This is a genomic window from Angustibacter peucedani (genome assembly GCF_054779595.1).
In genome coordinates, this window is sequence record NZ_BAAGXY010000081.1 from 1 (window position 1) to 43614 (window position 43614).

Annotated in this window: 45 protein-coding genes and 1 tRNA gene; 14 read left to right on the forward strand and 32 right to left on the reverse strand. The window is 73.6% G+C overall.

The features are described from left to right. From ACYVJ4_RS14350 to ACYVJ4_RS14400, 11 genes are all read right to left on the reverse strand, one after another. The coding region (locus tag ACYVJ4_RS14350; RefSeq protein WP_460460819.1) for a HAMP domain-containing protein at positions 1-848 on the reverse strand (848 nt) is incomplete at its 3' end. Between the two features lie 48 nt (positions 849-896). Next, on the reverse strand, positions 897-1310 hold the full coding sequence (locus tag ACYVJ4_RS14355; RefSeq protein ID WP_460460860.1) for a chemotaxis protein CheW: 414 nt from the start codon (positions 1308-1310) through the stop codon (positions 897-899). Further along, the gene (locus ACYVJ4_RS14360) at positions 1310-3511 is read right to left on the reverse strand and encodes a chemotaxis protein CheA (RefSeq protein ID WP_460460820.1); all 2202 of its coding nucleotides are present in this window, start codon (positions 3509-3511) and stop codon (positions 1310-1312) included. Before ACYVJ4_RS14360 ends, ACYVJ4_RS14355 begins: the two co-directional genes overlap by 1 nt. Before the next feature lie 67 nt (positions 3512-3578). Further along, positions 3579-4766: an O-succinylhomoserine sulfhydrylase gene (locus tag ACYVJ4_RS14365; RefSeq protein ID WP_460460821.1), complete on the reverse strand. Its 1188-nt coding sequence runs from the start codon at positions 4764-4766 to the stop codon at positions 3579-3581. Next, positions 4763-4951 (reverse strand): DUF1737 domain-containing protein, encoded by a 189-nt coding sequence (locus ACYVJ4_RS14370; protein ID WP_460460822.1) that lies wholly within the window; start codon positions 4949-4951, stop codon positions 4763-4765. Before ACYVJ4_RS14370 ends, ACYVJ4_RS14365 begins: the two co-directional genes overlap by 4 nt. 4 nt (positions 4952-4955) lie before the next feature. Further along, on the reverse strand, positions 4956-6140 hold the full coding sequence (locus tag ACYVJ4_RS14375; protein ID WP_460460823.1) for a bifunctional RNase H/acid phosphatase: 1185 nt from the start codon (positions 6138-6140) through the stop codon (positions 4956-4958). Further along, positions 6137-6910 carry a zinc ribbon domain-containing protein gene (locus tag ACYVJ4_RS14380; RefSeq protein WP_460460861.1) on the reverse strand — a complete coding sequence of 258 codons (774 nt, stop codon included), beginning with the start codon at positions 6908-6910 and terminating at the stop codon, positions 6137-6139. The genes ACYVJ4_RS14375 and ACYVJ4_RS14380 overlap by 4 nt, the downstream gene beginning before the upstream one ends. Continuing rightward, a complete protein-coding gene (locus ACYVJ4_RS14385) occupies positions 6871-8076 on the reverse strand; it encodes a Nif3-like dinuclear metal center hexameric protein (RefSeq protein WP_460460824.1) in 1206 nt (401 codons plus the stop codon). The genes ACYVJ4_RS14380 and ACYVJ4_RS14385 overlap by 40 nt, the downstream gene beginning before the upstream one ends. A gap of 35 nt (positions 8077-8111) precedes the next feature. Continuing rightward, positions 8112-8184 (reverse strand) — tRNA-Val (locus tag ACYVJ4_RS14390). A 22-nt stretch (positions 8185-8206) separates the two neighbouring features. Beyond that, positions 8207-8689: a peroxiredoxin gene (locus tag ACYVJ4_RS14395; RefSeq protein WP_460460825.1), complete on the reverse strand. Its 483-nt coding sequence runs from the start codon at positions 8687-8689 to the stop codon at positions 8207-8209. After that, positions 8686-9111 carry a DUF3052 domain-containing protein gene (locus ACYVJ4_RS14400; protein WP_460460826.1) on the reverse strand — a complete coding sequence of 142 codons (426 nt, stop codon included), beginning with the start codon at positions 9109-9111 and terminating at the stop codon, positions 8686-8688. Before ACYVJ4_RS14400 ends, ACYVJ4_RS14395 begins: the two co-directional genes overlap by 4 nt. Positions 9112-9253: 142 nt before the next feature. Here ACYVJ4_RS14400 and fdhD point away from each other — a divergent pair, with 142 nt between their 5' ends. Next, positions 9254-10093 (forward strand): formate dehydrogenase accessory sulfurtransferase FdhD, encoded by an 840-nt coding sequence (gene fdhD, locus ACYVJ4_RS14405; protein WP_460460827.1) that lies wholly within the window; start codon positions 9254-9256, stop codon positions 10091-10093. 82 nt (positions 10094-10175) lie between these two features. Here fdhD and ACYVJ4_RS14410 read toward each other — a convergent pair whose 3' ends face one another. Next, positions 10176-10601 carry a YjbQ family protein gene (locus tag ACYVJ4_RS14410; protein WP_460460828.1) on the reverse strand — a complete coding sequence of 142 codons (426 nt, stop codon included), beginning with the start codon at positions 10599-10601 and terminating at the stop codon, positions 10176-10178. Positions 10602-10717: 116 nt separating this feature from the next. Here ACYVJ4_RS14410 and aceE point away from each other — a divergent pair, with 116 nt between their 5' ends. Further along, the gene (gene aceE / locus ACYVJ4_RS14415) at positions 10718-13459 is read left to right on the forward strand and encodes a pyruvate dehydrogenase (acetyl-transferring), homodimeric type (protein ID WP_460460829.1); all 2742 of its coding nucleotides are present in this window, start codon (positions 10718-10720) and stop codon (positions 13457-13459) included. A 33-nt stretch (positions 13460-13492) separates the two neighbouring features. Here aceE and ACYVJ4_RS14420 read toward each other — a convergent pair whose 3' ends face one another. Further along, a complete protein-coding gene (locus tag ACYVJ4_RS14420) occupies positions 13493-14146 on the reverse strand; it encodes a hypothetical protein (RefSeq protein WP_460460830.1) in 654 nt (217 codons plus the stop codon). Positions 14147-14390: 244 nt separating this feature from the next. Between ACYVJ4_RS14420 and ACYVJ4_RS14425 the strand changes: the two genes are divergently transcribed. The 8 genes from ACYVJ4_RS14425 (at position 14391) to ACYVJ4_RS14460 (ending at position 23392) form a co-directional block, all read left to right on the forward strand. After that, on the forward strand, positions 14391-15572 hold the full coding sequence (locus ACYVJ4_RS14425; protein WP_460460862.1) for a PucR family transcriptional regulator: 1182 nt from the start codon (positions 14391-14393) through the stop codon (positions 15570-15572). Between the two features lie 93 nt (positions 15573-15665). Continuing rightward, complete coding sequence (locus ACYVJ4_RS14430) at positions 15666-16850, forward strand: acyltransferase domain-containing protein (RefSeq protein ID WP_460460831.1); 1185 nt, start codon at positions 15666-15668, stop codon at positions 16848-16850. After that, a complete protein-coding gene (locus tag ACYVJ4_RS14435) occupies positions 16847-17854 on the forward strand; it encodes a beta-ketoacyl-ACP synthase III (protein ID WP_460460832.1) in 1008 nt (335 codons plus the stop codon). Before ACYVJ4_RS14430 ends, ACYVJ4_RS14435 begins: the two co-directional genes overlap by 4 nt. A gap of 107 nt (positions 17855-17961) precedes the next feature. After that, positions 17962-18210, forward strand: a complete 249-nt coding sequence (locus ACYVJ4_RS14440) for an acyl carrier protein (protein WP_460460833.1) — start codon at positions 17962-17964, stop codon at positions 18208-18210. 114 nt (positions 18211-18324) lie between these two features. After that, positions 18325-19578, forward strand: a complete 1254-nt coding sequence (gene fabF / locus ACYVJ4_RS14445) for a beta-ketoacyl-ACP synthase II (RefSeq protein ID WP_460460834.1) — start codon at positions 18325-18327, stop codon at positions 19576-19578. Continuing rightward, the gene (locus tag ACYVJ4_RS14450) at positions 19575-20999 is read left to right on the forward strand and encodes an acyl-CoA carboxylase subunit beta (RefSeq protein WP_460460835.1); all 1425 of its coding nucleotides are present in this window, start codon (positions 19575-19577) and stop codon (positions 20997-20999) included. The genes fabF and ACYVJ4_RS14450 overlap by 4 nt, the downstream gene beginning before the upstream one ends. 155 nt (positions 21000-21154) lie before the next feature. Beyond that, positions 21155-21757 (forward strand): TetR/AcrR family transcriptional regulator, encoded by a 603-nt coding sequence (locus ACYVJ4_RS14455; protein ID WP_460460836.1) that lies wholly within the window; start codon positions 21155-21157, stop codon positions 21755-21757. A gap of 69 nt (positions 21758-21826) precedes the next feature. After that, on the forward strand, positions 21827-23392 hold the full coding sequence (locus tag ACYVJ4_RS14460; RefSeq protein ID WP_460460837.1) for an MFS transporter: 1566 nt from the start codon (positions 21827-21829) through the stop codon (positions 23390-23392). Positions 23393-23492: 100 nt separating this feature from the next. Here ACYVJ4_RS14460 and ACYVJ4_RS14465 read toward each other — a convergent pair whose 3' ends face one another. Next, a complete protein-coding gene (locus ACYVJ4_RS14465; protein ID WP_460460838.1) occupies positions 23493-23996 on the reverse strand; it encodes a DUF3145 domain-containing protein in 504 nt (167 codons plus the stop codon). A gap of 237 nt (positions 23997-24233) precedes the next feature. On the opposite strand from ACYVJ4_RS14465, the gene ACYVJ4_RS14470 reads away from it, so the two are divergent. The 4 genes from ACYVJ4_RS14470 to ACYVJ4_RS14485 are packed head-to-tail and all read left to right on the forward strand — an operon-like array spanning position 24234 to position 27672. Continuing rightward, positions 24234-24659 carry a hypothetical protein gene (locus ACYVJ4_RS14470; RefSeq protein WP_460460839.1) on the forward strand — a complete coding sequence of 142 codons (426 nt, stop codon included), beginning with the start codon at positions 24234-24236 and terminating at the stop codon, positions 24657-24659. 41 nt (positions 24660-24700) lie between these two features. Beyond that, positions 24701-26320, forward strand: coding sequence for a diguanylate cyclase domain-containing protein (locus ACYVJ4_RS14475; protein ID WP_460460840.1), 1620 nt, complete (start codon positions 24701-24703; stop codon positions 26318-26320). A gap of 4 nt (positions 26321-26324) precedes the next feature. Next, entirely contained in the window at positions 26325-27347 is a 1023-nt protein-coding gene (locus ACYVJ4_RS14480; RefSeq protein ID WP_460460841.1) for a phosphotransferase enzyme family protein, read from the forward strand. 58 nt (positions 27348-27405) lie between these two features. Next, positions 27406-27672: a DUF1905 domain-containing protein gene (locus ACYVJ4_RS14485; RefSeq protein ID WP_460460842.1), complete on the forward strand. Its 267-nt coding sequence runs from the start codon at positions 27406-27408 to the stop codon at positions 27670-27672. A gap of 405 nt (positions 27673-28077) precedes the next feature. On the opposite strand, the gene ACYVJ4_RS14490 is transcribed toward ACYVJ4_RS14485, so the two are convergent. From ACYVJ4_RS14490 to ACYVJ4_RS14575, 18 genes are all read right to left on the reverse strand, one after another. Beyond that, positions 28078-29292, reverse strand: a complete 1215-nt coding sequence (locus ACYVJ4_RS14490; RefSeq protein WP_460460843.1) for an EAL and HDOD domain-containing protein — start codon at positions 29290-29292, stop codon at positions 28078-28080. A 37-nt stretch (positions 29293-29329) separates the two neighbouring features. Beyond that, positions 29330-29578, reverse strand: coding sequence for a carbon storage regulator CsrA (gene csrA, locus ACYVJ4_RS14495; RefSeq protein ID WP_460460844.1), 249 nt, complete (start codon positions 29576-29578; stop codon positions 29330-29332). Between the two features lie 22 nt (positions 29579-29600). Beyond that, positions 29601-31133 (reverse strand): hypothetical protein, encoded by a 1533-nt coding sequence (locus tag ACYVJ4_RS14500; RefSeq protein ID WP_460460845.1) that lies wholly within the window; start codon positions 31131-31133, stop codon positions 29601-29603. Continuing rightward, positions 31123-33126, reverse strand: a complete 2004-nt coding sequence (flhA, locus tag ACYVJ4_RS14505; RefSeq protein ID WP_460460846.1) for a flagellar biosynthesis protein FlhA — start codon at positions 33124-33126, stop codon at positions 31123-31125. Before flhA ends, ACYVJ4_RS14500 begins: the two co-directional genes overlap by 11 nt. 170 nt (positions 33127-33296) lie before the next feature. Then, positions 33297-34385 (reverse strand): EscU/YscU/HrcU family type III secretion system export apparatus switch protein, encoded by a 1089-nt coding sequence (locus ACYVJ4_RS14510; protein ID WP_460460847.1) that lies wholly within the window; start codon positions 34383-34385, stop codon positions 33297-33299. Beyond that, a complete protein-coding gene (locus ACYVJ4_RS14515; RefSeq protein ID WP_460460848.1) occupies positions 34382-35146 on the reverse strand; it encodes a flagellar biosynthetic protein FliR in 765 nt (254 codons plus the stop codon). Before ACYVJ4_RS14515 ends, ACYVJ4_RS14510 begins: the two co-directional genes overlap by 4 nt. 3 nt (positions 35147-35149) lie before the next feature. Next, positions 35150-35425, reverse strand: a complete 276-nt coding sequence (fliQ, locus tag ACYVJ4_RS14520) for a flagellar biosynthesis protein FliQ (RefSeq protein WP_460460849.1) — start codon at positions 35423-35425, stop codon at positions 35150-35152. 6 nt (positions 35426-35431) lie between these two features. Continuing rightward, positions 35432-36301, reverse strand: a complete 870-nt coding sequence (gene fliP, locus ACYVJ4_RS14525) for a flagellar type III secretion system pore protein FliP (protein WP_460460863.1) — start codon at positions 36299-36301, stop codon at positions 35432-35434. Then, positions 36301-36774 carry a flagellar biosynthetic protein FliO gene (locus tag ACYVJ4_RS14530; RefSeq protein WP_460460850.1) on the reverse strand — a complete coding sequence of 158 codons (474 nt, stop codon included), beginning with the start codon at positions 36772-36774 and terminating at the stop codon, positions 36301-36303. Before ACYVJ4_RS14530 ends, fliP begins: the two co-directional genes overlap by 1 nt. Next, complete coding sequence (fliN, locus tag ACYVJ4_RS14535) at positions 36774-37508, reverse strand: flagellar motor switch protein FliN (RefSeq protein WP_460460851.1); 735 nt, start codon at positions 37506-37508, stop codon at positions 36774-36776. Before fliN ends, ACYVJ4_RS14530 begins: the two co-directional genes overlap by 1 nt. Next, complete coding sequence (locus tag ACYVJ4_RS14540) at positions 37505-38437, reverse strand: flagellar motor switch protein FliM (protein ID WP_460460852.1); 933 nt, start codon at positions 38435-38437, stop codon at positions 37505-37507. Before ACYVJ4_RS14540 ends, fliN begins: the two co-directional genes overlap by 4 nt. A gap of 101 nt (positions 38438-38538) precedes the next feature. Further along, positions 38539-39012, reverse strand: a complete 474-nt coding sequence (locus tag ACYVJ4_RS14545) for a flagellar basal body-associated FliL family protein (RefSeq protein WP_460460853.1) — start codon at positions 39010-39012, stop codon at positions 38539-38541. Positions 39013-39043: 31 nt separating this feature from the next. Further along, positions 39044-39967: a flagellar motor protein MotB gene (locus ACYVJ4_RS14550; RefSeq protein WP_460460854.1), complete on the reverse strand. Its 924-nt coding sequence runs from the start codon at positions 39965-39967 to the stop codon at positions 39044-39046. Beyond that, positions 39967-40740 (reverse strand): flagellar motor protein, encoded by a 774-nt coding sequence (locus ACYVJ4_RS14555; RefSeq protein ID WP_460460855.1) that lies wholly within the window; start codon positions 40738-40740, stop codon positions 39967-39969. The genes ACYVJ4_RS14550 and ACYVJ4_RS14555 overlap by 1 nt, the downstream gene beginning before the upstream one ends. A 1-nt stretch (position 40741) precedes the next feature. Further along, complete coding sequence (locus ACYVJ4_RS14560; protein WP_460460856.1) at positions 40742-41032, reverse strand: flagellar FlbD family protein; 291 nt, start codon at positions 41030-41032, stop codon at positions 40742-40744. Positions 41033-41211: 179 nt separating this feature from the next. Beyond that, positions 41212-42390 (reverse strand): flagellar hook protein FlgE, encoded by a 1179-nt coding sequence (locus tag ACYVJ4_RS14565; protein ID WP_460460857.1) that lies wholly within the window; start codon positions 42388-42390, stop codon positions 41212-41214. 137 nt (positions 42391-42527) lie between these two features. Continuing rightward, positions 42528-42962: a flagellar hook assembly protein FlgD gene (locus tag ACYVJ4_RS14570; RefSeq protein ID WP_460460858.1), complete on the reverse strand. Its 435-nt coding sequence runs from the start codon at positions 42960-42962 to the stop codon at positions 42528-42530. 55 nt (positions 42963-43017) lie between these two features. Further along, positions 43018-43614, reverse strand: a 597-nt coding sequence (locus ACYVJ4_RS14575; protein WP_460460859.1) for a flagellar hook-length control protein FliK, incomplete at its 5' end; no start/stop codon positions are given.

The following is a 43614-nucleotide window of genomic DNA, read 5'->3' on the forward strand; positions in this document are numbered from 1 at the left end:
GCCACCGCCTCACCCGACACCGACAGCTCCTCCGAGCTCGACGCCACCGCCGACGCCGACTGCGCCACGGCCGTGAGCATCGACGAGATCGACTCGGCGGACTCGTTGAGCGCCTGCTCGAGCTGGCCGAACTCGCCGGCCGAGCGGACGTCGACGCGGTGCGTCAGGTCGCCACCGGCGAAGGTCTGCAGCACCGAGACGAAACGGTGCAGCGGCCGGGTGATGCTGCGCGCGATGAGCACCGCGCCGGCCGCGAGGGCGACCAGGCCGACGAGCAGCGCGACGAACGCGGTCGTGCGCACGCGCCGCTGGGTGTCGCCCACCTGCTGCTGCTTCTCGGCGGTCAGCTTCGTGAACAGGTCGACGGCACCGCCGAGGGAGGCGTCGGTCTTGTCGTTGGCCGCCTGGATCTCGTCGACCCGCGGCAGCATCGCCCGCTGGTCGGCCACCGCCGCCTTCACGAACGCGCTGATGTCGCTGATGTAGGTCTCGTAGCCGGTCTGCACGCTGGACACCTGGGCCCCGGCCTCGCCCTGCAGGTGCAGGGCGTCGAGCGCGGCGAGCAGCTCGCGTGGCGTGGCCACGTCGTCGTCGAGGTCGCCGAGCAACGGCTTCGGGTCGGCGTACGTGACGGCCTTGTAGGCGTCCACCTTCAGCTCGCTCGCGCGGGTGTCGAGCCGGTGCGAGAGCGCCCGCGCCTCCTCGAGCTGCACGAGCTCGTCGGTGCGCTGGTGCACCGTCGCCAGGCCCTGGACGGCGACCGCGCCGACCGAGGCGCTGATGACCAGGCCGAGGCCGGCGAGGGCGGTGAGCTTGCGGCCCACGGTCCAGGTGAACGTCGTACGCATGATGGGTCTCTCCGGTGCTTGGTGGTGCGAGGGTTCGGGTTCGGGGTCTCAGACGGCGACGGCGCGGTCGGCGTCCAGGGCGAGCAGCAGGCGGTCGGGCAGCTTGTAGGCGCCAAGGATCAGGTCGCGCGTCGCGTCCGTGAGCGTGTCGGGCGGCGGCTCGAAGTCGCGCTCGTCGACCTCGACGACGTCGCCGATGGTGTCGACGAGCAGGCTCACGGGCTCCCCGCCCACCCGGACGACGACCACCATCGGCTCGTCACCGGTGCGCTCGGGCAGGCCGAGCGGCACCCGCAGGTCGATGGCGGCGAGCACCTGCCCGCGCAGGTTCATCAGGCCGGCGACGTGCGGCGGCGCGAGCGGCACCCGGGTGCGCGGCTGCGGGCGCAGCACCTCCTGCACCTGGTCGACGTCGATGCCGTAGGTGCGGCCGTCGAGGGTGAACGTCGCGAGCTGGCTGATCACGCCGGCACCCCCGTCGTCGGCGCGACGGACGAGCCGTCGGGCGCTGCGTAGAAGTGCGGGTCGGCCGCGAGCACCGCGGCGCGGACGTCGAGCAGCTCGATCACGCGCTCGCGCACGACCGCCGAACCGACCAGGCCGTCGTCGTCCACGTCGCTGCGCACGTCGACGGCGTCGACGACGTCCACGACCTCGTCGACCACGAGGGCGACGCTGCGGCCCCCGCTGGTGTAGACGACCACCAGCAGGTCCTTGTCGCCGCGACGGCTGGTGGCGCGCAGGTGCTGGTCGAGCCGCACGAGCGGCAGGATGCCGCCGCGGTACTGGACCACCTCGCGACGTCCGACCCGCTCGACGCGCTCGGGGCGCACCTGCTCGAGCCGGGTGACGGCCGAGAGCGGGATCGCCACCTCGCGGCCGTCGCCGACGCCGGCGAGCAGCACCCGGCCCGCGTCGTCCGGCGCGGTCTCGACGGCGAGGGCCTGCTGCTGGTCGCGGTCCATCGAGTCCTGGCGCATGGTGCGCTTGGCCAGCGCCTGCACGTCGAGGATCAGGGCGACGGTGCCGTCGCCGAGGATCGTGGCGCCGGAGTAGACGCCCACCGACTTCAGCCGCGACGAGAGCGCCTTGACGACGATCTCCTCGGAGTTCAGGACGCGGTCGACGAGCAGGCCGAACCGTCGTCCGTCGGCCTGCAGCACCGCGAGCACCAGGCCGCCGTCCTCGCGCCCCGGCTCCACGCCGAGCACGGTCGCCAGCCGGACGACGGGCAGCAGCATGCCCCGCAGCCGGTACACCTCCGCGCTGCCGACGAGCTCGAGCTGGGCGGCGACCTGGTCGGCGTCCAGCGCCACCAGCTCGGCCAGGTTGACCTGCGGGACGGCGTAGCGCTCGCCCCCGCACTCGACGGTGAGCGAGGAGACGATGGCGAGGGTCAGCGGGATGCGCAGCCGGCAGGTGGTGCCTCTCCCGGGGGTCGACTCGATCTCGATGGTGCCGCCGATGGCCTCGATGTTGGTCTTGACGACGTCCATGCCGACCCCGCGGCCGGAGACGTTGGTGACGGCCGCCGCCGTGGAGAAGCCGGGCGCGAAGACGAGCTGGAGCACCTCGGGGCCGGTGAGCTGGGCCAGCTGGGCCGGGGTGCGCAGGCCCTTCTCGAGGGCTTTGGCGCGGATGCGACCCGGGTCGATGCCCGCGCCGTCGTCGGTGACCTCCACGACGACCTGGCCGCCCTGGTGGAACGCGCGCAGCAGCAGCAGGCCCTCGGCGGGCTTGCCCGCGGCGGCGCGGGCGGCGGGGTCCTCGAGCCCGTGGTCGACGGCGTTGCGCACCAGATGGGTCAGCGGGTCCTTGACCGCCTCGAGCAGCGTGCGGTCGAGCTCGGTCTCCCGACCGACCATCTCCAGCCGCACCTGCTTGCCGCACTGCGCGCCGAGGTCGCGGACGACGCGCGGCAGCTTCGACCACAGGTGGTCGACCGGCTGCATGCGGGTCTTCATCACGCCCTCCTGCAGCTCGCTCGCGATGAGCGAGAGCCGCTGCGAGGCGCGCACGAGGTCGAGGTCGTCCTGCAGCCCGGCCTGGCGCACGATCTGGTTGCGGCACAGCACCAGCTCGCCCACCTGGCGCATCAGCGTGTCGAGCAGGTCGACGTCGACCCGGACCGACTGCTCGGCGACGTGACGGCGGGGCTCGGGGCTCGCCTCGGGTGCCGGCTCGGGCTCGACGACCGCGACGGGCTCGGGCTCGGGGACGACGGCGACCTCGACCGGCGCGGGCTGCGGCGCGGGCGGCACCGGCGCGGGGGCGGGCTCGCCGTCCAGCAGCGCCTGGATCAGAGCCACGACCGGCGCGACGTCCACCGACCCCTCGGTGCCGTCGACCTCGATGGCGGCGAGCAGCTCGCGCACGGCGTCGACCATGGCCAGCAGCCCGTCGGCGATCGGCGGGGTCATCTCGACCTTGCCGTCGCGCAGGCGCGCGAGCAGGTTCTCGCCGACATGCGTCAGCGCCTCGAGCCGGGAGAACGCCAGGAAGCCGCTGGTGCCCTTGATCGTGTGGATCGTGCGGAACACGCTGGCCAGCAGGTCGCGCGAGCCCGGCTCGCGCTCGAGCTGCACGAAGTCCCGGTCGAGCTGGTCCAGGTTCTCGTGGCTCTCCACCAAGAACTCCTGGACGATCTCGTCCGCGTCGTCCACCGCTGCTGCTCCTGTCGCTCGGGTCGTCCCACCCGCCTATCGGCGCAGGTGGGGTCGACCTGAGAGGTCAGGGCAGCGCGGCGAGCGCCTGCCCGAGGTCGTCGCGCAGGTCGCGCACGTCCTCGAGCCCGACCGACAGGCGCACGACGCCGTCGGTGATGCCCACGGCGGCGCGGCCCTCGGGCCCGAGCCGGCGGTGGGTGGTGGTGGCGGGGTGGGTGACCATCGACTTGGCGTCACCGAGGTTGTTGCTGATGTCGATGCAGCGCAGCCCGTCGAGCAGGGCGAACGCCTCGTCCTTGCCGCCGTCGAGCCCGAGCGTGACGACCGTGCCGCCGCCGCTCATCTGCCCGCGGGCCAGCTCGTGCTGCGGGTGGGAGGCGAGGAACGGGTAGCGCACCCAGCGCACGCGGTCGTGCTGCTCGAGCCAGCCGGCCAGCTCGAGCGCCGACGCGGTCTGCCGCTCGACCCGCATCGCCAGCGTCTCGAGGCCCTTGGTGAGCACCCAGGCGTTGAACGGGCTGAGCGAGGGGCCGGTGTGCCGCATCAGCGTCTGCACCGGTCCGTCGACGAACTCCTTCGACCCCAGCACCGCGCCGCCGAGGGTGCGCCCCTGGCCGTCGATGTGCTTGGTGGCCGAGTACACGACGACGTCGGCACCGAGGTCGAACGGCCGGGCCAGCACAGGTGTCGCGAAGACGTTGTCGACGACGACCTGCGCTCCGGCGGCGTGGGCCAGGTCGCAGACCGCCCGCACGTCGACGAGCTCCTGCATCGGGTTGGACGGCGACTCGAAGAACACGGCCGTGGCCGGGGTGCTGAGGGCCTCGCGCCACTGCTCGAGGTCGGCGCCGTCGACGAACTGCGTCTGGACGCCGAAGCGGGGCAGGATCTCGTCCAGGATCACGAAGCACGAGCCGAACAGGCTGCGCGCCGCGACGACACGGTCGCCGGCCTTCACGAGCGCGGCGAGCGCGACCCACACCGCGGCCATGCCGCTCGCCGTCGCGAAGCAGGCCTCGGCCCCCTCGAGCAGGCGCAGCCGCTCCTCGAAGCCGCGGACCGTGGGGTTGCCGTAGCGGGAGTAGACGAACCGGTCTACCTCGCCGGCGAAAGCCGCCTCGGCGTCAGCGGCGGTGTTGTAGACGAACCCCGAGGTGAGGAACAGCGCCTCGGCGGTCTCGTCGAAGCCGGTGCGGTCGAGCCCGCCGCGCACCGCGAGGGTGTCGGGACGCCAGCCGGTCGGGTCGCTCACGCGTCCGGGCCCGGCAGGACCACGGCCTGGGCGACGACGACGCGGCCGTCTACCGCGGTGATCGCGGGACCGCCGTGCAGCTCGTAGCCCTCGTCGAGCGCGGCGCTGATCCGCTCGCAGAAGGTGCGGTCGTCGGGCCCGGTCAGCAGCCGGTACCGCAGCCGGGGGCTGCTCACCTCGCTCATGGCCTCAGCGTAGGGCGAGACCCGCGGCGGCCAGGTGACCGGTCTCGTTGAACGAGACGAGGGCAGCGCCGCCGTCCGACCACCAGCGGGTGGTCGTGAACGAGGCCGGCGAGGACTCCATCCGCCAGACCACGCGGGGGTCGGCGCCCATCGCCGACCAGGCCAAGGTCTTGGTCGGCCCGGCGTGGGTCACCACCAGCACCCGGCCGCGGGGGTGGCGGGCCATGGCCCGGTCGCGGGCGCGCAGCACGCGGGCGTCCAGCTCGTCGAAGCTCTCACCGCCCGGCGGCACCACGGCGGACGACGACAGCCAGGCCGCGTGCTCGGCCGGCCACCGCTCGGCGACCTCCGGACCGGTCAGGCCCTCCCACTCGCCGAAGTCGCACTCGGTCCAGGCGGCGTCGGTGCGCACCGGCAGGCCGAGGGCCGAGGCGACGACCTCGGCGGTCTGCTGGCAGCGGCGCAGCGGCGAGGCGATCACCGCGTCGAACGGCTCGAGGGTCGCAGCGGCCCGCGCGGCGGCCGCAGCCTGCTCGAGGCCGAGCGCCGTGAGCTCGGGCCCGCCGTCGGGGTCGGCCGAGCCGCTGTACCGCCGCTCGACGGTGTGCTCGGTGACGCCGTGGCGCAGCAGCACGAACGTCGTGGCCAGGCCGACGTCCGGGCGCGTGCGGACGGCGGCCGGGGGCGCCGTGCGCTCGGGCTCCTCGTCGGCGCGGTCGTCCAGCGGGACGACGAGGTCCTCGGCCGAGGTCAGCGCGCTGCCCCGCCACGGCCGGCCCTTCGCCGCGTCGTCCATGGCCTCGTTGGCCAGCCGGTCGGCGGCCTTGTTCTTCTCGCGCGGCACCCACGTGTAGCGCACGCGCGACGGGTCGATCACCTCGCGCGCCTCGAGGGCGAGCCGGCGCATGTCCTCGTGCTTGATCTTCCAGCGGCCCGACATCTGCTCGACGACGAGCTTGGAGTCCATGCGCACCTCGACGGTGCAGGACGGGTCGAGCTCGACCGCGGCGCGCAGCCCGGCGACCAGGCCGCCGTACTCGGCCACGTTGTTGCTCGCGACGCCGATCGACTCGGCCCGCTCGGCCAGCACCTGGCCGGTCGCGGCGTCGCGCACCAGGGCCCCGTAGCCGGCGGGCCCGGGGTTGCCGCGCGACCCGCCGTCCGCCTCGACGACGAAGCGGGAGCTCACAGACCGGACTCGCCGGTGCGCACCAGGATCCGGCGGCAGTCCTCGCAGCGCACGACCTCGTCGTCGGCGGCAGCCCGGATGCGCTGCAGGTCCTGCGGGTTGAGCTCCATGTGGCAGCCCTCGCAGCGGCGGGCGCGCAGCATGGCGGCGCCGGTGCCGCTGCTCTCGCGGATCTTCTCGTAGAGCGCGAGCAACGGGGCGTCGAGCCCGGCCACCATGCCGACGCGGTCGCGCTGCAGCTTCAGCCGCTCGTCGGCGAGGGCCTCGAGGGCGCGGTCGCGGCGCGTGGTGACGGCACCGACCTGCTCGGCCAGGGCGTCGCGCTCGGCGGTCAGCCGCTCGACGTCGGCGGTGAGGGCCTCGAGGCGCTCCATCACCTCGAGCTCGACGTCCTCGAGGTCGCTCTGCCGGCGCTGCAGCGTCACCAGCTCGTGCTGCAGCGACTCGAGCTCCTTGTGGCCACCCTGGCCGGCCTCGAGGCGGGCCTGGTCGCGGGCCGCGCGCTGACGCACCTGCTCGACGTCCGCCTCGGCCTTGGTCACCTCGCGCTGGGTGTCGCCGGCCTGGGTCTCGGCGCCCACCAGCTCGTCGGACAGCGCGCGGGTGCGAACCTCGAGCTCGGCCAGCTCGGCGTGCTCGGGCAGGGTGCGCTCGCGGTGGGCGATCTGGTCCAGCCGGGTGTCGACCCCCTGGACGTCGAGCAGCCGCCACTGGTCGGTCGTCGGCGCGATCAGGATGTGCTCCCTCGGCTGGGGACGTGCATCGTCCAGGGGTCGGTGCGGGTGGTGCTCACGCGGGTCTCCACCGTACTGCCCGCCTCGCCGAGCGCCGCGACCAGACGGCTCTCGCAGCCGGCCAGCCACGGCCACTCGCTGGCCCAGTGCGACACGTCGACGAGGTACGGCGTGCCGTCGCCCGCCTGCTCGCGCGCCTCGGACGCCGGGTGGTGGCGCAGGTCAGCCGTCAGGTAGACGTCGGCGCCGCTCGCGCGCACCGCGTCGAACTGGTCGTCACCCGCCCCGCCGGCCACGGCGATCCGGCGCACCAGCGCGTCCTTGTCCCCCGCCGCGCGCACGCCCTGCACCGTGAAGGGCAGCGCCGTGGCGACCAGCCGGGCGAACTGGTCGAGCGTCATCGGCTCGGCCAGCGTGCCGACCCGGCCGAAGCCGGTGCCGTGCCCCTCGTCGGCGAGCTCGAGGACGTCGAACGCCGGCTCCTCGTACGGGTGCGCAGCGCGCAGCGCCCGGACGACGGAACCGCGCCGCGGCCGCGGCAGCACCATCTCGACCCGCGTCTCGTCCACCCGCTCGACGTCGCCGACCGCGCCCACCGCCGGCGTGGACCCCTGGCCCGGCACGAACGTGCCGGTGCCGGTCGACGCCCAGGCGCAGCGCGAGTAGGCGCCGACCTCGCCCGCCCCGGCGGCCGACAGCGCGTCGACGAGCGCGTCGGCCTGCTCGGTCGGGACGAAGACCACGACCTTGTCGAGGTCGGCGACCGCGACCGGCACGAGCGGCTCGAGGTCGTGCAGGCCCAGGACGCGGGCGAGGGCGTCGCTGACGCCGGGCACCGCGATGTCGGCGTTGGTGTGGGCCACGTAGAGGGCGCAGTCGCGCTTGACCAGCCGGCTGAGAACGCGCCCCTTGAAAGACGTCGTCGCCACCGACGAGACCGGCCGCAGCAGCAGCGGGTGGTGGGCCACCAGCAGGTCGGCGCCCCACTCCACGGCCTCCTCGACCACCGCAGCGGTCGGGTCGACGGCCAGCAGCACCTTGGTGACCTCGCGGTCGGGCTCGCCGCAGACCAGCCCGACGGCGTCCCAGCTCTGCGCGCTGGCGGGCGGGTAGAGGCCGTCGAGGGCCGCGACCACCTGCTGCAGCACCGGAGGTGCGGTCGTCGCGGCGGCGTCGGGCGTCGGGGCGGAGGAGTCCGTCACGGCACGACAACCTACGCTGCCCGCCGGCGTCTGGGTGGGCCCGGCCGGGTTCGAACCGACGACACCCGCGGTGTAAACGCGGTGCTCTACCAGCTGAGCTACAGGCCCTGGTGCGGCGGCGCGGGCTCGGTCAGAGCGCCGCGATCGCCTCACGGTACGCGTGCGGGTCGCGCGCCTCGCCCATCCCGTGCACGACGCTCCAGCGCAGCACGCCCGCGTCGTCGACGAGGAACGTGCCGCGGGTGGCGCACCCGGCCTCGGCGAAGAAGACGCCGTAGGCGTTGGCCGCCGCGCCGTGCGGCCAGAAGTCCGACAGCAGCGGGAAGTCGTAGCCCTGGGCGTCGGCCCACGCGCGCAGCGTCTGCATCGTGTCGCAGGACACCGCCATGACCTGGACGCGGTCGTTCTGGAAGTCCTCGAGGTGCTGGCTGATCTCGTCGAGCTCGCCGGTGCAGGTGCCCGACCACGCGAACGGGTAGAAGACCAGCAGCACGGCGCGCTCGCCGCGGAACGACGACAGCGTGACCTCCTCGCCGTGCTGGTCGCGCAGCGTCAGGTCAGGGGCGGGCTCGCCGACGGTCAGGACGACCTCGGCCGGTGCGGTCTCGCTCATCGACGTCCGTTCTTGGGGGCGACCAGGCGCGTGGCGCTCCAGTCGCGTCCGGCGCTGAAGGTGGTGGTGCCGTGCAGGCCCGCGGCGAGCGCGGCCTCGACGACGTCGCTGGGCGGCACGTGCCCGTCGCGTCCCGTCTTGGGGGTGAGCAGGACGACCGCCCCGCGCTCGGCGAGGTTGGTCAGGGAGTCGACGAGCGCGTCGACCAGGTCGCCGTCGTCGTCGCGCCACCACAGCAGCACCACGTCGGCCACGTCGTCGGCGTCCTCGTCCAGCAGGTCTCCGTCGACGGCGTCCTCGATCGCGACGCGCACGTCGTCGTCGACCTCGTCGTGCCAGCCGAGCTCCTGCACGACCTGGCCGGTCTGCAGGCCGAGACGTCCGACGAACCCCCGGTCAGCGTCGTCCGCGCTGGCACTCACCCGTCCCACTCCCTCTCACGCGCTCCGGACGGAGCGAGCGCCCCGTGCGTGCGAGTAGTCCACTAGAGCGCGCGTGATCGCGCAAGCACCTCTCACCTGGCGACCGCAGGACCGCGGCCGTCGCGCGTGCGACGCTGGCGCCATGGGACGGGTCACGACGCGCACGCCCGCGCAGCGGATCACGCTGGACGACGGCGGTCTGCACCGCGTCGACCGCGCCGACACGCTCGTGGTCGAGGAACCGTTGCAGGTGCGTGTCGACGGGCGGCCGCTGACGGTGACGATGCGCACGCCGGGCGACGACTTCGACCTGGCGCTGGGCTTCCTGGTCACCGAGGGGCTGGTCTCGTCGGCGGACGACGTCAGCCACCTGATGCACTGCCAGGACGAGGACGACGACGGCCGGCCGACGTTCAACGTGGTCGACGTGACGCTGCGCGCCGGCGTGGTGCTGCCCGACGTGTCGATGGACCGCACGTTCGCCGCGACGTCGTCCTGCGGGGTGTGCGGCAAGACCAGCATCGACGCCGTCCGGCTGCGGTCGCCGTACGACGTGCGGGCCGACCCGCTGCGGCTCGACCCCGCGGTGCTCATGGCCATGCCGGACGCTCTGCGCGCCGAGCAGAAGGCCTTCGACCGCACCGGCGGGCTGCACGCCGCTGGGCTCTTCACCGCGGACGGCGCCCTGCTCGCCGCGCGCGAGGACGTCGGACGGCACAACGCGGTCGACAAGCTCGTGGGCTGGGCGGCGCGCGAGGGGCTGCTGCCGTTGGCCGGGCACGTGCTGGTGGTGAGCAGCCGCGCGTCGTTCGAGCTGACGCAGAAGGCGCTCATGGCGGGGATCCCTTGTCTCGCAGCGGTCTCGGCGGCGTCGAGCCTGGCCGTGGAGCTCGCGCTGGAGTCGGGGCTCACCCTCGCGGGGTTCCTTCGACCCCCACGCGCGACCGTCTACGCCGGCGGCGAGCGCCTCGGCCTCACCTGACCCCCACCCCGTTGCGTCCGAAAGATCGGTCGCCATGGCGACCAGATCGTCGGACGCAACGGGCGGGGCGGGAGGCGGTGGGTCAGGCGCGCAGGTAGGACAGGCGGACGGTGCGGTCGGTGTTGTCGACGTTGGTGTCGACCAGGACGACGCTCTGCCAGGTGCCGAGCGCCATCTGGCCGCCCAGCACCGGCACCGAGGCGTACGGCGGCACGAGCCCCGGCAGGACGTGGTCGCGACCGTGACCCGCCGACCCGTGCTGGTGCCGCCACCCGCCGGCGCCACCCGGCCCGGACGGCGGCAGCAGCGACCGCAGCGCGCGCAGCAGGTCCTCGTCGCTGCCCGCGCCGGTCTCGAGCACCGCGACGCCCGCGGTCGCGTGCGGCACGAACACGTGCAGCAGGCCGTCGTCCGCGCCGACGTCCGCGAGGAACTGCTCGCACCGCGCGGTGAGGTCGACGACCTGCTCGCGCGCGCCGGTGCGGACGGCCAGCTCGGTGGTGTCCATGCCCCGACCCTAGGCGCGCCACCGCCCCGCCCCTCGGGACTACCCGCGGGTAGATGTGACGTCCGCAACGGCGAGGGGCAGGATGGGGAGGCCTACCGACGCGAGAGAGGACCACCGTGAGCAGTCGAGAGGACGCCGGCCCCATCCTCAACGGGATCCCGAGCCAGCTGCCGGACATCGACCCGGACGAGACCCAGGAGTGGCTCGAGTCCCTCGACGGCGTGCTGGCCGACAAGGGCCGCACCCGCACCCGGTACCTCATGCTCAAGCTGCTCGAGCGCGCGCGGGAGATGCACGTCGGCGTCCCCAGCCTGACGGCCACCGACTACATCAACACGATCAGCCCCGAGCAGGAGCCGTGGTTCCCGGGCGACGAGGACGTCGAGCGCCGCTACCGCGCGTGGCTGCGCTGGAACGCCGCGGTGGTCGTGCACCGCGCCCAGCGGCCGGGCATCGGCGTCGGCGGCCACATCAGCAGCTACGCCTCCAGCGCCACGCTGTACGAGGTCGGCTTCAACCACTTCTTCCGCGGCCCCGACCACGAGGGCGGCGGCGACCAGGTCTACGTGCAGGGCCACGCCTCCCCCGGCATCTACGCCCGCGCCTACCTCGAGGGCCGGTTGAGCGAGGACCAGCTCGACGGCTTCCGCCAGGAGCTCAGCCACCCCGGCGGCGGCATGCCGTCGTACCCGCACCCGCGCCTGATGCCGGACTTCTGGCAGTTCCCCACGGTGTCGATGGGCCTGGGCCCGATGAACGCCATCTACCAGGCGCAGTTCAACAAGTACCTGCACGCGCGCGGCATCAAGGACACCAGCCAGCAGCGCGTCTGGGCCTTCCTCGGCGACGGCGAGATGGACGAGCCCGAGAGCCGCGGCCTGCTGCACGTCGCGGCGTTCGAGGAGCTCGACAACCTGACCTTCGTCGTCAACTGCAACCTGCAGCGCCTCGACGGCCCGGTGCGCGGCAACGGCAAGATCATCCAGGAGCTCGAGGCGTCGTTCCGCGGCGCGGGCTGGAACGTCGTCAAGGTGACGTGGGGCCGCGAGTGGGACCCGCTGCTGGCCGCCGACCGCGACGGCGCTCTGGTGCACCTGATGAACACCACGACGGACGGCGACTACCAGACCTACCGCGCCAACGACGGCGCCTACATCCGCGAGCACTTCTTCGGCCGCGACCCGCGCACCCGCAAGATGGTCGAGAACCTCTCGGACGACGACATCTGGAAGCTCAAGCGCGGTGGCCACGACTACCGCAAGATGTACGCCGCCTACGACGCGGCGGTGAACCACACCGGCCAGCCCACCGTCGTCCTGGCGCAGACCATCAAGGGGTACGGCCTCGGCCCGCACTTCGCCGGCCGCAACGCCACCCACCAGATGAAGAAGCTGACGCTGGACGACCTCAAGCTGCTGCGCGACAGCCTGCGCATCCCGATCACGGACGCCCAGCTCGAGGCCGACCCCTACCGCCCGCCGTACTACCACCCGGGTGCCGAGGACGAGGCGATCAAGTACCTGCTCGAGCGGCGGGCCAAGCTCGGCGGCTCGATGCCCGCCCGGCGCAGCCACGGCCGCCAGCTGCAGCTGCCGGCCGAGCCGACGTACGACGTCGTGCGCCGCGGCTCGGGCAAGCAGCAGATCGCGACGACGATGGCGTTCGTCCGGCTGCTCAAGGACCTCATGCGCGACAAGGAGATCGGGCACCGGATCGTGCCGATCATCCCCGACGAGGCGCGCACGTTCGGCATGGACTCGTTCTTCCCGACCGCCAAGATCTACAACCCGCACGGGCAGAACTACGTCTCCGTGGACGCCGAGCTGATGCTCGCGTACAAGGAGTCGACGTCCGGCCAGATCCTGCACGTGGGGATCAACGAGGGCGGCTCGGTCGCGGCGTTCACCGCCGCCGGCACGTCGTACTCGACCCACGGCGAGCCGATGATCCCGGTGTACGTCTTCTACTCGATGTTCGGGTTCCAGCGCACCGGCGACGGCATCTGGGCCGCCGCCGACCAGATGGCGCGCGGCTTCCTCGTCGGTGCCACCGCGGGGCGCACGACCCTCACCGGTGAGGGCCTGCAGCACGCCGACGGCCACTCTCCGATCCTGGCGTCGACCAACCCCGCGGTCGTCGCGTACGACCCGGCGTTCGGCTACGAGATCGGGCACGTCGTCCGCGACGGCCTGCGCCGCATGTACGGCGAGCACCCCGAGAACGTCTTCTACTACCTGACGGTCTACAACGAGCCGATCGTGCAGCCGGCCGAGCCCGAGGACCTCGACGTCGACGCTCTGCTCAAGGGCATGTACCTGCTGCGCCCCGGCCAGTCCGAGAGCGGGCGCCCGCGCGTGCAGCTGCTCGCCTCGGGCGTCGGGGTGCCGTGGGCGCTGGAGGCCCAGGAGCTGCTCGGGCAGGACTTCGGCGTCGACGCCGACGTGTGGAGCGTGACGTCCTGGAACGAGCTGCGCCGTGACGGCCTGGCCTGCGACGAGCACGCGTTCCTCAGCCCGGACGAGCCGGCGCGCACGCCGTTCGTCACCCAGCAGCTGGCCGGCACCAAGGGACCGGTCGTGGCGGTGAGCGACTACATGCGCGCCGTCCCGGACCAGATCCGCGAGTGGGTGCCCACCGACTACGCGACGCTGGGCGCCGACGGCTTCGGCCTGTCCGACACCCGGCCCGCGGCGCGGCGGCACTTCCACATCGACGGACCGTCGGTGGCGGTGCGCGCCCTGCAGGCGCTCGCCGCGCGCGGCGAGGTCGACGCGGGAGCCGCTCGCGAGGCGGCGGCGAAGTACCGGCTGCTGGACGTCACCGCTGGCACGAGCGGCAACGCGGGCGGCGAGTCGTAGGACCCCGCTCGGCCCCCGCCGCCGCCGGCCGCTCTACGGCTTGCGGCGGGCGGCGAGCTGGTCGAGCTGCTCGCGCAGGTCGACGACGTCGCCCTCGTGGTGCTCGGCGAGCGCGTCGAGGTGACGGCGCGCCTCGCCGACGCGGCCGGCCTCGGCCGCCGCCTGCACCAGCTCGCGGCCCGCCTCGGGCACGTGCTCGCGCGGGCGCCAGTGGCCCACGCCGAGCGAGAGCGCGGCCTCGGGCATGCCCTCGCGCCGCAGCATGGCCAGCCCCTCGGCGAGCGCGCGGCCGGTGGGCTCGCGCTCGACGGCGATCGACAGCCGGCGCTGGGCGCCCTCGCTGTCCTCGTGCACCGACAGCCGGCCCAGCTCGATCAGCGGGTACCAGGCCTTCGGGCTGTGGGCCAGCTCTTCGGCCAGCGCCCACACCGCGTCGTTGGCGGCGCGGGGGCGGCGCTCGGCGTCCTCGTGGCCCTCGGCGGCTTGGCGGCGCACCGCCTCGGCCAGCTGGGCGAAGGCCTCGGCGTCGTTCGGGTCGTCGTGCAGCGTGGCGCGCAGAGCGGTCTCCATGTCGTCGGACTCGGGGCCGACGAACCGCCGGCGGCCCCGCTGGGTCAGGGGGGCGAGCGGCGACGACGACGCGGCCGTCCGGCGCGCACGCCCCAGGAGTCGGTCGAGCAGTCCCACGGCACCTCCCTGCAGGCGTCGGGCACGGCGCTGGGCAGGTGCGCAGCCGCCGGCACAGCGACGATAACCCAGCCGGCGCGAGTCGGCAGCCCCGGAGCAGCCGGCCCCGGGCGCCGTCGCGCCCGCCGTCACCAACTCGTGACAGTTGTGTTGCGTCCACAAACGTCGGGTCTACGCTGACCCCGTGGTGGACCGCGTGGCACGGGCGGCCGGAGCCCGCACCCGGCGCCGCATCGAGCAGGGCATGCCGGACCTCGCCCGCCGGGCGACGGCCCGGATGGAGGCGACGCTCCCCTGGTACCGCGCCCTGTCGGCGGAGGACCGCTCGTGGGTCGGGCTGGTGGCGCAGGCCGGCATCGGCGCCTTCCTGGCGTGGTTCCGCCACCCCGGCGGCGTGCTGGAGATCACCGCCGACGTGTTCGGGACGGCGCCGCGCGAGCTGACCCGATCGGTGAACCTGCGCCAGACGCTGGACCTCGTGCGCACCGTCGTCGACGTCGTCGAGGACCAGGTCGAGGAACTCGCCGCGCCCGGTGACGAGCAGGCGCTGCGCGAGGCCGTGCTGCGGTACTCCCGCGAGGTGGCGTTCGCCGCCGCCGAGGTCTACGCGCAGGCCGCCGAGTCGCGCGGCGCGTGGGACGCCCGCCTGGAGTCGCTGGTCGTCGACGCCGTGCTGCGCGGCGAGGCCGACGACGCCCTGCAGTCGCGCGCCGCCGCGCTCGGCTGGGACGCGCAGACCGACGTCGTCGTGGTGGCCGGCGAGGCCTCCGGCGGGGCGGCCGCCGAGGTGGTCGAGGCGCTGCGGCAGCAGGCGCGCAGGGTGGACGTCGACGCGCTGGCTGCCGTGCAGGGCGGCCGGCTGGTGGCGGTGCTGGGCGGGGTCGACGACGGGGTCCGGACGGCGCAGGCGCTGGACACCTGCTTCGCCCCGGGGCCGGTGGTGGTCGGCCCGACGGTGCCGCACCTGTTCGCCGCGGGGCGCTCGGCGCTGGCGGCCCTGGGCGGCCTCGTCGCCGCCCGCGCGTGGCCCGAGGCGCCGCGTCCGGTACTGGCCGACGACCTGCTCCCCGAGCGCGTGCTGGCCGGTGACACGCCGGCCCGCCGCGCGCTCGTCGACCGGGTGCACCGGCCGCTGAGCGAGGCCCGCGGCAGCCTGCTCGACACCGTCACGACGTACCTCGAGACCGGCGGGTCGCTCGAGGGATCGGCCCGCCTGCTCTTCGTCCACCCCAACACGGTGCGCTACCGGCTGCGTCGGGCGGCCGAGACGTGCGGCTACGACGTGATGCTCCCCCGCGACGCGCACGTCGTCCGGGTGGCGCTGGCCCTGGGGAGGCTCTCGGAGGCACCCCGGCGCTTCGCCGCGGCCGCCGCGGCCCCGCCGGTCGAGGTGCTGCGCGGCACCCGGGAGGCGACCGGCGCGTGACGAGCCGTTTTGTAGGAACCCTCCAAACCTGGCCACCAGAGTTGGTCCGCGTCGGCAGCCCCTGCGGGCCGGACGAGCGGCGAGGGTAGGGACGTGCTCGTCATCGCCTGCCCCGGACAGGGCTCCCAGACCCCCGGCTTCCTGCGCCCCTGGCTGGAGGTGCCCGGCTACGAGGAGCGGCTGCGCTGGCTGTCGGCCGTCGCCGGCATCGACCTGGTCGAGCACGGCACCGAGTCCGACGCCGAGACGATCCGCGACACCGCGGTGGCCCAGCCGCTCATCGTGGCCAGCGGGCTGGTCTCGCTGCTCGCGCTCTTCCCGCACCCGGCCGAGGCGTTCCGCCAGGTCGCCGCGGGTGCCGGCCACAGCGTCGGCGAGATCACCGCGGCCGCCGGTGCCGGCGTCCTGTCGGCCGAGCAGGCCATGGTCTTCGTCCGCGAGCGCGGCCGCGCGATGGCCGCCGCGAGCGCCGTGACGCCCACCGGCATGACCGCCGTGCTGGGCGGCGACCCGGACGACGTCGCCGCCTCCCTCGAGCGCCACGGCCTGACCGCGGCGAACGCCAACGGCGCCGGGCAGACCGTGGCAGCCGGCACGCTCGAGCAGCTCGCCGCGCTGAAGGACGACGGCCCGGCCAAGGCCCGGCTGATCCCGCTGCAGGTGGCGGGCGCCTTCCACACCGAGCACATGCGGCCGGCGGTCGACCTCCTCGCGGGGTACGCCCGCGCGATGACGACGCACGACCCGCGCACCCGCCTGCTGTCGAACGCCGACGGCCACGTCGTGCACGACGGCCGCGAGGTGCTGGGCCGGTTGGTGAGCCAGGTCAGCAACCCCGTGCGCTGGGACCTGTGCATGCAGACCATGGCCGACCTCGGCGTCACCGGCGTCATCGAGATCCCGCCGGCCGGCGCGCTCACCGGCCTGGTCAAGCGGGCGCTCCCGGACGTCGAGACGCTGGCCCTGAAGACCCCCGACGACCTCGACGCCGCGCGCGACATGGTGGCGCGCCACGGCCAGTCGAGCGGCCTGTCGCAGAACCCCACGTGGCGCCTGGTCGTGGCCCCCATCAAGGGCACGGTCCACTTCGACGCTCTCGACGCGGGCGCCACGGTCGGCAACGGCCAGACCGTCGCCACCGTCGCGACGCTGCGCGACACCCACGACGTCGTCGCCCCGCACGGCGGGCGCGTGGTCGAGTGGCTGGTCGAGGACGGCGACCCCGTCTCGCCCGGCCAGCCCATCGTCCGGCTGCACCCGCAGGAGGTACCGGCATGACGTCCGGTGCGCAGATCTCGCCCCCCAGCGGGGCGCCCCACGCCCGCATCCTCGGCGTCGGCGGCTACCGCCCCGAGCGCGTCGTCCCGAACTCCGAGCTGGTCGACCGGATCGACTCGAGCGACCAGTGGATCCGCGAGCGCTCGGGGATCGTGACCCGTCGCTGGGCGGCACCGGACGAGAGCGTCGTCGACATGAGCGAGGCCGCGGCCCGCCAGGCGCTGGACGCCGCCGGCCTCGACCCCTCGCGCATCGGCGCTGTCCTGGTCGCCACGGTGACGCACCCGTTCCAGACGCCGTCAGCGGCCTCGCTGCTCACCCACCGCCTCGGCGCCACCCCCGCCGCGGCCATGGACATCTCCGCCGCCTGCGCCGGCTTCTGCCACGGCGTCGCGCTGGCCGGCGACATGGTGCGCGGCGGCAGCGCCGAGCACGTGCTCGTCGTCGGCGTCGAGAAGCTGTCGGACTTCACCGACCTCGACGACCGCGGCACCGCCTTCCTGTTCGGCGACGGCGCGGGTGCCGTGGTGATCGGCCCGTCCGACACCCCCGGCATCGGCCCCACCGTCTGGGGCTCGGACGGCGAGCAGTGGGACGTCATCCGCCAGCGCGAGTCCTGGCTCACCGTCCGCGACCACCAGACCGACTGGCCGCACATCACGATGGCCGGGCAGACCGTCTTCCGCTGGGCCGTGTGGCAGATGGCACCCGTCGCCCAGCAGGCGCTCGAGAAGGCCGGCATCAGCGCCGACCAGCTCGACGCGTTCATCCCGCACCAGGCCAACATGCGGATCATCGACTCGATGATCAAGGCGCTCGGCCTGCCGCCGGAGATCCCGGTGGCGCGCGACATCGCCGAGACCGGCAACACCTCGGCGGCCTCGATCCCGCTGGCCATGGAGCGCATGCTGCGCGAGGGCGAGGCGCCGCACGGGGGCCTGGCCCTGCTGATCGGCTTCGGCGCCGGCCTGGCCTACGCGGCGCAGGTCGTCACCCTCCCCTGACCCCCGGGGCCCGACGGGACCTCGGGCAGCACCACCGCACGACACGCAGTGCCAGCAGCAACCACAGCAGAGACTGCACACCGCAGCGACCACAAGGAGCGCCACGCATGGCCAACAGCGAGCAGGAGATCCTCAGCGGCCTCGCCGAGATCGTGAACGAGGAGACCGGTCTGCCCGTCGACTCCGTCGAGATGGACAAGAACTTCACCGACGACCTCGACATCGACTCGCTGTCGATGATGACGATCGTCGTGAACGCCGAGGAGAAGTTCTCGGTGCGCATCCCGGACGACGACGTCAAGAACCTGTCGACCGTGCGCGACGCCGTCGCCTACATCCAGCAGGCGCAGGGCTGACCCAGCGCCCCCGAGCTGCTCGGGGGCGGTGTCCCGGTCTCCTCCGGCACCGCCCCCGGGCGAACTCGCCCTCCCTCCCCCGCACCACTCGACGTCCTAGGAGCTGACCCGAGCATGGCCACGAGCCAGAACCGTCGTGTCGTCGTCACCGGCCTCGGCGCGACCACCCCCCTCGGCGGTGACGTCGCCACGACCTGGCAGGCCGCCCTCGACGGGACCTCCGGCGCGCGCACGCTGACCCAGGACTGGGTCGCCGAGCTCGAGCTGCCGGTGACCTTCGCGGCCTCGGTCGCCGTCCCGCCCGCGGAGCAGCTCGCCCGCGTCGAGACCCGCCGGCTCGACCCGTCCGGCCAGTACGCACTCGTCGCCGCCCGCGAGGCCTGGGCCGACGCCGGCTCGCCCGAGGTCGACGGCGAGCGCCTCGGCGTCGTCGTCGCCAGCGGCATCGGCGGCGTCTGGACGCTGCTCAGCTCGTACGACACGTTGAAGGAGAAGGGCCCTCGCCGGGTCTTCCCGCTCACGGTGCCGATGCTCATGCCCAACGGCCCGGCCGCGGCGGTCAGCCTCGAGCTCGGCGCGCGGGCCGGCGTCCACACGCCGGTGAGCGCGTGCGCGTCCGGCGCCGAGGCGATGAGCTACGCGGTCGACATGATCCGCTCGGGCCGCGCGGACGTCGTCGTCGCCGGTGGCACCGAGGCGGCCATCCACCCGCTGCCGATCGCCGGGTTCGCCGCCATGCAGGCGCTCTCGACCCGCAACGACGACCCGGCCACCGCGAGCCGCCCCTACGACGTCACGCGCGACGGCTTCGTCCTCGGCGAGGGCGCGGGCGTCGTCGTCCTGGAGTCCGAGGAGCACGCGAAGGCGCGCGGGGCGAAGATCTACGCCGAGCTCGCCGGCGCTGGCCTGACCAGCGACGCGCACCACATCGCCGCCCCCGACCCCGAGGGCACCGGCGCGGCGCGGGCCATGCGCGCCGCCCTGGAGGCGGCAGGCGCCACCGCGTCCGACGTCGTGCACCTCAACGCCCACGCCACCTCGACGCCCGTCGGCGACACCGCCGAGGCCGTGTCGATCCGCGCCGCCCTGGGCGACGCCACCGACGGCGTCTGCGTCTCGGCCACCAAGTCCATGACCGGCCACCTGCTCGGCGCGGCCGGCGCGGTCGAGGGCATCTTCACGATCCTGGCCCTGCACCACCGCCTCGCCCCGCCGACCATCAACGTCGACCAGCTCGACCCCGAGGTCTCGCTGGACGTCGTCGTCGACAAGCCGCGCCAGCTGCCGGACGGCGACCTGCTGGCCCTGAACAACTCGTTCGGGTTCGGCGGCCACAACGTCGCCCTCGCGATCCGGAGCGCCTCATGACCGCCACCACCCCCCGTGCCGACTCCGACCTCCAGGTCGAGGTCGACCCGCGCGACCCTCAGCTGCGGCTCGGCATCTTCTTCGACGAGGGCAGCGTCGAGCTGCTCACCGAGCGCGACGACAGCGGCATGCTCGCCGCGCGCGGCACCGTGCAGGGCACGCCTGCCGTGGCGTTCGCCAGCGACGCCACGATCCAGGGCGGCGCGATGGGCGAGGCCGGCTGCAAGGTCGTCCTGACGGCCTACGAGCGGGCGCTCGCCGACGGCGTGCCGGTCGTCGGCCTGTGGCACTCCGGCGGCGCCCGGCTGCGCGAGGGCGTCGTCTCGCTGCACGCCGTGGGCGAGGTCTTCGCGATCATGACCCGCGCGTCGGGCAAGATCCCGCAGATCTCGGTGGTCATCGGCGCGGCCGCGGGCGGCGCCGCGTACGGCCCGGCGCTCACCGACATCGTCATCCTCGGCCCGGACGGCCGGGTCTTCGTCACCGGCCCGGACGTCGTCCGCTCGGTCACCGGCGAGAACGTCGACGCGCTGCGGCTGGGTGGTCCCGAGCCGCACGGCCGTCGCTCGGGCGTCGTCCACGTCGTCACCGAGACCACCGAGGCCGCGTACGAGCAGGCCCAGCTCGTGACGGCGCTGCTCGGCGCCCAGGGCGAGATGGACCGCTCGGCCGTCGAGGAGCGCGACCTGGCCGGGCTGCTCCCCGAGTCCACCAAGCGCGCGTACGACGTGCACCCGCTGGTCGAGAACGTCCTCGACGACCCGGCCACCACGGTCGAGCTCTTCCCCCGCTGGGCGCCGAACATCGTCACGACGCTCGGCCGGCTCGGCGGTCGCACCGTCGGCGTCATCGCCAACAACCCGATGCGCCTCGGCGGCTGCCTGGACTCCTCGTCGGCCGAGAAGGCGGCGCGGTTCGTGCGCATGTGCGACGCGTTCGGCGTGCCGCTGGTGGTCGTCGTCGACGTCCCGGGGTACCTGCCCGGCGTCGGGCAGGAGTGGGACGGCGTGGTGCGCCGCGGCGCCAAGCTGCTGCACGCCTTCGCCGAGGCCACGGTGCCGCGCGTGACGCTGGTGACCCGCAAGGCGTACGGCGGGGCGTACATCGCGATGAACAGCCGCTCGCTGGGCGCCACGAAGGTCTTCGCGTGGCCCGGTGCGCAGCTGGCCGTCATGGGTGCGGTCGCCGCGGTGCGGATCCTGCACCGCCGCAAGCTGGCCGAGGTGCCGGACGACGCCCGCGCCGACGTCGAGGCCGAGCTCGCGGCCGAGCACGAGGTGCTCGCCGGCGGCCTGCCGCGCGCCGTCGAGATCGGCGTCGTCGACGAGGTCGTCGAGCCGTCCGACACCCGCGGCGCGCTCGCCCGCGCCATCGACGAGGGCCCGAAGGTGCGCGGCCAGCACGGCAACATCCCGCTGTAACCGCCCGCTCCCGTCGCCCCAGGACGCCCGACGACCCGCCGGACCACCCGTCCGGCGGGTCGTCGGCGTCCGGGGTTGCACGCCGTCGTCCGGCGGGTCTATCGTCATCGATGGAACGAAACCGTTTCGTTTCATCCAGGTGACCGGGAGGTGTCGTGAGCACGACCGACGAGCGCACCCGCCCCCGCGTCGAGGGCGAGCGCGAGGAGCAGATCTTCGCCGCTGCGCTCGGCCTGCTCAGCGAGGTCGGTTACGACCGGCTGACGATGGACGCCGTCGCTGGCGCCGCCCGGGCCAGCAAGGCCACGCTCTACCGCCGCTGGTCGACCAAGGCCGACCTCGTCGTCGACGCCGTCTCCCGGGCCGCCTGCGTGCCCTCGCCGGACGTCGTCGACACCGGCTCGCTGCGCGGCGACCTGCTGCACCTGGCCTGCGACGACGGCGGCTTCACCGACCAGGTGCCGATGGGCGTCATGGTCGCCCTGGTCACGGCGCTGCACCGTGAGCCCGAGCTGCGCGCCGCCTTCGACCGCGAGTTCCTCGAGCCGCGGCTGGCCCTGACCCGCTCGCTGTTCGAGCGCGCCGCCGAGCGCGGCGAGCTGGCCGAGGGCGCCGACGTCGACCTGCTGGCGCAGGTGCTGCCTGCCCTCGTCGTCCACCGGGTGTTCGTCACCGGCCAGCACCCCACGCCGGACTTCGTCGAGCGCGCGATCGACGAGGTGCTGCTGCCCGCCTGCCGGGCCGAGACCTCGCGCTGAACCACCTGCCGCCGGCAGCGTCGCCGGCCCTCCCACCCCGCACGACCCGAGCAGAAGGACGACGACCCGATGTCCCAGGACACCCTGACCACCGACGCGGTGGTCCCCGAGCCGCCGGCGGACGACGCCGGTCACGGCCACCGCCACCTCGGCATCGCGCTGGCGCTGATCAGCGCCGCGCAGCTCATGGTCGTGCTCGACGGCACGATCGTGAACATCGCGCTGCCGCACATCCAGACCGACCTCGACTTCACGCCGGCCAACCTGTCGTGGGTCGTCAACGCCTACACGCTGGCCTTCGGCGGCCTGCTGCTGCTCGGCGGTCGCCTCGGCGACCTGCTCGGCCGTCGCAAGGTCTTCATGGCCGGCGTCGGCGTCTTCGCGCTGGCGTCGTTCTTCGGCGGCGTGGCCCAGAGCGAGGGCCAGATGCTCGCCGCCCGCGTGCTGCAGGGCATCGGCGCCGCGGTGGCCTCCCCCACCGCCCTGTCGCTGATCACCACGACCTTCCCCGCGGGGCCCGCGCGCAACCGCGCCTTCGGCGTCTACGCCGCGATGTCGGGCGCCGGCGCGGCGGTCGGCCTGATCCTCGGCGGCGTGCTCACCGAGTACGACTGGCGCTGGACCTTCTTCATCAACGTGCCGATCGGCCTGCTGGTGCTCGCGCTGGCGCCCCGCTTCCTCGGCGAGTCCGCCCGCGAGACCGGCGGCTTCGACCTGCCCGGTGCCCTCACCGCCACCGCCGGCCTGGTGTCCCTGGTGTACGGCCTGACCCACGCGGCCACCACCAGCTGGGGCAACAGCACGACGCTCGTCACCATCGTCGCCGGCCTGGTGCTCATCGCGGTCTTCCTGCTCGTCGAGCAGCGCTCGAAGCACGCGCTCATGCCGTTCCGCGTGCTGGCCGACCGCACCCGCGCCGTGAGCTACGTGGTGATGCTGGTCGTCGGCGCCGGCATGTTCGCGATGTTCTACTTCCTGGGCCTCTACATCCAGCAGGTGCTGGGCTACAGCTCGCTCAAGGCCGGCTTCTCGTTCCTGCCGTTCTCGGTGGGCATCGTGGTCGCCGCCCAGCTCGCCTCGACGCTGGTCTCGCGGGTCGACCCGCGCTGGATCTCCGGCGCCGGCGGACTGCTCGCCACCGGCGGCATGCTCGGCATGGCCCAGCTCGAGGTCGGCTCGTCGTACGTCACCGGCCTGCTGCCGTGGATCCTGCTGCTCTCGTTCGGCCTGGGCCTGGTGTTCGTGCCGCTCACGCTGACCGCGGTCAGCGGCGTGGCCCGCGAGGACTCCGGCGTCGCCTCGGCGGTGCTCAACACCATGCAGCAGGTGGGCGGCTCGCTCGGCCTGGCCACCCTGTCGACCGTGGCGGTCTCGGCCGCCACCGACAAGGCGCACTCGCTGGCCGCCGCGCTGCAGGCCAAGGCCGCCGCCGGCGGTGCGGCGCCGACGGCCGACCAGCTGGCCGCCGCGCAGCACCAGATCGCGCTGGCCGCGCAGACGCACGGCGCCACCCGGGCCTTCCTCGTCGCCGCGGCGATGGTGCTCGGCGGCACGCTCATCATCCTGCTGGGGCTCGACGTCAAGCACGAGACGTTGGCGAACGACGGCGAGACGCCGGCGGTGCACGTCGGCTGACCGACGACGTCCGGACGACGGGCCGTCGACCTGCTCCTTGGAGCGGGTCGGCGGCCCGTGGTCGTGCGCGGCGGTGCGCCCGGCGGGTGCGCCCGGAGGGTCAGCCCACGCGGTGCAGCCAGCGCACGGGGGCGCCGTCCCCGGCGTAGCGGAAGGGCTCGAGCTCGTCGTCCCAGGCGCGGCCCAGCACGGTGTCGATCTCGCCGGCCAGCAGCACGGCGTCGCCCCCGGAGGCCTTGACCGCGGCGCGCAGCCGGTCCTCGCCGACGAGCACGTCGCCGTGCACGCCGACCACGGCGTGGTGCACGCCCAACGTCGGCGTGTGGCTCCAGCGCGCGCCGTCGGCGCTCGCGCTGGGCTCCTCGGTGACCTCGAAGCGCAGCTTGCCCCAGCCGCGCAGCGCCGAGGTCAGGTGCGCGCCGGTGCCCGCCTCGCCCTGCCAGCTCAGCTCGGTGCGCCAGGTCCCGGGCTCGGCCGGCTGCGCGGTCCAGTCCAGGTGCAGGCGTGCGTCGAGGACGCCGCCGAGCGCCCACTCCACGTGCGGGCACAGCGCCGGCGGCGCTGCGTGCACGAAGACGACACCACGCGTCGTCGCTGCAGACATCACGACCTCCTCAGGCCTCGAGGGACGTCTTCCCCAACGACCTCGGACCAGGGGCGTGCACAGCGCGGGCTGGTGTACGGCGCGGCGGACCACGCTGGCGCCATTGTGCCCCACCGGCCCCGTCCGCACCAGCCCTCCCCCGGGTCCTTGCCCCAAGATCCGATGGGCCGAGGGGGTGAAGTGCGGGCCCGTGCGTGCCGATGGAGGGGGCAGGCGTTCTGGAGGAGGACGAGAGCCGTGGAGAACAGCGAAGTGCTGATGGCGGAGGCGTACGACGAGGGCGTCGTCTCCGAGGTGATCCGTCCTGCGGCGATCGTGCCGGAGGAGGCGGCTCGGGCCGTGCTGGTCGAGCTGGCGCTGCGCGACGTCCAGAACGGCGGGGTGTGGCAGTCCGAGCCCCAGCTGTGGAGCCTGTACGACCGGCCCTGGCACGGCTACAACAACCCCTCCGGCGCGGAGCTCATCGGGACCATCCAGGTCGCGTACGGCACGCCCACCAAGTACGAGATCACGATCTACCGTGTCACCGTCACGCGGTTCGGCGTGGAGCACGGCTTCACCGTGCACAGCCTCACCGACGCGGCGCTGGAGTTCGGGGGCTTGACCCTCGACGCCTGCCCGCGCGCGACCCTGTCCGCCCCTCCCCGACCGTTCAAGTACTGACCCGTCAGGCTTGAGCGGCGGCCGCACCACGAGGGGGTGGCATGGTCGCCCCGGCACCGCAGCCGCCCCTGGTGGGCCTGGCCGACCTGGCCCGCGTGCTGCACACCGCGGCCAGCTGCCCGGACGTCGTCGAACTCGTCGTCCGCGCCGCGCTCGACCTCACCGGCGCCGACAGCGCCCACGTGAGCCGGTTCGACCTGCCACACGGCATGGTGCGCGTGCTGCGCAACGCGGGCGAGCTCGCCGAGTGGGAGCAGGAGCACCCGAACGACGAGAGCTACCAGATCGCGGACCTGCCCCAGACCGCCATGACGGTCGAGGAGGCCGGTCCGTGGTGCGGCGCCGTCGGCGACGACGGCACCAGCGCCGCCGACCAAGCGCTGCTCGAGATGGTCGGCAAGCGTGTGGGCGCCAGCGTGCCGGTGGTCGTCGAGGGACAGGTCTGGGGCGAGATCTACCTGGCCCGCGTCGACGACCGGCCGTTCACCGACGACGAGGTCGCCACGGCCGAGCTGCTCGGGGCGCTCGCCGGCGCGGCCGTGATGCGGCTCGAGGGCCACGAGCAGGTCATGCGCCTGGCGCTCACCGACCCGCTCACCGGGCTGGCCAACCGCCGGGCGGTCGACCAGGCGCTGGAGACGTGGGCCGCGGACGCCGACCGGTCGTCGTCCATGACCGTGGTGCTGTGCGACGTCAACGGGCTCAAGCAGGTCAACGACCAGCACGGGCACCCGGCCGGCGACCGGCTGCTGCGCGAGATCGGCGGCCTGGTGTCGGTGGCGGCCGGCCGGCTGCCCGGCGGGCTCGCGGCCCGGCTCGGCGGCGACGAGTTCCTCATCGCCTCACCCGACCCGGAGGTCGGGCAGGTCGCCGAGGTGGTGCAGGACCTGGCTGCCGCGGCACGTGCGCTCAAGCTCGGCGGCGGGCTCTCGTGCGGCATCGCGGCCGGGCGCGACCTGCCGCGCGCCGAGCCGACCCCGACCTCGCGCGCCCGCTCGCTGATGAAGCTGGCCGACGCCGAGCAGTACCGCCACAAGCTCGCCCTGCGGCAGGGCCAGGACGACGTCCCCGAGCGCTGGACCGGCGCCGAGGACGGGTTCCTCGTCACCCGCGTCAGCCGCGTGACCGACCGGCTGCGCTCGCCCGAGCCGGTGGTCGACCACCTGGCGACCGTCGCGGCGGAGGTCTGCTCGGCGTCGTCCGGTGCGGCGTGGTGGGTCAGCACGGTCGACGTCGCGGCAGGCACGGTCGTGGCCGCGCAGTGCGGCACCCCGCGCCCGGACGACGCGCGCGACGGCGAGTGGCCGGACGTCGAGCTCGACCCCACCGTGTACCTGCTGGCCGACTACCCCGCGACGCAGCGCGCGATCGGCGGCCGCAGCATCTACGTCGACTCGTTCAGCGGCGACGCGAGCGAGCGGCACCTGCTGGCTCAGACCGGGTTCTCCTCGCTGGTGGCCGCGGGCGGCCGCGCGACGGACGGCTCCACGTGGCTGGTCGAGATCTACGGCGACGCCTTCACAACCGAGCTGCACCGGGCCGAGCCGCTGCTGCAGGCGCTGACGTCGTTGGCGCTGCAGGCCCCGACGCCCTCGACGCCCGGGCTGCCCCTGCCCCGTCAGAACTCCCGAGACGCGCAGGACGCCCGCCCGGCATGCTGAGCGCGTGGACGTCGACACGTTGCACGCGTGGGTGCGCGAGGACTTCGGTCTCGAGCTCTCGTTCGTCGAGCCGCTGACGCTCGGCTCGGACGCCGCCGCCGCGCTGTGGCGGGCGACGACCTCGGAGGGCGAGCGGCTGGCCGTGAAGTGGACCGGCGGCGGTTCGACGGCCGGGCTCGAGCTGCCCGCGCTGCTGGCGTCCCGCGGGGTGCCCGGGGTGCTGGGTGCGCTGCCGTCGCTGGGTGGTGCGCGGTGGACCGAGCGCGAGGGCCGGCGGCTCGTCGTCCAGCCGTGGTTGGACGGCCCGCGACCCGCGCGCTCGACGGTGCTGCCGGCGCACTGGGCGGCGCTCGGCGCGCTGCTCGGGCAGGTGCACGAGGTCGACGTCGCGTCGCTGCCCGTCGACGTCCCGCGCGAGACGCACGACCCGACTGCGCTCGTGACTCAGGTGCGGGACGCCGATGCCCGGTGGCGTTCTGCTGCAACGGATCTGGACGCGCTCGACAGAGTCGCGTCCGCCGCCGTGCGGGCCTGGTGCGCGGTGTCGGACGACGTCCTGGCCGTGGCGTCGGCAGCAGTCGCCCTGGCTCCTCGGCTGCAGGCCGACGAGTCGCCGCTGGTGCTCTGCCACGCCGACCCGCACCTGGGCAACGTGCTGCTGCACGGCGAGCGCTGGGTGTGGCTGCTCGACTGGGACGACGCCGTCCTGGCCCATCCCGAGGCCGACCTGATGTTCGTGCTGGACGGCGGGGTGCTGGCCGGCCAGCCGGTGCGGGACGGCGACCGGGCGGCGTTCGAGTCCGGGTACCTCGCACACCGGGGTGAACTCGTTGCGCCGCAACCGCACCGGCTCGCCTACTACCAGTGCACGCGGGGCCTGTGGGACGCCGTCGACTGGACGGCACGGGCGGTCGAGGGCGCGTCTCCGGCCGACCGCCTCGAGGCGCTGGCGATCGCGCGGTCGGTGCTCTCGCCGTGCGGGCTCGTCGCCGCCGCGCTGCGCACCGTGCGGTCGCTCGACGGCTGACCGATGACTTCGCGGGTCGCCGGTGGTCTCATGAGCAGGACGAGGTGAGGAGACCCCCATGGACGAGCAGTTCACGGCCCGGCTGCGCAAGAGCCCGGCCGACGGCGGCTGGACCTACCTGGTGTGGGACCGGTCGGTCGAGTACTTCGGCACGCGCGGGCTGGTGAAGGTCGCCGGCACGGTGGACGGCCACCCGTTCGAGAGCTCGTTCATGGCGCTCGGCGACGGCACCCACAAGCTGCCCGTCAAGGCGTCGGTGCGCAAGGCGATCGGCAAGGGCGAGGGCGACGAGGTGACGGTCCGCCTCACCGCCCGCCGCGACTGACCGCTCCCCCGCCGTGATCATGCGATCCGGCCCGCCCGCGCGATCGACGCGTACGCACTCATCTGCCGAGGACCGCCCTCGCATCTGCAGCAGCGGGTGATGGACGGGTGCGGCCGTGGGTGCGGCGGCGACGTCGTGATCGCAGCACCTCCGCCGCACCCACGCCCGCACCCAACCAGCGAGCGGCGCCTCGTGGCAGCGCAGCTGCCGTCCCGATCTGCCGCGCTGAGGGCTCGGTGCGAGTGGGCGCTCGTGAGACGGTGGAACTGCGTGGCCCCGGGCCAAGGCCCGCTCCGCCGCTCGCGCTAGACGGATCGTCGTCGACGGTTCTGAGACTGACCAGGCATGGCAGTCGGGTTGCGAGGTACAGCTCGGGGTCGCGTGGTTCCACCACCGGCACGTGACTCAGCGCATGGTGAGGAGCTCGTGGCCCCAGACGACGGCTGCGAGGTGCGCCATCTGGACGTCGAGCGCGGCGTCGACGTCGAAGCCGGAGATGTGCCGGTCGACGTCGCGCACCAGCAGCCCGAGGTCGCCCGCGCCGTCCAGCACCGCGTCGCGGATCGGTTGCGCCGCACCGACGGTGTCGAGCATCTGACCCGGCGCGACGCCGGACTTCTCGGCGAGCGCGGCCACCAGCCCGGCGAGGAACGCCTCTCCCGGCCGCACCTCGCCGCGCGTCTTGGCGACGAGCAGGCACGCGCGCGCTCGCACCAGCACCTCGACCGACGACATCGAGTCGCTCTCGTCCTCGCCGGCGACGAGCATCAGCGCGATCCAGCCCGACAGCGTGGCCGGCCCGACCAGCACCAGCGCCTGCTGCACCGAGCTGATCGCCCGGCCGGTGCCGGCGGCGGCGCTGTTGGCCATGCGCAGCGTGCGCACGGTGAGCATGGGGTCGGAGCTCACCAGCTCCTCGATCTCGCGCAGGTCGTGCTCGTCCTGCGACAGCGCGGTGAGCAGCCGCAGGCAGACGACGTGCCGCGGCGACATCGCGATCGACGGCTGGTCGGCGGGGCGCGCGTACCAGTAGCCCTGGAACAGGTCGAAGCCCGCGGCGACAGCGCGCGCGTGCGTGGCGGCGTCCTCGACCTTCTCGGCCACGACGACCAGGCCCTGGCCGTGCAGACGGTCGACCAGGCCGGGCCACTGCTCGGCCGGCGTCTGCAGGACGTCGACCTTGACCAGGTCCGCGAGGGACAGCAGCAGCTCGGCCGACGAGCCGGCCACGAAGTCGTCCAGCGCGATCCGGAAGCCGTGGTCGCGCAGCGCGGTCACGCGCTCGACGACGGCGGCGTCGACCTCGACGTGCTCGAGCACCTCGATGACGGTCTGCTCCGCGGGCGCCAGCGCGATCAGGTCGCCGAGCAGCATCCCGTGGTCGACGTTCAGGAACAGCGGGTGGCCGCCGCCGAGGCGCTGCCATCCGAGGTCGCAGGCCGCGGTGACGAGGACGTCGGCCGTCGCCCGGTCGCCGCCGACCTCGCGCGGGTCGGCCCCGCGGAACAGCAGCTCGTACCCGTGCAGTCGACCGCTGCGGTCGACGATCGGCTGGCGCGCCAGCGACGCGGAGGCTGCGGCCTGGTCGGCGCCGAGGGCGGTTCCGGAGGTCGTCGTCACCCGTCCTGCATCGGCAGGCGGCCGCGGGGTCTTGAGGTCAGGCGGGACCCGACGGGCGGCGCTGGCGCACGGCGTCCTGCAGGGCCGCGAGGGCGCCCTCGCTCGTCGCGGCGGCGGCCTGGTTGGCGGCCTTGACCGCCTCGTAGACCTCCTGCCGGTGGATCTGGACGTGCCGGGGGGCGTCGACGCCGATCCGCACGACGTCACCCTTGACGTCGAGCACGCGGATCACCACGTCGTCGCCGATGACCAGGCTCTCGCCGATCCTCCGCGTCAGTACGAGCATCGCCCCAGCATAGGTGCCGAGGTCAGCTCCAGCGGTCCAGGCACGGCGCGGCCCACGCGCCGAGCGTGGCGGGCTGCCCGTCGAGCCAGGTCACCTGGACGCCGATCTCGAGCAGCCGCAGCGGGGTCGGCGACTCCAGCACGCCCTGCGCCGCGACGTGGTCGACCCCGCGACCGTGGCCGCCGAGCGCCGCGACGCGCTCGCGGGTGATGGCCGGGTCCCAGCGCGCGTCGACGACGCCGGTGACGGCGGTGGCACCCAGGGCGCCGACCCGGCGTCCGGCCCCGCGGGCGCTGGCGCGCGTCGTCCCGGCGTCGACGACGACGAGCACGCCGCCGTCGGGCTGCACGGCCGCGCGGGCGCGGTCGGCGAGCTCCTCGGGCGCCTCGTCGGACCGCTCGGTGAGGACGACGTCGCCGTCCTCGCCGATCGCGGCGGCCCAGGCGTGGGCCAGCTGGTAGGCGTCGGCCGCGTCGCCCACGACGACCTGGACGCCGCGCAGCGCACCGGGCGCGGGCACGGCGAGGTCGGCCAGGACGTCGAGCAGCGCGGTGCGGGGGTCGGCCTCGGGGGTCGGCGCGAGCTCGCGGACCGGCAGGCCCAGCGCGGCGACCGCCTCGGGCACGATCATCGGGCGGCTGGCGTGCCGGGCGACGTACTGCCGCTCCGGGACGACGGCCTCGACCACCTCGACCGCGGCCACGGAGGGCGCCGGGGACGCGAGCAGCGGGGCCGGCTCGACCACCGGGGCCGTCATGGCGGCCAGGGCCTCCAGCACCGAGGGCGCGTGCGGCGCCGCGAGGGCGGCAGCGGCCGGCTCGACGACCTCGACCTGCTCGGCGGCGACGGCCTGGACGGGGACGTCCTCGACGGCGGCGGCGAAGCGGGCCGTGCCCTGGGGGAAGCGGGCGGCCGGGTACAGGTCGTGGGCGGGGATCCCGAACGCGGCCGGGTCCAGCTGCGGCATCGCGAGCGCCGGCAGGTCGAGCTCGGGCACCGCGACGGCCTCGGCCTCGAGGGCGCCGACGGCGCTCACGGGCTCGGTCAGCACGCGCGGCGTGGCAGCCGCGAAGCCGCCCTGCGCGGGGATGAACGGCACCGGCTGCGGCCGGCCCTCGGGCACGGCGCGGGCGACGAGGTCGCGCACCAGGTGGTCGAAGGACTCCGACTCGGTCGACAGCGGGCGGCCGGCCGGGCGCGAGGGCTCCTGGCCGCCGTCCTGGCCGTCGGCCATCGCGAGCAGCTCCTCGAGGGACGACGGCGCGCCACGGCCCTGCTGGGGCTCGGTGTCGAAGGTGGTCACGGCGGGGTCCTCCTGGAGCTGGGACGTCGTGGTGCGAGCGGGAGCGGCGGAGCTGGGAGCAGCGGGGGCGGGCTGGGCAGCGGCGGCGGACGGCTCGTCGACGGCGACGGCCACCTCGTAGCGGCGGCGGGCGAAGAACCCGGCGACGCCGCCGACGAGCTTCTGCTCCGCGTGGACGATGCGGGCGTCGGGGCCGTGCTCGGCGCGGACGCGGGCGAGCAGCTCGTCGATGTCGGATCCCTCAAGCAGCAATCGCTGTGCCACAGCTGACCACTCCCGTCGTCTCGATCCTCAGGCTGGCGTCGATCTCGGCGTACGAGAGCACCGGCAGGCGCGGGACGTGCGGCGCGAGCAGGCGGCGCAGCGGTGCGCGGACGACGGGCGGGCAGACGAGCACGGGCGAGCGGCCCTCGCGCTCGGCACCGAGCAGGGCCTGGGCGGCGGCGTCGACCAGCCGCTCGACCGTGCCGCCGGGAAGGGCGATGACACCGCCGCTCTCACCGGGACGGACGGCCTCGACGAGCTGCTGCTCGAGCATCGGGTCGAGGGTGAGCACCTGCAGCAGGCCGTCGCGCGCCCAGGTGTCGCAGATGGCGGGGCCGAGCGCGAGGCGCGAGGCCTCGACCAGCCCGTCGAGGTCGGCGCCGGCCTTGGCCCGCTGCGAGAGCGCCTCGAAGACGCGCACGAGGTCGCGCACCGAGATGCCCTCGGCCAGCAGGCCCTGCAGGACGCGCTGCACCTCGCCGGTGGTCATCAGCGCGGGCGTGAGCTCCTCGACGACGACGGGGTGGGTGCGGCGCACCGACTCCACCAGGGCCTTGACGTCCTCGCGGCCGAGCAGCCGCGCGGCGTGGGTCTGAACGACCTCGGCCAGGTGCGTGATCAGCACGCTCGAGCGGTCGACGACGGACGCGCCGTACAGCTCGGCCTGCTGCCGCGCCTCGGCCGGCACCCACTTGCCGGCCAGGCCGAAGACGGGCTCGGTCGTCGGGCGGCCGGGGACGGCGTCCAGGTTGTCGCCGATGGCGAGCACGTGCCCGGGCGGGGCCTGGCCCTTGCCGACCTCGACCCCACTGATCCGGATCGAGTAGCCGGACGTCGGCAGGTCGAGGCTGTCGCGCGTGCGCACGGGCGGCATGACGAGGCCGAGCTGCAGGGCGAGCTTGCGGCGCAGGGCACGGACCCGGTCGAGCAGGTCGCCGCCGACGCCGGTGTCGACCAGGTCGACGAGGTCCGGCGCGAGCACGACCTCGAGCGGGTCGACGCGCATCTCGCCCATGAGGGCCTCGGGCGTCTCGTCGTTCGAGGGCTCGTCGTCGAGGGTGACTGCCTCGAGCTCCTTGGCGGCGGCCGCACGCGACGACACGCGCTGGGCCACCAGCAGCACCACGCCGCCGACGACCAGGAAGGGCAGCTTGGGCAGACCCGGGAGCAGCGCGATGCCGATCGCGGCGGCGCCGGCGATGTAGAGCGCCCGCGGCTGCGCGCCGATCTGGGCGGCGGCGTCCGAGCCCATGTCGCCGTGGCTGGTCGAGCGGGTCACGATGAGGCCGGTGGCGACCGAGAGCAGCAGCGCGGGGATCTGCGAGACCAGGCCGTCGCCGATCGTCAGCAGGCTGTACGAGTGCAGCGCCTCGGCGGGCGACATGCCGCGCTGCAGCATGCCGATCGCGAAGCCGCCGATGAGGTTGATGATCGTGATGACGATGGCGGCGACGGCGTCGCCCTTGACGAACTTCGAGCCACCGTCCATGGCGCCGTAGAAGTCGGCCTCGGCGGCGACGTCCTCGCGGCGGCGGCGGGCCTCGTCCTCGTCGATCAGCCCCGAGTTCAGGTCGGCGTCGATCGCCATCTGCTTGCCGGGCATGGCGTCGAGGGTGAAGCGGGCGCCGACCTCGGCGACGCGGCCGGCACCGTTGGTGATGACCGCGAACTGGATCACCACGAGGATCAGGAAGATCACCAGGCCGATGACCAGCGAGCCGCCGACCACGAAGTGCCCGAAGGAGTCGATGACCTTGCCGGCGTAGCCGTCGCGCAGCACCAGGCGCGTGGCCGACACGTTGAGCGAGAGCCGCAGCAGGGTCAGGACGAGGATCAGCGAGGGGAAGACCGCGAAGTCCAGGGGCCGCTTGATGTAGATCGACACCAGCAGCACGGTGATGGCCGCCGTGATGTTGAAGGCGATCAGCAGGTCCAGGAGGGCAGACGGCAGCGGCACGACGAGCAGCAGGACGACGCCCACCACACCGATCGGCAGAGCTAGCTGGCTGGCACGAGAGGACACGGACACCGGGGCCTTGGGTATCGGGGCCGGTCCTTGGCCTCAGCGGTCGCCGTCCTGGCGGTCACGGCTCGCCGTCCGGCGGGCCATGTACTCCCTCGGCAGCCCGCCGCAGAACCTTGAGCGGCGGGTCAGCGGGCGCCGGCGCCCGCGGGCACCACGTGCGAGCCGGCGGCCACGCCACGGGCCCGCAGCCCCATGACGAAGGCCAGCACCTGGGCCACGGCGGCGTAGAGCTCGGCCGGGATCTCCTGCCCGATCTCGCACGCGGCGTGGAGCGCGCGGGCGAGCGGCACGTCCTGCACCAGCGGCACGCGGGCCTCGGTGGCCCGCTCGCGGATCGCGGCTGCGACCGGCCCGGCGCCCTTGGCCACGACGGTGGGCGCGCCCTTGCCGGGCTGGTAGCGCAGCGCGACGGCCACGTGCGTCGGGTTCACCAGGACGACGTCCGCGCTGGCGATGTCGGCCATCATCCGGTTGCGGCTCATGGCGATCTGCCGCGAGCGCCGCGCGCCCTTGACGTGCGGGTCGCCCTCGGCCTGCTTGTGCTCCTGCATGATGTCGTGCTTGCTCATGCGGATCTGCTTGTTGATGTGGCGGCGCTTGACCAGGTAGTCGCCGACCGCCATGACGAGGCCGACGAGCACGCTGGCCCGCACGAGGTTCAGCACGCCCTCGCCCGTGACCGTCAGGGTCGAGATCAGCGGGGCGTCGGTGGCACCGGTGAGCCGCGGCAGCGTCGCCTTCACGATCGCCCACAGGACGACGGCGAGCAGCGCGGTCTTGACCAGGATCTTGGCCGCCTCCCACCAGGTCATCAGCCCGGCGAGCCGCTTGACGCCCTGGACGAGGTTCAGCGACTTGAAGCTGGGCTTGAGGCGCTTGGTGGCGGGGTGCAGCCCGCCCTGCACGGCGGAGGCCGCGATGCCGATCACCAGCAGCGCGAACGCGGTGGGCGCCAACGACATCGCGCCGTCGCGCAGGCCCTTGCCGAGCAGCGTGACCGCCCGGTCGGGGTCGGGGTCGATGATCGCCGCGTTCGCGCCCATCAGCAGGCTCATGACGACCTGGGACAGCGACTTCGCGGCCCGCGGCACCAGGTAGGTCGCGGCCAGGATCGCCAGCCAGGCGCCGACGTCCGGGCTGCGGGCGACCTGGCCCTCCTTGCGCGCCTGCTTGAGGCGCTTGGGAGTCGGCTTCTCGGTCTTCTCCCCGCTCATCCGCCCACCACCCGCACGAGCGTCGCGCCGACCGTCTCGGCCAGTCGCTGCGTCACCTGCGGCAGGGCCGCGATGGTGGTGCCGACCAGGGTGAGGGTCAGCAGGATCTTGAAGGGGAAGCCGAGCGAGAACGCGTTGAGAGCCGGTGCGACACGGGTCAGCAGGCCGAGCGCGACGTCGGCGAGGAACAGGATCGCCAGCAGCGGCGCGGCGATCTGCAGCGCGCTGAGCATCATCTGGCCAAGGCCGGTGGTCATCACCTTGCTGAGCGTCGCGAGGTCGAGCCCGCCGTCGAGCGGCACGGCCTGGTAGCTGCGCAGGAAGCCGTGCAGCACGAGCAGGTAGCCGCCCGACACCATCAGCAGCGTCGTGGCGATCATCTGGAAGGCCTTGCCGAACACCGCGTTGCCCTGCTGCATCAGCGGGTCGAAGGCGAACGACAGGGAGAACCCGCCGAACAGGTCGACGAGGTCACCGGCGGCCTGCACCGCCGTGAAGATCAGCAGGCACAGGAAACCCAGCGACGCGCCGACGACCAGCTGCAGCACCATGCCGGAGACGACGTCCGCGGTCTCCATGGCCGGCGGCCGCGAGCCCTTCATCGCGACGACCGGCAGCGCGATCGCCACCGAGAGCATGGCCTTGACCGGCACCGGGATCGACTTGTTGTTGAACGGCGGCGCGATGGCGAGGAACGCCCCGGCCCGCATGGCCCCGAGCAGCACCGTGAGCATCAGCTCCGCCGGCAGGTCGAGCCCCATGGCTCAGCCGTTCAGCAGGATCGTCGGTATGCGCTCGTACAGGTCGGTCGTGAAGCTCACCAGCTCGTGCAGCATCCAGTTGCCGCACACCACGATCACGATGCCGATCGCGATGGCCTTGGGCACGAAGCTGAGCGTCGCCTCCTGGATCTGCGTGACCGACTGGAACAGCGAGATGCCGAAGCCCACGGCGAGCGCGGTGAGCAGGATCGGCGCGCAGAGCTTGGCGGCCAGCAGGATCGACTGCAGACCGAGCTCGATGACGGTGGTGTCCTTCATGGCCGCCTACCGGTAGCTCGCGACGAGGGACTGGACGATCAGGCCCCATCCGTCCACGAGGACGAACAGCAGGAGCTTGAAGGGCAGTGACACCGTCACAGGCGGCAGCATCATCATGCCCATCGACATCAGCACGGCCGAGACGACCAGGTCGATGATGAGGAACGGCACGAAGATCAGGAACCCGATGACGAACGCCGAGCGCAGCTCGGACAGCACGAACGCCGGCACGAGGGTCGTCAGCGGCACGGTCGCCGCGTTCTTCGGCTTGGGCAGGCCCGCCGCCTTCGTGATGAGCGCGAGCTCCTCGGGCCGGGTCTTGCTGACCATGAACGTCTTCAGCGGCTTCACGCCGTCGTTGAACGCCTGCGACTGCGACTTGTCGCCCTTGAGGTAGGGCTGGACGCCGTCGTGGTTGACCTTGGTGAGCACGGGGCTCATGACGAACAGCGTGAGGAACAGCGCGAGACCGGCGAGCACCTGGTTGGGCGGTGTCGTCTGCAGGCCCAGCGCGTTGCGGGTGATGCCGAGCACCACGAAGATCTTGGTGAAGCTCGTCGTGAGCAGCAGCAGCGCGGGGGCGACCGACAGCGCAGTGACCGCCAGGATGATGACGATCGAGCTCGACGGCTTCTTGCCGCCCTCCCCCGTGCCACCGATCTGGATGTTGATGCCGCCGGCGCTGGGCGTCGTCGGCGCCTTCGGGCCGCTCGGCTTCGTGGTGCTGGTGTGCACGGCTGCCACGAGCGACGCCGAGCGCGCGGACGACGTCACGGCCGTCGGCGCAGCGGCCGCCGCCGGCTGCGAGAGGGCCACGGCGGCAGCACCGAGGAGCGCCAGCAGCAGGAGGAGCGCTGCGGCGCGGGCGCGCGCGATCACCTGCGCACCGTCATCTCTCGGACGGCGTCGACCGCCTTGGCCCAGGTCTGCGGCGACAGCGCCGAGCCGGCCAGGCCGCCCTGCGGGGCCTTGCGGTCGGCGGTGCGGGCCGCCGTCCGGGCCGCGGCGCGCGAGCCGGTGACCTGGACGGGCAGCGCGACGTCGGTGACGTCGTCCTGCACCGCCTCGAGGTCGGTCTCGGGCTGGGCCGGCAGCAGGTCGGCCAGCGGCTGCTCGCTGAGCAGCTCGACGCGGTGCTCGGTCACGCCGAGCACCAGGGCGCGCTCGCCCACCTGCACGACCGCCACGGACGACCGCTGCGCGAGCGGCTGGCGGGCGAGCACGTCGACCTCGATCCCGTGCTGGGTGCGTTGCTGTCCCTTGCGCAGGCCGCGAGCGGCCAGCCACAGCAGGACGAGGACGACGACCAGCGACAGGACGACGCGGCCGGCCAGGGCGAGCACCTCCATCAGTCGGTGCCCGGCAGGGAGGAGGAGACGAGCTCGGTGATCTTCAGCGCGTAGTCCTCGTCGACGACGACGACCTCGCCGCGGGCGATGAGGCGGCCGTTGACCAGCAGGTCGGCGGGGCTGCCGGCGAGCCGGTCGAGCTCGACGACGGCACCGGGCTGCAGGTTGAGCAGGTCGCGGACGGTCATGGTGGTGCGGCCCAGCTCCGCGCTGAGCTCCATGACGACGTCCTGCAGCAGCTCCAGGCCCGCGCCGGACACCGGCTGGCGGGTCTCGGCAGGCTGGGCGGCAGCGGCGTCGGACGACGACGCGACGGCCAGCCACGCGGCGGGGCCGGTCGGGCCGTCGAGCGCCACGACGGTGGCGTCGCGCCCGCCGAGCAGGCCGACCGCGCCGGCCTCGGTGGTCTCGGTGACGGTGACGACCGCGCGGAAGCCCAGGTCGCCGCGCAGGTGCGCGAGCGCGGGGCGCAGGGCGTCGACGAGCGGCAGCGGGCCCATCGGGGAGTCGGCGAGCGCGGTGGCGAGCGCGCGGTCGACGACGACCACCACGGTGCCCGGGCGCGCGCCGATGACCTCGGCGTGCACGCCGACCGCGTCCTGCGGGACGACGGCCGCGGCCTGCTCGAGGCCGGTGACGGCGCCCGCGCTGAGCGGGGCGCTGGTCGGCAGCAGGTCGGCGACGGCCTGGGCGGTGGCGACGACGTCCTGCTCGAGGGAGGTGGTGGTGGTCATTCGCTGGCCCTTCCAGGCAGTGAGGCGGTGATGAGGCAGGCGGCACGGGGGCCCTGCGCGCCGGCGACGCCGCGGGCGCACACGACGCCCGCGGAGACGACGTCGAGCGGTCGGTCGACCGGGTGGTCGAGGCGGACGACGTCCCCCTCGCGCAGGTTCAGCAGCTGGGTGGACGGCAGGGTGCGGGGCACGAAGCGCACCGACACCTCGACCGGGACGTCCTCGACGAGGGTGCTCATGGTCGAGCGGGCGCGGGCCCGTGCCGCGCGGACGACCGGGTCGTCCTGGCCGGCGTCGGTGCTGCGCACGGCGAGCACCGGGGCGGGCAGCGCGACGGTGGCCGGCGCCGAGAACTCGCCGATCGTCATGGTGAACGTCGCGACGATGTAGAGGTCGGTCGCGGCGGCCACCTGCACGAACTGCGGGTTGAACTCGAGCGCCTTGAGCGCGGGGCGCACCTCGGCGACGGCGGCCAGGCCGTAGCGCAGCTCGCCGAGCAGGCGCTCGACGACGCGCACGACGAGCTGGGTCTCGATCTCGGTCAGGACGCGCGAGGGCTGCTCGCCGCTCCCCTGCCCGCCGAGCATCCGCTCGATCGTCGTGAAGCCGGTCTCGGGCGAGATCTGCAGGAAGCCCGCGCCGGTGTGCGGCTCGGGCTGGAACACGGCCAGCAGGTTCGGCGAGGGCAGCGAGCTGACGTAGTCGTCGTAGCTGCGCTGCTCGACCCCGGCGAAGACCACCTGGCACTGCGAGCCGAGCTCGGAGCCGAGCACGGTCGCCCACTGGCGCGCGACGGTCTCGTAGACCATCTCGAGAAGGCGGCTGTGCTCGCGGGCCAGCTTGGTGGGACGCCGGAAGTCGTACGGCTGCGGCTCGGCGGTCGCCGGCGCACGGCCGGTACCGGTCTCGGCGCTGTCGTTCGAGGGCATGTGCGTTCATTCGGCAGACGCCCGCTCGGGCTTTACTCCGAACGGGGGAACATTTCCCGACGTCCGGCGGCTCCTGGCGCCTCGCGGGCGCCCGTCACGACCTACTGCATGACGAGGGTCGTGGGGTACAGGTCCATCACGTCCCCCTCGTACGCCTCCTCGATCGCCTTCGTCAGCGCCTCGACGGCCTTGCGACGCTCCTCGGTCTTGGCCAGCTTGGCCATGGACTGACCGCTGAACATGTCGATCGCGATGGCCAGCGCGTGGCTGGGGTCGGGCTCCTCCTTGACCGACTTGGTCAGCTGCAGGCCGAAGCCGAGCTTGAGGTAGTGGCCGTCGGCCAGGTTGATGCTCACCGGGTCGACCGCCAGCACGGCGCCCTTCTCCGGCTTCTTGGGCTCGGCGGGGCCGCCCTTGGGCTTCAGCACGAAGAACCACGCACCACCGCCGGCCAGGGCGAGCACCAGGACGGCGACGACGACGAGCTTGAGCTTGCCCTTCTTCTTCGGGGCGTCGCCGGCGTCGGCGCCGGCGGTGCCCGACCCGGGCGGGGCGGCGGTCAGGGTCGTGCTCACGATTCTCTCCTCGGTCATGGACATGACGGCGTCACAGGTCGGACAGCTGGGGGGCGATCTTGGGCAGGAGGTCGCGCACCTCGGGCGACTGGTCGCTGACCAGCACCAGGTCGACGCGACGGTTGAACCGGATCGAGCGCGGGTCCGAGGCGGGGTACAGCGGGCGCGACGAGCCGTAGCCGGTGGCCGACAGCCGGGTCTCGCGCACGCCGCCGGCGCCGGCGAGCCAGCGAACGACGCCCGCGGCCCGCGCACCGGACAGCTCCCAGTTCGTCGGGTACACCGAGCTGGTCAGGGTCAGGTGGTTGGCGTGACCCTCGACCGCGATGTCGTTGGGCAGGTCCTTGATGGCCGGGGTCACGGCCTGCAGCACCTGCACGCCGCGCGGACGCAGGTCCGCGCTCGCGTCGGCGAAGAACACGTCGTCGGAGACCAGCGCCACGACCAGCCCGCGCTCGGTCACCTTGAACCGGACGTCGTCCTGCAGGCCCTGGTGCTTCAGCGCCGCCCGGATCTTCTTCTCGATCCCGTCGAGGCGCTTGACCTCCTTGACCGCCGCTGCCTGGGTGGTGCCCTTGCCGGACCCGCCGGCTGTGCGGTTCTCGGTGCTGCCGCTGCTGGAGTCCTTGTAGCTGGTCTGGTTCTCGCCGGTCGGGGTGTTCTGCTTGACGCCGAGCCCGACGTCCATGTTGATCGCCTCGGGGACGACGCCGTCGTTCTCGGTGATGCCGGTGCCGCCGGAGACGGGGACGTTGACGGTGGCGCCGAAGCCGGAGGTCAGGCCCTCCTTCAGCGCGGCGAACTTGCGCTGGTCGACCTGGCTGATGGCGAACAGCACGATGAACAGCACCATGAGCAGCGTCATCATGTCGGCGTACGACACGAGCCAGCGCTCGTGGTTCTCGTGCTCCTCCTCGTGGGCGCCGCCGCGACGTCCGCCCTTGTGGGCGGACATCAGGCCGCTTCCTTCAGCGCGGCCGCGGCCTCCGGCGGCAGGAAGCTGAGCAGCTTCTGCTGCACCACGCGCGGGCTGGTGCCGGACTGGATGGCCAGGACGCCCTCGACGACGACCTCCATCTGGTGGCACTGCACCTCGGAGAGCCGCTTGAGCCGGCTCGCGATCGGCAGCCACATGACGTTGGCCGACAGCACGCCCCACAGGGTCGCGACGAACGCGCCCGCGATGAGGTGGCCGAGCTCGTCCGGCTTGTTGAGGTTCTCGAGCACGTGCACGAGACCGAGCACGGTGCCGATGATGCCGATGGTCGGCGCGTAGCCGCCCATGTCGGCGTAGAACTTCGCGGACTGCTTGTCGGCCGCGCGCTTGGTGTCGATCTGCGCGTACAGGATCTCGCGCAGCTCCTCGGGGTCGGCGCCGTCGATGGCGGCCTGCAGGCCCTCCTTGAGGAACGGGTCCTCGACGTCCTGCACCGCGGTCTCGAGCGCCAGCAGGCCCTCGCGCCGGGCGGACTCGGCCAGCTTGACGACGACCTCGACGGTGCCGTCGGCCGTGATCGGCTTGGCCAGCAGCGCGGTCTTCAGGGCGCCCAGCGAGCGCTTGAAGTCGCCGAGCAGACCGCCGGCCATGCCGGCGCCCAGCGTGCCGACGAACACCAGGATCAGCGGCGGGATGAGGAAGATGGCCATCGGGCTGCCGCCCTCGAGGATCATCGTGACGAAGATCGCTACGAAGGCGACGACGATGCCGATCAGCGTCGCCGGGTCCATGTCACGGCCTCCGGTGGGGCCGCAGCGGGATGGCGTCGGCGAGCGGCTGCTCGCCCTCGGCGGCCTGCTGGTCGGCGTCCTCCTGCGCGGTGGTGGCGAGGTGCTGCGCCAGCGCGACGACGGACGCGCGGTGGGTCAGCACGCGCTCGGTCAGCAGCTCGACCGACTCCGCGACGACGTACTTGGTGCCGTCGACGAGCGTGACGACGGTGTCCGGAGTGGCTTCGGCCTTCTGGATCAGGTCGGGGTTCAGCGCGAAGCCCGGCCCGTTGAGGCGAGTGAGGTGTATCACGAGATCCGTCCCTGGAAAGTCGCTGTGCGACCCGTCCGTGGGTCGCTCACCCCTCCCATCGGCCGACGTCCGGTGGTCCTGAGCGTTCCGTGCCCGTGCGTCACCCGACCAGCAGCCCGGACGACGAGACCCCCGGTCCCTGGGAGGGCCGGGGGTCTCGTCGTGCGAGCGGATCAGGGTCAGCGCTTGATGTTGACCAGGTCCTGCAGGATCTCGTCACCCGCGGAGATGATGCGCGAGTTCGCCTGGAAGCCGCGCTGGGCGACGATCAGGTTGGTGAACTCGGCGGCCAGGTCGACGTTCGACATCTCGAGCGCGCCACCGGCGAGCGCACCGCGCGAGCCGCTGCCGGCGGTGCCGACGTTGACCAGGCCCGAGTTGGTCGAGGCCACGTAGCCGGACGCGCCGGCCTTGGTCAGACCCGCCGGGTTGGCGAAGGTCGCGACGGCGATCTGGCCGAGCGACTTGGTCTGGCCGTTGCTGAACGTGCCGGTCATGACGCCGTCGCCGCCGATCGAGAAGCCCTGCAGCGTGCCGGCCGCGGCGCCGTTGGCCGATGCGACGCCCAGCGTGCTGAGGCCCGAGTAGCCGGTCAGGCCGCTGAGGTCGACCGTGATGCCGCCGAGCGACATCGAGGTCGGGTTCGGCGTGGTGCCGTCGGTGTCGAAGGTGAGCGTGCCGGTCGAGGTGGTGGTGCCGTCGGTGATCGACACGTCCCAGGTCGTGGCCGACGTCCGGGTGAACGAGGCGTTGAGGGTGCGCGCCTTGCCCTGCACGTCGTAGACGTCGATCGAGGTCTGCGGGGTGCTGGTCAGCGTGCCGTCGGCCGGGAGGTTGCCGCTGAGCTTGACGTCGTCCGTGGCCTGCGGGGCGATGGTCGACGAGATCGGGATCGACAGGTTGCCGATCTGCGCGTTGACGTTGATGGTGCCGTTGGCGTCGGCCATCCAGCCCTGCACGATGCCGCCGTCCGGGCCGACGAGGCGGCCCTGCGCGTCGAAGTTCAGCGCGCCGTTGCGGGTGTACACGTTCTGCCCGTTGAGCTTCTCGACGAAGAACCCGTCGCCCTGGATCATCACGTCGGCGCTGCGGCCGGTGCTCTGGGCGGCGCCCGGGTTGAAGTTGGTGGTGATCGCCGCGACGCGCACGCCGAGGCCGATCTGCGCGGGGTTGGTGCCGCCGCGGAAGCTGGACGGCGCGCCCGAGCCCTGGATGAGCTGGCTCAGGGTGTCCTGGAAGACGGTGTTGGACGCCTTGAAGCCCGTCGTGTTGACGTTGGCGATGTTGTTGCCGACGACGTCCATCATCGTCTGGTTGGCCCGCAGGCCGCTGATGCCGGAGTACAGCGAACGAAGCATGGTCTTCTCCTCAGGAGAACGGCTCGGTTGGTTCCGGGCCGTCGGTGTGATCTCGGTGCATCCGTGCACCAGGGGATCGCGTCCATGCTTGGTCTGCGTCGGGTCAGGTCTGACCCCTCGTACTGGTCTTCGGCAGGTCAGGCCCCAGACCTGACCGTCGTGATCTGGGAGAGCGGCACGACCTGGCCGCCCACGGTGACGGTGGGCTCGGCCGTGAGGCTGCCGCCGAACGTCGCCGACTGCACGACGCCCTGGTGGGACGCGCCCTCGGCGTCGACCCACGAGATCGGCTTGCCCACCAGGCTGCTCGCGGCCAGGCCCTGCTGCAGCGAGAGCGCCGCGGTGGAGTCCTTGGCCATCTGCTCCAGCTTCTCGACCTGCGTGAACTGCGCGGTCTGCGCCATGAACTCGCTGCTGTCGACGGGCTTGGACGGGTCCTGGTACTTCAGCTGCGCCACCAGGAGCTTGAGGAACGCGTCCTTGTCGAGCGAGGACTTGTCCTTGGTCGTGGCCGGCGTCTGCATCAGCTGGCTGATGGGGGTGACGACACCGGTGCTGATCGGGTCGGTCATCGGGGCTCCTGGTGGTGGGACGGGCTGGGGCTGAAGGGTTCTGGGGTCATCGCGCTCACACCGTCAGGTCGAGGCGGCGGCCGGGTCCGGGTGGCCGGACGACTGGTGCGACGTCCCGCTCGGGGCGCCACGGCGTCGGCTCGACCGTGCGCACCGGGCCGGCCTGGCGACGTCCGGGGGCGTCGTCCTGGTGGTGCGGCGCGGGCTGCTGGTCGGGTGCGCGGTCCGACACCTCGAGCTGCGCGACGTCGGTGACGCCGCCGTTCGCGAGGTCGGTGCGCAGGTCGGCCAGCGCGGCGCGCAGCACCTCGCGGGTCGCGTCGGTGGCGGCGTGCAGGTGCAGCGTGAGGCCGCCCTCCCCCATCGTCGCCACGACCTGCACGCTGCCGAGCTGCGCGGGGCGCAGCTGCACGCTGATGGTGTGCAGCCCGGACGTCGTCGCGGCGACCGCCGCGGCGAGGGCGCGCGGGCCGAGCTGGGCGGTGACGAGCTGGACGGGCACGGGCGGCGTCGCGCTGGACGTCGTCGCGGGTGTCGTCGCGGTCGCGGCCACCGGGGCCGGAACCGTTGCCGCCGTGGCGTTCCCGGCCGCGACGGCGGCCGCGGGAGCCGCCGGAGCCGCGGAGGCATCGGGGCGGGCGGCCGCGTCGAG

Coding starts and splice junctions, on each gene's coding strand:
- ACYVJ4_RS14370 (WP_460460822.1), bottom strand. CDS start 4,951: ATGAGCGAGGTGAGCAGCCCCCGGCTGCGGTACCGGCTGCTGACCGGG.
- ACYVJ4_RS14395 (WP_460460825.1), bottom strand. CDS start 8,689: ATGAGCGAGACCGCACCGGCCGAGGTCGTCCTGACCGTCGGCGAGCCC.
- fdhD (WP_460460827.1), top strand. CDS start 9,254: ATGGGACGGGTCACGACGCGCACGCCCGCGCAGCGGATCACGCTGGAC.
- ACYVJ4_RS14410 (WP_460460828.1), bottom strand. CDS start 10,601: ATGGACACCACCGAGCTGGCCGTCCGCACCGGCGCGCGCGAGCAGGTC.
- ACYVJ4_RS14425 (WP_460460862.1), top strand. CDS start 14,391: ATGCCGGACCTCGCCCGCCGGGCGACGGCCCGGATGGAGGCGACGCTC.
- ACYVJ4_RS14435 (WP_460460832.1), top strand. CDS start 16,847: ATGACGTCCGGTGCGCAGATCTCGCCCCCCAGCGGGGCGCCCCACGCC.
- ACYVJ4_RS14440 (WP_460460833.1), top strand. CDS start 17,962: ATGGCCAACAGCGAGCAGGAGATCCTCAGCGGCCTCGCCGAGATCGTG.
- fabF (WP_460460834.1), top strand. CDS start 18,325: ATGGCCACGAGCCAGAACCGTCGTGTCGTCGTCACCGGCCTCGGCGCG.
- ACYVJ4_RS14450 (WP_460460835.1), top strand. CDS start 19,575: ATGACCGCCACCACCCCCCGTGCCGACTCCGACCTCCAGGTCGAGGTC.
- ACYVJ4_RS14460 (WP_460460837.1), top strand. CDS start 21,827: ATGTCCCAGGACACCCTGACCACCGACGCGGTGGTCCCCGAGCCGCCG.
- ACYVJ4_RS14465 (WP_460460838.1), bottom strand. CDS start 23,996: ATGTCTGCAGCGACGACGCGTGGTGTCGTCTTCGTGCACGCAGCGCCG.
- ACYVJ4_RS14475 (WP_460460840.1), top strand. CDS start 24,701: ATGGTCGCCCCGGCACCGCAGCCGCCCCTGGTGGGCCTGGCCGACCTG.
- ACYVJ4_RS14485 (WP_460460842.1), top strand. CDS start 27,406: ATGGACGAGCAGTTCACGGCCCGGCTGCGCAAGAGCCCGGCCGACGGC.
- csrA (WP_460460844.1), bottom strand. CDS start 29,578: ATGCTCGTACTGACGCGGAGGATCGGCGAGAGCCTGGTCATCGGCGAC.
- ACYVJ4_RS14510 (WP_460460847.1), bottom strand. CDS start 34,385: ATGAGCGGGGAGAAGACCGAGAAGCCGACTCCCAAGCGCCTCAAGCAG.
- ACYVJ4_RS14515 (WP_460460848.1), bottom strand. CDS start 35,146: ATGGGGCTCGACCTGCCGGCGGAGCTGATGCTCACGGTGCTGCTCGGG.
- fliQ (WP_460460849.1), bottom strand. CDS start 35,425: ATGAAGGACACCACCGTCATCGAGCTCGGTCTGCAGTCGATCCTGCTG.
- ACYVJ4_RS14530 (WP_460460850.1), bottom strand. CDS start 36,774: ATGGAGGTGCTCGCCCTGGCCGGCCGCGTCGTCCTGTCGCTGGTCGTC.
- fliN (WP_460460851.1), bottom strand. CDS start 37,508: ATGACCACCACCACCTCCCTCGAGCAGGACGTCGTCGCCACCGCCCAG.
- ACYVJ4_RS14540 (WP_460460852.1), bottom strand. CDS start 38,437: ATGCCCTCGAACGACAGCGCCGAGACCGGTACCGGCCGTGCGCCGGCG.
- ACYVJ4_RS14550 (WP_460460854.1), bottom strand. CDS start 39,967: ATGTCCGCCCACAAGGGCGGACGTCGCGGCGGCGCCCACGAGGAGGAG.
- ACYVJ4_RS14555 (WP_460460855.1), bottom strand. CDS start 40,740: ATGGACCCGGCGACGCTGATCGGCATCGTCGTCGCCTTCGTAGCGATC.
- ACYVJ4_RS14565 (WP_460460857.1), bottom strand. CDS start 42,390: ATGCTTCGTTCGCTGTACTCCGGCATCAGCGGCCTGCGGGCCAACCAG.
- ACYVJ4_RS14570 (WP_460460858.1), bottom strand. CDS start 42,962: ATGACCGACCCGATCAGCACCGGTGTCGTCACCCCCATCAGCCAGCTG.